The organism is Nonomuraea harbinensis (genome assembly GCF_019396385.1).
GTDB lineage: Bacteria > Actinomycetota > Actinomycetes > Streptosporangiales > Streptosporangiaceae > Nonomuraea > Nonomuraea ferruginea.
Genome location: NZ_JAHKRN010000008.1, coordinates 57371 through 112622 on the forward strand (window position 1 = coordinate 57371; position 55252 = coordinate 112622).

61 protein-coding genes (2 of these 61 cut by a window edge) are annotated in these 55252 nt (G+C 73.1%); 23 read left to right on the top strand and 38 right to left on the bottom strand.

Annotated features, from left to right (window positions below):
- From KME79_RS10815 to KME79_RS10840, 6 genes are all read left to right on the top strand, one after another.
- Positions 1-432, top strand: partial view of an ABC transporter substrate-binding protein gene (locus tag KME79_RS10815; protein WP_219544314.1) — the final stretch only. It extends 1128 nt beyond the left edge of the window; 432 of the gene's 1560 nt are visible here — the last part of the coding sequence; its start codon lies beyond the left edge, outside the window; the stop codon is at positions 430-432.
- Positions 433-1371, top strand: coding sequence for an ABC transporter permease (locus KME79_RS10820; RefSeq protein ID WP_219544315.1), 939 nt, complete (start codon positions 433-435; stop codon positions 1369-1371). It begins immediately after the preceding gene.
- Positions 1371-3179 carry a dipeptide/oligopeptide/nickel ABC transporter permease/ATP-binding protein gene (locus KME79_RS10825; protein ID WP_219544316.1) on the top strand — a complete coding sequence of 603 codons (1809 nt, stop codon included), beginning with the start codon at positions 1371-1373 and terminating at the stop codon, positions 3177-3179. The genes KME79_RS10820 and KME79_RS10825 overlap by 1 nt, the downstream gene beginning before the upstream one ends.
- A complete protein-coding gene (locus KME79_RS10830; protein ID WP_219544317.1) occupies positions 3176-3862 on the top strand; it encodes an ABC transporter ATP-binding protein in 687 nt (228 codons plus the stop codon). The genes KME79_RS10825 and KME79_RS10830 overlap by 4 nt, the downstream gene beginning before the upstream one ends.
- A 1059-nt stretch (positions 3863-4921) precedes the next feature.
- Positions 4922-5344: a beta-galactosidase gene (locus tag KME79_RS10835; RefSeq protein ID WP_219544318.1), complete on the top strand. Its 423-nt coding sequence runs from the start codon at positions 4922-4924 to the stop codon at positions 5342-5344.
- 5 nt (positions 5345-5349) lie between these two features.
- Complete coding sequence (locus KME79_RS10840; RefSeq protein WP_219544319.1) at positions 5350-6465, top strand: hypothetical protein; 1116 nt, start codon at positions 5350-5352, stop codon at positions 6463-6465.
- Positions 6466-6830: 365 nt separating this feature from the next.
- Here KME79_RS10840 and KME79_RS10845 read toward each other — a convergent pair whose 3' ends face one another.
- The 9 genes from KME79_RS10845 to KME79_RS10885 form a co-directional block, all read right to left on the bottom strand.
- Positions 6831-7097 (bottom strand): hypothetical protein, encoded by a 267-nt coding sequence (locus tag KME79_RS10845; RefSeq protein ID WP_219544320.1) that lies wholly within the window; start codon positions 7095-7097, stop codon positions 6831-6833.
- 99 nt (positions 7098-7196) lie between these two features.
- Positions 7197-8297 carry an o-succinylbenzoate synthase gene (menC, locus tag KME79_RS10850; RefSeq protein WP_219544321.1) on the bottom strand — a complete coding sequence of 367 codons (1101 nt, stop codon included), beginning with the start codon at positions 8295-8297 and terminating at the stop codon, positions 7197-7199.
- Positions 8294-9058, bottom strand: coding sequence for a GNAT family N-acetyltransferase (locus tag KME79_RS10855; protein ID WP_219544322.1), 765 nt, complete (start codon positions 9056-9058; stop codon positions 8294-8296). The genes menC and KME79_RS10855 overlap by 4 nt, the downstream gene beginning before the upstream one ends.
- 133 nt (positions 9059-9191) lie before the next feature.
- Positions 9192-10262 carry a M24 family metallopeptidase gene (locus KME79_RS10860; RefSeq protein ID WP_308248870.1) on the bottom strand — a complete coding sequence of 357 codons (1071 nt, stop codon included), beginning with the start codon at positions 10260-10262 and terminating at the stop codon, positions 9192-9194.
- The gene (locus tag KME79_RS10865) at positions 10259-11170 is read right to left on the bottom strand and encodes an ABC transporter ATP-binding protein (protein ID WP_148032065.1); all 912 of its coding nucleotides are present in this window, start codon (positions 11168-11170) and stop codon (positions 10259-10261) included. Before KME79_RS10865 ends, KME79_RS10860 begins: the two co-directional genes overlap by 4 nt.
- The gene (locus tag KME79_RS10870; RefSeq protein WP_219544323.1) at positions 11167-11940 is read right to left on the bottom strand and encodes an ABC transporter ATP-binding protein; all 774 of its coding nucleotides are present in this window, start codon (positions 11938-11940) and stop codon (positions 11167-11169) included. The genes KME79_RS10865 and KME79_RS10870 overlap by 4 nt, the downstream gene beginning before the upstream one ends.
- The gene (locus tag KME79_RS10875; protein WP_148032063.1) at positions 11937-12812 is read right to left on the bottom strand and encodes an ABC transporter permease; all 876 of its coding nucleotides are present in this window, start codon (positions 12810-12812) and stop codon (positions 11937-11939) included. Before KME79_RS10875 ends, KME79_RS10870 begins: the two co-directional genes overlap by 4 nt.
- Positions 12809-13891, bottom strand: a complete 1083-nt coding sequence (locus tag KME79_RS10880; RefSeq protein ID WP_308248871.1) for an ABC transporter permease — start codon at positions 13889-13891, stop codon at positions 12809-12811. The genes KME79_RS10875 and KME79_RS10880 overlap by 4 nt, the downstream gene beginning before the upstream one ends.
- A 2-nt stretch (positions 13892-13893) precedes the next feature.
- Entirely contained in the window at positions 13894-15468 is a 1575-nt protein-coding gene (locus KME79_RS10885) for an ABC transporter substrate-binding protein (RefSeq protein WP_219544324.1), read from the bottom strand.
- Between the two features lie 108 nt (positions 15469-15576).
- Between KME79_RS10885 and KME79_RS10890 the strand changes: the two genes are divergently transcribed.
- Complete coding sequence (locus tag KME79_RS10890; RefSeq protein ID WP_219544325.1) at positions 15577-16212, top strand: Lrp/AsnC family transcriptional regulator; 636 nt, start codon at positions 15577-15579, stop codon at positions 16210-16212.
- Between the two features lie 3 nt (positions 16213-16215).
- Here the strand turns inward: KME79_RS10890 and KME79_RS10895 are convergent, their stop codons facing one another.
- Positions 16216-16557 carry an avidin-fold protein gene (locus tag KME79_RS10895; RefSeq protein ID WP_261808604.1) on the bottom strand — a complete coding sequence of 114 codons (342 nt, stop codon included), beginning with the start codon at positions 16555-16557 and terminating at the stop codon, positions 16216-16218.
- A 171-nt stretch (positions 16558-16728) separates the two neighbouring features.
- Between KME79_RS10895 and KME79_RS10900 the strand changes: the two genes are divergently transcribed.
- Together KME79_RS10900 and KME79_RS10905 are read left to right on the top strand one after the other, a co-directional pair.
- Entirely contained in the window at positions 16729-17496 is a 768-nt protein-coding gene (locus KME79_RS10900; protein WP_219544326.1) for a bestrophin-like domain, read from the top strand.
- A gap of 1 nt (position 17497) precedes the next feature.
- Positions 17498-18247 carry a hypothetical protein gene (locus KME79_RS10905; RefSeq protein WP_219544327.1) on the top strand — a complete coding sequence of 250 codons (750 nt, stop codon included), beginning with the start codon at positions 17498-17500 and terminating at the stop codon, positions 18245-18247.
- A 143-nt stretch (positions 18248-18390) separates the two neighbouring features.
- Here the strand turns inward: KME79_RS10905 and KME79_RS10910 are convergent, their stop codons facing one another.
- From KME79_RS10910 to KME79_RS10925, 4 genes are all read right to left on the bottom strand, one after another.
- Positions 18391-19218 carry an alpha/beta fold hydrolase gene (locus KME79_RS10910; RefSeq protein WP_219544328.1) on the bottom strand — a complete coding sequence of 276 codons (828 nt, stop codon included), beginning with the start codon at positions 19216-19218 and terminating at the stop codon, positions 18391-18393.
- Positions 19219-19295: 77 nt separating this feature from the next.
- Positions 19296-20117, bottom strand: a complete 822-nt coding sequence (locus KME79_RS10915) for an MBL fold metallo-hydrolase (RefSeq protein ID WP_148032058.1) — start codon at positions 20115-20117, stop codon at positions 19296-19298.
- 109 nt (positions 20118-20226) lie between these two features.
- Complete coding sequence (locus tag KME79_RS10920) at positions 20227-20877, bottom strand: TetR/AcrR family transcriptional regulator (RefSeq protein WP_219544329.1); 651 nt, start codon at positions 20875-20877, stop codon at positions 20227-20229.
- Entirely contained in the window at positions 20874-21692 is an 819-nt protein-coding gene (locus tag KME79_RS10925; RefSeq protein WP_219544330.1) for a class I SAM-dependent methyltransferase, read from the bottom strand. Before KME79_RS10925 ends, KME79_RS10920 begins: the two co-directional genes overlap by 4 nt.
- A gap of 59 nt (positions 21693-21751) precedes the next feature.
- Between KME79_RS10925 and KME79_RS10930 the strand changes: the two genes are divergently transcribed.
- Entirely contained in the window at positions 21752-22609 is an 858-nt protein-coding gene (locus tag KME79_RS10930) for an SMP-30/gluconolactonase/LRE family protein (RefSeq protein ID WP_219544331.1), read from the top strand.
- A 9-nt stretch (positions 22610-22618) separates the two neighbouring features.
- Here the strand turns inward: KME79_RS10930 and KME79_RS10935 are convergent, their stop codons facing one another.
- A complete protein-coding gene (locus tag KME79_RS10935; protein ID WP_219544332.1) occupies positions 22619-23176 on the bottom strand; it encodes a DUF305 domain-containing protein in 558 nt (185 codons plus the stop codon).
- An 86-nt stretch (positions 23177-23262) separates the two neighbouring features.
- On the opposite strand from KME79_RS10935, the gene KME79_RS10940 reads away from it, so the two are divergent.
- From KME79_RS10940 to KME79_RS10955, 4 genes are all read left to right on the top strand, one after another.
- Positions 23263-24447 carry an FAD-dependent oxidoreductase gene (locus KME79_RS10940; protein WP_246639637.1) on the top strand — a complete coding sequence of 395 codons (1185 nt, stop codon included), beginning with the start codon at positions 23263-23265 and terminating at the stop codon, positions 24445-24447.
- A gap of 142 nt (positions 24448-24589) precedes the next feature.
- Entirely contained in the window at positions 24590-25600 is a 1011-nt protein-coding gene (locus tag KME79_RS10945; protein WP_261808601.1) for a coiled-coil domain-containing protein, read from the top strand.
- Positions 25601-25809: 209 nt separating this feature from the next.
- Positions 25810-26298 carry a hypothetical protein gene (locus KME79_RS10950; RefSeq protein WP_219544333.1) on the top strand — a complete coding sequence of 163 codons (489 nt, stop codon included), beginning with the start codon at positions 25810-25812 and terminating at the stop codon, positions 26296-26298.
- Between the two features lie 160 nt (positions 26299-26458).
- Entirely contained in the window at positions 26459-29272 is a 2814-nt protein-coding gene (locus KME79_RS10955) for an AbfB domain-containing protein (protein ID WP_219544334.1), read from the top strand.
- A gap of 5 nt (positions 29273-29277) precedes the next feature.
- Here the strand turns inward: KME79_RS10955 and KME79_RS46895 are convergent, their stop codons facing one another.
- The 5 genes from KME79_RS46895 to KME79_RS10975 form a co-directional block, all read right to left on the bottom strand.
- Entirely contained in the window at positions 29278-29613 is a 336-nt protein-coding gene (locus KME79_RS46895) for a pirin-like C-terminal cupin domain-containing protein (RefSeq protein ID WP_308248872.1), read from the bottom strand.
- Positions 29499-30191 (bottom strand): pirin family protein, encoded by a 693-nt coding sequence (locus KME79_RS10960; protein WP_308248873.1) that lies wholly within the window; start codon positions 30189-30191, stop codon positions 29499-29501. The genes KME79_RS46895 and KME79_RS10960 overlap by 115 nt, the downstream gene beginning before the upstream one ends.
- Positions 30188-31330, bottom strand: a complete 1143-nt coding sequence (locus KME79_RS10965; protein ID WP_219544335.1) for an MBL fold metallo-hydrolase — start codon at positions 31328-31330, stop codon at positions 30188-30190. The genes KME79_RS10960 and KME79_RS10965 overlap by 4 nt, the downstream gene beginning before the upstream one ends.
- Positions 31331-31455: 125 nt before the next feature.
- A complete protein-coding gene (locus tag KME79_RS10970; protein WP_219544336.1) occupies positions 31456-32118 on the bottom strand; it encodes a DUF3152 domain-containing protein in 663 nt (220 codons plus the stop codon).
- Between the two features lie 111 nt (positions 32119-32229).
- Entirely contained in the window at positions 32230-33588 is a 1359-nt protein-coding gene (locus KME79_RS10975; protein WP_219544337.1) for an NAD(P)/FAD-dependent oxidoreductase, read from the bottom strand.
- A gap of 34 nt (positions 33589-33622) precedes the next feature.
- Between KME79_RS10975 and KME79_RS10980 the strand changes: the two genes are divergently transcribed.
- The 3 genes from KME79_RS10980 to KME79_RS10990 are packed head-to-tail and all read left to right on the top strand — an operon-like array spanning position 33623 to position 36056.
- Entirely contained in the window at positions 33623-34831 is a 1209-nt protein-coding gene (locus KME79_RS10980) for a Tm-1-like ATP-binding domain-containing protein (protein WP_219544338.1), read from the top strand.
- Complete coding sequence (locus KME79_RS10985) at positions 34828-35649, top strand: phosphoenolpyruvate hydrolase family protein (protein ID WP_219544339.1); 822 nt, start codon at positions 34828-34830, stop codon at positions 35647-35649. The genes KME79_RS10980 and KME79_RS10985 overlap by 4 nt, the downstream gene beginning before the upstream one ends.
- Positions 35649-36056 carry a cupin domain-containing protein gene (locus KME79_RS10990; protein ID WP_148032045.1) on the top strand — a complete coding sequence of 136 codons (408 nt, stop codon included), beginning with the start codon at positions 35649-35651 and terminating at the stop codon, positions 36054-36056. Before KME79_RS10985 ends, KME79_RS10990 begins: the two co-directional genes overlap by 1 nt.
- Positions 36057-36080: 24 nt before the next feature.
- On the opposite strand, the gene KME79_RS10995 is transcribed toward KME79_RS10990, so the two are convergent.
- Positions 36081-36512, bottom strand: coding sequence for a type II toxin-antitoxin system PemK/MazF family toxin (locus tag KME79_RS10995; protein WP_148032044.1), 432 nt, complete (start codon positions 36510-36512; stop codon positions 36081-36083).
- A gap of 55 nt (positions 36513-36567) precedes the next feature.
- Positions 36568-37359: a phosphotransferase gene (locus tag KME79_RS11000; protein ID WP_219544340.1), complete on the bottom strand. Its 792-nt coding sequence runs from the start codon at positions 37357-37359 to the stop codon at positions 36568-36570.
- Positions 37360-37442: 83 nt separating this feature from the next.
- Between KME79_RS11000 and KME79_RS11005 the strand changes: the two genes are divergently transcribed.
- Positions 37443-38195, top strand: coding sequence for an acyl-CoA thioesterase domain-containing protein (locus KME79_RS11005; RefSeq protein ID WP_261808599.1), 753 nt, complete (start codon positions 37443-37445; stop codon positions 38193-38195).
- Positions 38196-38219: 24 nt separating this feature from the next.
- Here the strand turns inward: KME79_RS11005 and gnd are convergent, their stop codons facing one another.
- Both gnd and KME79_RS11015 read right to left on the bottom strand, forming a co-directional pair.
- A complete protein-coding gene (gene gnd, locus KME79_RS11010; RefSeq protein ID WP_219544342.1) occupies positions 38220-39644 on the bottom strand; it encodes an NADP-dependent phosphogluconate dehydrogenase in 1425 nt (474 codons plus the stop codon).
- A gap of 62 nt (positions 39645-39706) precedes the next feature.
- On the bottom strand, positions 39707-40402 hold the full coding sequence (locus KME79_RS11015; RefSeq protein ID WP_219544343.1) for an HAD family hydrolase: 696 nt from the start codon (positions 40400-40402) through the stop codon (positions 39707-39709).
- 22 nt (positions 40403-40424) lie between these two features.
- On the opposite strand from KME79_RS11015, the gene KME79_RS11020 reads away from it, so the two are divergent.
- Positions 40425-41060: an NAD(P)H-binding protein gene (locus KME79_RS11020; RefSeq protein WP_219544344.1), complete on the top strand. Its 636-nt coding sequence runs from the start codon at positions 40425-40427 to the stop codon at positions 41058-41060.
- Positions 41061-41064: 4 nt separating this feature from the next.
- Here the strand turns inward: KME79_RS11020 and ptsP are convergent, their stop codons facing one another.
- The 8 genes from ptsP to KME79_RS11060 are packed head-to-tail and all read right to left on the bottom strand — an operon-like array spanning position 41065 to position 47760.
- Positions 41065-42684 (bottom strand): phosphoenolpyruvate--protein phosphotransferase, encoded by a 1620-nt coding sequence (ptsP, locus tag KME79_RS11025; RefSeq protein WP_219544345.1) that lies wholly within the window; start codon positions 42682-42684, stop codon positions 41065-41067.
- Complete coding sequence (locus KME79_RS11030) at positions 42677-42958, bottom strand: HPr family phosphocarrier protein (RefSeq protein WP_148032037.1); 282 nt, start codon at positions 42956-42958, stop codon at positions 42677-42679. The genes ptsP and KME79_RS11030 overlap by 8 nt, the downstream gene beginning before the upstream one ends.
- Positions 42959-42968: 10 nt before the next feature.
- A complete protein-coding gene (locus KME79_RS11035; protein WP_219544346.1) occupies positions 42969-43973 on the bottom strand; it encodes a zinc-binding dehydrogenase in 1005 nt (334 codons plus the stop codon).
- On the bottom strand, positions 43970-44395 hold the full coding sequence (locus tag KME79_RS11040) for a PTS mannitol transporter subunit IIA (protein ID WP_148032035.1): 426 nt from the start codon (positions 44393-44395) through the stop codon (positions 43970-43972). Before KME79_RS11040 ends, KME79_RS11035 begins: the two co-directional genes overlap by 4 nt.
- Positions 44388-44696 carry a PTS lactose transporter subunit IIB gene (locus KME79_RS11045; protein WP_148032034.1) on the bottom strand — a complete coding sequence of 103 codons (309 nt, stop codon included), beginning with the start codon at positions 44694-44696 and terminating at the stop codon, positions 44388-44390. The genes KME79_RS11040 and KME79_RS11045 overlap by 8 nt, the downstream gene beginning before the upstream one ends.
- Before the next feature lie 3 nt (positions 44697-44699).
- Positions 44700-45938: a mannitol-specific PTS transporter subunit IIC gene (gene mtlA / locus KME79_RS11050; protein WP_246639638.1), complete on the bottom strand. Its 1239-nt coding sequence runs from the start codon at positions 45936-45938 to the stop codon at positions 44700-44702.
- A gap of 53 nt (positions 45939-45991) precedes the next feature.
- Positions 45992-47002, bottom strand: a complete 1011-nt coding sequence (gene pfkB, locus KME79_RS11055; protein WP_219544347.1) for a 1-phosphofructokinase — start codon at positions 47000-47002, stop codon at positions 45992-45994.
- A complete protein-coding gene (locus KME79_RS11060) occupies positions 46999-47760 on the bottom strand; it encodes a DeoR/GlpR family DNA-binding transcription regulator (protein ID WP_148032031.1) in 762 nt (253 codons plus the stop codon). The genes pfkB and KME79_RS11060 overlap by 4 nt, the downstream gene beginning before the upstream one ends.
- 87 nt (positions 47761-47847) lie before the next feature.
- Here KME79_RS11060 and KME79_RS11065 point away from each other — a divergent pair, with 87 nt between their 5' ends.
- Positions 47848-48786, top strand: coding sequence for a D-alanyl-D-alanine carboxypeptidase family protein (locus KME79_RS11065; RefSeq protein WP_219544348.1), 939 nt, complete (start codon positions 47848-47850; stop codon positions 48784-48786).
- A 25-nt stretch (positions 48787-48811) separates the two neighbouring features.
- Here the strand turns inward: KME79_RS11065 and KME79_RS11070 are convergent, their stop codons facing one another.
- Genes KME79_RS11070 through def form a run of 3 tightly spaced genes read right to left on the bottom strand, consistent with a single transcriptional unit; the run spans position 48812 to position 50188 of the window.
- Positions 48812-49150 carry an MmcQ/YjbR family DNA-binding protein gene (locus KME79_RS11070; protein WP_148032030.1) on the bottom strand — a complete coding sequence of 113 codons (339 nt, stop codon included), beginning with the start codon at positions 49148-49150 and terminating at the stop codon, positions 48812-48814.
- A 10-nt stretch (positions 49151-49160) separates the two neighbouring features.
- Complete coding sequence (locus KME79_RS11075) at positions 49161-49577, bottom strand: CBS domain-containing protein (protein ID WP_148034644.1); 417 nt, start codon at positions 49575-49577, stop codon at positions 49161-49163.
- A 59-nt stretch (positions 49578-49636) separates the two neighbouring features.
- A complete protein-coding gene (def, locus tag KME79_RS11080; RefSeq protein WP_219544349.1) occupies positions 49637-50188 on the bottom strand; it encodes a peptide deformylase in 552 nt (183 codons plus the stop codon).
- Between the two features lie 133 nt (positions 50189-50321).
- Between def and KME79_RS11085 the strand changes: the two genes are divergently transcribed.
- Positions 50322-51116: a class I SAM-dependent methyltransferase gene (locus KME79_RS11085; RefSeq protein ID WP_219544350.1), complete on the top strand. Its 795-nt coding sequence runs from the start codon at positions 50322-50324 to the stop codon at positions 51114-51116.
- A gap of 10 nt (positions 51117-51126) precedes the next feature.
- On the opposite strand, the gene KME79_RS11090 is transcribed toward KME79_RS11085, so the two are convergent.
- The gene (locus tag KME79_RS11090) at positions 51127-51648 is read right to left on the bottom strand and encodes a hypothetical protein (protein WP_219544351.1); all 522 of its coding nucleotides are present in this window, start codon (positions 51646-51648) and stop codon (positions 51127-51129) included.
- Positions 51649-51673: 25 nt separating this feature from the next.
- Positions 51674-52588: a hypothetical protein gene (locus KME79_RS11095; RefSeq protein WP_219544352.1), complete on the bottom strand. Its 915-nt coding sequence runs from the start codon at positions 52586-52588 to the stop codon at positions 51674-51676.
- 135 nt (positions 52589-52723) lie between these two features.
- On the opposite strand from KME79_RS11095, the gene KME79_RS46900 reads away from it, so the two are divergent.
- On the top strand, positions 52724-53656 hold the full coding sequence (locus KME79_RS46900) for a GNAT family N-acetyltransferase (protein WP_219544353.1): 933 nt from the start codon (positions 52724-52726) through the stop codon (positions 53654-53656).
- Positions 53657-53691: 35 nt separating this feature from the next.
- Positions 53692-54468, top strand: coding sequence for an arylamine N-acetyltransferase family protein (locus KME79_RS11105; RefSeq protein ID WP_219544354.1), 777 nt, complete (start codon positions 53692-53694; stop codon positions 54466-54468).
- Positions 54469-54552: 84 nt separating this feature from the next.
- Here the strand turns inward: KME79_RS11105 and KME79_RS46230 are convergent, their stop codons facing one another.
- Positions 54553-55252, bottom strand: partial view of a helix-turn-helix transcriptional regulator gene (locus tag KME79_RS46230; protein WP_219544355.1) — the final stretch only. The gene runs 2723 nt beyond the window's last position; 700 of the gene's 3423 nt are visible here — the last part of the coding sequence; the start codon falls outside the window, past its right edge; its stop codon occupies positions 54553-54555.

The following is a 55252-nucleotide window of genomic DNA, read 5'->3' on the forward strand; positions in this document are numbered from 1 at the left end:
CAGGCCGCCGCCGAGTACATGGCCGCCGCCTGGAAGAAGGCCGGCGCCGAGGTGAAGCTCAACGGCGTGCTCGACACCAAGCTGTCGGAGTCGCTCAACGTCACCCAGGACTGGGACGCCGTCTGGCTGCCGATCACCGTCACGCTGCCGTCGCAGCTCGTCGGCTTCCTCTCCGGCCCGGCCGCGCCCAAGGGCGCCAACTTCGCCCACCTGGACAACGACCGCTACTCCGAGCTGGTGACCGAGGCCAACGGCACGCCCGGCGAGAAGGGCTGCGCGCTCTGGGGCCAGGCCGAGTCCGCTCTGTTCGAGAGCGCCGACCTGGTGCCCGTCGTGGGGAACACCACGCTCATCGCCACCAAGAACGCCGCCTTCCGGATGGCCGGCGGGCTGTTCGACCCGAGCTCGTTCCGGCTCACCCAGGGAGGCTGAGTGCGCCGTCCGCTCATCCGGCGGCTCGTCCGGTTCGCGGTGTCGCTCGCGGTGCTCGTGCTGGCCGCGTTCGCGATGATCCACCTGATCCCCGGAGACCCCGTACGGGCCTCGCTCGGCCCGGCCGCCCCGGTCGAGCTGGTCGAGACCCGCCGGGCCGCGCTCGGCCTGGACCTGCCGCCGCACGAGCAGCTCGCCGCGTACGTGTCGGGGCTGGTGACCGGCGACATGGGCACCTCGTTCCTCACGGGGGAGCCGGTCACCGCCGTGATCGCCGCCCGGCTGCCCAACACGCTGGCGCTCGCCCTGCTCGCCACCGTCGTGGCGCTGCTCGCCGCCGTCCCGCTCGGCATGTGGGCCGCCGTACGGACCGAGAACGGCCGCAACCGGGGCACCGAGGCCACGTTCGGCTCCGTCACGAGCGCCGTGGTGGCCATCCCCGAGTTCCTGTACGCGATCGCGCTCGTGGCGGTGTTCGCCATCGGCCTGGGGCTGCTGCCGCCCGCCGGGAAGGCCGGGCCCGAGTCCTACCTGCTGCCCGTGCTCGCGCTGGCACTCGGGCCGGCCGCCATGATCGCCCGCATCGCCCGGGTCGAGACGCTGCGCGTGCTCGGCACCGACTACGTCAGGCTGGCCAGGGCCAAGCGGCTGCCCGCCGCCCGGCTGCACCTGCGGCACGTGCTGCCCAACACGCTCACCGCCACCCTCACCCTGGGCGGGCTGCTGCTCGGCTCGCTCATCGCCGGCAGCGTGCTGGTCGAGTACGTCTTCGCCTGGCCAGGGCTCGGAGGGAAGATCGTCGAAGCGATCACCCAGAAGGACTACCCGGTCGCCCAGGGCGTGATCCTCGTCTACGGCGCCATCGTCCTGCTCGTGAACCTCCTGGTCGACGTCGTGCTCGGCGTGCTCGACCCGACCTCCGCCATCAAGGAGTCGTGATGCTCCGCACCCCCGCGGCCATCGCCGGCGCCGCCCTGGCCGCGCTCATGGTGGTGCTGGCCGTGATCGGGCCGCCCATCTGGGGGGACGCGGCCGAACTGGTCAACGCCGGCGCGATCCTGCAGGGCTCCTCGGCCGCGCACCCGCTCGGCACCGACAACCTCGGCCGCGACCTGCTCGCCCGCGTCCTCGTCGCCGGCCGGTACTCGCTGCAGCTCGCGCTGGCCGCCGCGCTCATCGGCGCGAGCGCCGGCATCGTGCTCGGCGCGCTCCCGTCCGTGCTGCCCGCCCGCGCCGGACGGCTCGTCACCGGCGCCGTCAACGCGCTCGTCGCCTTCCCCGGCCTGCTGCTGGCCATGTTCACCGCGGTGGTCGCCGGGCTCGGCGCGCGCGGCGCGGTGCTCGGCATCGGCGCGGCCATCGCCCCCGGCTTCGCCCGGCTCACCCAGACGCTGGCCGCCTCCGTGTCCGGGGCCGACTACGTGGCCGCGGCCCGCATGCTGCGCGTGCCGCGCCACCGCATCCTCGCCCGGCACGTGCTGCCCAACATCGCCGAGCCGCTCATACTCAACCTCACCCAGGCGCTCGGCGGGGCGCTGCTCGGCCTGGCCGGGATGTCGTTCCTGGGTCTCGGCGTGCAGCCGCCGGACTACGACTGGGGCAGGCTGCTCTTCGACGGCTTCGGCCGCATCTACATCCACCCGGAGGTCGCGCTCGGCCCGGCCGCCGCCATCGCGCTCGCCGGCATCGGCTTCAACCTCCTCGGCGACGCCCTGGCCAGGCGGGCCGCCCGCACCCCCGTACGGACTCCGCGCTCCCGCCAGGAACGGCCGGCCGCCGCCGCGGACGCGGGGGAGACCGAGCCCGGCGCCGTCCTCGACGTCGCCGGCCTCACCGTCACCTTCCCCAGCGGCGTCACCCCGGTGCGCGGCGTGTCGCTGAGCGTGCGGCCCGGCGAGATCGTCGGGCTGGTCGGCGAGTCGGGCAGCGGCAAGTCGCTCACCGCCGCCGCCGTCGGCGGGCTCGTCCCGTACCCCGGGACCGTCAGCCACGAGCGGCTGCGGCTGTGCGGCGAGGACGTGGCGAACCTGAGCCGCAAGCAGCTCGGCACCTCCCTCGCCATGGTCTTCCAGGACCCGATGGCCTCGCTCAACCCCGCGCTCAAGATCGGCGGCCAGCTCGCCGAGGTCGCCGTCGTGCACCAGGGCGCCACCCGCGAGGACGCCCGGCGGCGCGCCGTCGACCGGCTCGGCCACGTCCATCTGCCGGAACCGGAGAAGCAGGCCGCGCGGCACCCGCACCAGCTCTCCGGCGGCATGCGCCAGCGCGCCGTCATCGCCATGGGCCTCATGGGCGACCCCAAGCTGATCATCGCCGACGAGCCCACCACCGCGCTCGACGTCACCGTCCAGCGCCAGATCCTCCGCCTGCTCCGCGAGGTCGTCGAGGAGAGCGGCGCGGGCGCGCTGTTCATCTCCCACGACATCGCCGTGGTCGGCGAGCTGTGCGACCGGGTGGTGGTCATGTACGCGGGCCGGGTCGTGGAGGAACTGCCCGTGGACCGCCTCGCCGACGGCGCCGCCCACCCGTACACCCGGGCGCTCATCTCGTCCCTGCCCGACATGGACACCGACCGGGCGCTCCCGCTGGCCAGCATCCCCGGCCGCCAGCCGGCGCCCGCCGAGGTGGGCGCCGGCTGTGCGTTCGCCCCCCGGTGCCCCCTCGCCACCGGCCGCTGCGCCACCGATCGGCCCGCGCTGGAGGCACACGGCCACGACCACCGGGTCGCCTGCTGGGAGGCTTCGTGAGAATCGACGACCTGACCGTCCGGTACGGCGCGTTCACCGCCGTCGACGGAGTGACCCTGGAGATCCCGCCCGGCCGCATCGTCGGGCTCGTCGGCGAGTCGGGCAGCGGCAAGTCGTCCGTGGCCCGCGCCGTCAGCGGCCTCGTCCCGCACACCGGCAGCGTCACCGGCGCCTCCCGCATCCAGATGATCTTCCAGGACCCGTACGCCTCGCTCGACCCGCGCATGCGCGTCGGCGACTCCGTCGGCGAAGCCCTCCTCCACCTCCCGCGCCGGGCGCGCGCCGCCGAGGTGACCCGCCTGCTGGGCATGGTGTCCCTGCCCCCGGAGACGGCGCCGAGCTACCCGCGCGAGCTGTCGGGCGGCCAGCGCCAGCGCGTCGCCATCGCCCGCGCCCTCGCCGCCGACCCCGACCTCCTGGTCGCCGACGAGATCACCAGCGCCCTGGACGTGTCGGTGCAGGGGTCCATCCTCAACCTGATCCGATCCTTGCGTGACCGGACGGGGCTGCCGATCCTCTTCATCTCGCACAACCTGGCGGTGGTGCGGTACGTGTGCGACGAGATCGCCGTCATGCACCGGGGGCGCGTCGTCGAACACGGCCACACGGTGGATCTGGTCTCCAGCCCCGCCGATCCGTACACGCGGACCCTCCTGGAGGCGGTGCCGCGCCTGCGCCGCTGATCCCCCCGGGGGTTCGCCAAGGGCGTGCCGGTCACCTTTGACCGGGAGCCGGGGCCGGCTCAGCAGAAGACGCCCGTGATGACCAGGTGCTCGGGGTCACGGATCTTGTGAGCGCCCACGCCGCCGGGCCTCCCGGCACCGCCCGTCCAGGGGTACTGCACGGCGCCCCCGCCTACGGTTTTGTAGCCGACGGCTCGACAGGGGACCCAGACCGCGTCCCAGTCCTCGAACCATGGGGTGACTTGCCCGCGGGTGAGACGGCGCTGGTGCGAGTTGCCGCATGGCCCGTTGTTGCCGTCGCACCAGCTCTTGTACGCCACGACCGCCGTGCCGCTGAGATTGGTGACGCCGCCGCAGCCGGCGAGCGACTGGGCGACGGTGGTGCAGACCGTGTCGTCGGCGTGCGCGCCGCTTGTCGTGATCAGGCCCGCTGAGAAGCGTGGCGGCCACCGCCGAAGAAATGACGGCCAGACGCGCGGTTGTGGAATGCATGTGTCAAGCCCCGTTCGGAATACAGGATGCCTTTGTCGGCATCTCGCCTGGATCGTGGACGACAGCCTGACAATCGCGTCGGCCAACCCGCAACGCCTCCGCCCTCATATGGGACGTTCGGGACGGGAAAGCCTTTGTGACCTGCGAGAACATCCTCGTCCCGGGACGCGTTCACCGGGCCGATGTAGCATGCGGGCACGACCTACGGGACGGCTGGGGGCAGCTGTGGCGGATGCGCCGCGCGCAAACGAATTAGGCCGTTTTCTCCGTCAACTGAAGGAGCAGAGCGGTCACAGTGACAAGACCGACCTGGCCCACTTGCATCGCCTGTGGATCCGAGCGACCACCCCCGCTGAGGAGAGCGCGGAATCGCAGGAATCCATCACCGTCCTGCTCCGGCCACCACGAGAGCGCGAGCCCGTCCGGCGCGCGGCGGCCGACGGGCGAGGCGTGGTCTGGACGAGCGCGGGGTTGGTCATCGCCTGCCTCCTGATCCTGACGGCCAGCGCGCCGGGGAACCCGACGGGGTCCCCGGCCGGCCTCCCGCGGATCACAGGTCCGAGCTGGGTGCGTCCGCCCGCCCCGGTGCCGGCCACGCTGTTCGGCGTCACCGTCAACAGCGCCACCGGGGCCATGCCGTCCTTCCGGATCGGCGCCGTGCGGCTGTGGGACAGCGCGACCCGCTGGTCGCAGATCCAGCCAAGGCGTGGTGAGTTCGACTGGTCGACGCTCGATCGCCATGTCGAGGGTGCGCAGCGGTCGAGGCTGCCGGTGCTGTTCGTCTTCGGTGGCACGCCTGGGTGGGCCAGTCCTACGGGCCCGCCGGCCCCCTACCCCGATGGTTCCCGCGCCGCGCCCCCGGACGACCTCGCCGACTGGGAGTCGTTCGTCCGTGCCGTGGCCGGCCGCTATCGGGGCCGGATCGCGGCATACGAGCTGTGGGTGCTCGGCAACGATCACCGCTTCACAGCGGGGACATCGGCACGCTGATCGAGATGACTCATCGCGCAGCACGGATCATCAGGAGAGCCGATCCCGAGGCCACCTTGGTGTGCCCCGGGATGGGGCGGCTGTGGAGCCGCGACGGCCGCGACGCCCTGCGCAGGTTCGCGCAGCTCGGCGGCTACGGCCACGGTGATGTGGCAAGCGTGAAGCTGCACCAGCGCATCGCGTCCGATCCTCCCGAAACCATGCTGGAGCTGGCAGATCTCGCGGACCGGACCCTGCATGAAGCCGGGGTGCACCCACGGCTCTGGAGCACCGGGACCTCCTACACACTCCCCCTGGAGCGCCCGCTGGACGCCCTCACCGCGAGGGCCTACGCGGCTCGCTACTTCCTCGTCGGCCTCTACGCGCGCGGCTTGAACGTCGAACGCATGTACTTCTACAACTGGGGCGGCACGAAGATCCCGATCGTCCTGCAGGCCGAGGGCGGCGTGCCGACCTCGGCCGCCCTGGCCGTCGAGCAGCTGCAACGCTGGCTCGCTCACGCCTCCAGCCGATCGTGCGGTCATGGGGACGCCATCGGACTCCCCGCGAATGTCTGGCGGTGCGAGGTCACGGTCACCGGCGACGGCGGGACGCACGGGGCCGCGGTCATGTGGACGGTCGCGGGCACCGCCGAGATCCCGGCAAGCCGGGACACGACGACGCTGCGCCGACTCGACGGCACTTCCCACGCGGTGCGCCCAGGAGACACCATCACCGTCGGCCAGGAGCCGATCTTCGTCGAAGGCCAGAACCTCAGGCCATCGGTCTGCTGGGTCCGGTACGTGTGCGACGAGATCGGCGATCTCTCGATGAGATCGACTGCCAGGAGGAAGGTCTTACGGTCGTCCGGGTTGGTGCATGCGGGAGAACCACTCATTGACGGCGGCTCGCAACCGCTCCTGGATGTTCGTCCGCGTCACGTCCTTGGCCAGGGTTTCCGGTCCCCCCATCGCCGGGGAGGCGCGGAAGACCAGCACCACGTCCACATCCTGAGGGGCTTCGCGTCGCGTCCGGCTGGCAAAGGAACCCGTTTCCCCGCGAGCTCTCACCTCTATGGCAACCACGTTGCTTCGCCCGAGATCGTCGTTGCCGCGCAGAAGCTGGTCCACGCGCTGGTGTGACAGACCGAGCAGCGTCGCCGTCTCCCGGAGCGAGTATCCCTTCTCGGTCAAGGCACGAGCGGCGATGGTGGATCGCTCCTGCCACAGATCCTGCGCGGCGTCCAACCACGCACGCGCGCCCTTGGCCTCGCACAGCAACTCGCCTACGTCTTCAGGCAGGGCATATGTGGTCTCGATGTCGAACGTGCTCTGCTCCGCATCGAGAATCGTCGCGATGAGGTCGCGAGCCATCGACTCGATCCTGGTCAGGGTCCGTGCCTGGGTTAGTGCGTTGAGTGGAGCCGGATCGGCGCCGTCGCCGGCAGCTGTGACCCGCGCCAGCCACCAGTCGTCCTCCTGCCAGACCTGCACTTCGTAGACGGGCTTCATTTGTCCATCCATCCCTTCCCCAGGTACGGCTCGAAGGTCGCCTCGATCTCCCGCGTCACCCGAGGAGCGAGGTCGCCAGGGTGTTGCGGGATCGTCGTCCACGCCAGCAGTTCCCCTTCCTCGTCATACAAGCCGACCATTTTGTGGGATCCCTTACCTCGTCGCCGCCCGTTCTGGCCCGAAACCTCATCAACGACGTATGGGGCTTCGGCACGACGGGCTGCGGATCGCAGGCACCTCTCCACCTCGGTGGCAGTCTTCATTCCCTGAACCATGGCGGCGGCGTCTAATTTAGTAGACAGATCAGCGTCTAGGAGACTAGACAGTAACTCCAGGTGTGTGCGCGTTCTACCTAAGGTGCGTCAGAGGGGGATCCACTCCTTGGACGTGGTGATCTCGTCCAGGATGGACGGGATCGGGTCCACGCCGAGGCCGGGCCCCGTCGGCACTGCCAGGTGGCCGTCCGAGAGTTCGAAGGGCTCGGTGAGGTCGGTGGCGAAGTAGCGGCGGGAGGCGGAGGTGTCGCCCGGGAGGGTGAAGCCGGGCAGGGCCGCCAGCGCCACGTTCGCCGCGCGGCCGAGGCCCGTCTCCAGCATGCCGCCGCACCACACCGCGATCCCGTTGGCCCGGCACAGGTCGTGGACGCGGCGGGCCTCCAGGTAGCCGCCGAGGCGGCCGGGCTTGATGTTGATGATGGAGCAGGAGCCGAGGGCGATCGCCGCCGCCGCGTGCTCGGCCGACTCGATGGACTCGTCCAGGCAGACGGGGGTGCGCAACCGGCGGGCGAGCGCGGCGTGCTGGACGAAGTCGTCGTTGGCCAGCGGCTGCTCGATGAGCAGCAGGTCGAAGGCGTCCAGGCGGGCCAGGTGGCGGGCGTCGGCCAGGGTGTAGGCGGCGTTGGCGTCCACCTGGAGAAGCACGTCGTCGCCGAAGCGCTCGCGGACGGCGCGGACCGGCTCGATGTCCCAGCCGGGCTCGATCTTCAGCTTGATCCGCACGTACCCCTCGGACAGGTAGCCCTCCACCGCGTCGAGCAGCCGCGGGATCGAGTCCATGATGCCCACCGAGACCCCGCACGGCACCCGGTCGCGGGACGCCCCGAGGTAGCGGCCGAACGACTCGCCCGACGCCCGCAGCTGCGCGTCCAGCACGGCCGTCTCCAGCGCGGCCTTGGCCATCCGGTGCCCCTTGACCGGTTCCATGGCCCGGCCGGCGGACTGCGCGTCCACGCTCGCGGGCAGCCTCGGCAGGAGGAAGCGGCGGATCACCTCGGCCGCGCCGTCCACGTACTCGGAGGAGTAGAGCGGCTCCGACATGGCCACGCACTCGCCCCAGCCCTCCGCGTCGGGCGTCACCACCCGCACCAGCAGCACGTCGCGGGCCGTCTCGGTGCCGAACGAGGTGCGGAACGGGGCCACCAGCGGCATCGCGACCCGGCGCAGCTCGACTCCAGTGATCTTCACGCTCTCTCCACTACGTAGTACGACTTGTCGTGAAATCCGGTGACTCTGCGTCCCTCAGCCAGCATGTCACCCAGCGTCTCCCGTACGGCATGCCGCCAGGCCTTGGCCATGCCGGGGTCGGTGCGGCGCAGGCGCTCGACGTCCTCGGGCACGGCGACCAGGACGGTGGCGGCGTCGGCGCGGCCGGGCACCGGGCGCCCGCCGTCGCCGGCGAGCGCCACCACCGCGTCCGGCGGCACCGGTACGGGGGAGCGCGCACCCGAGACGAGGGCCTCGACGCGCCGGTCGGTGATCGGCCAGACCGCGAGCACCCGGTCGGCCTCGTCGCCCTGGTTGATCGCGTCGTCCATGACGCCGTAGAAGGCCGGCAGGTACTCCTCGGGCCGGGCGCCCAGCTTGGCCAGATTGAAGTGGGCGTTGCGGCGCACCAGCGGGTCGAACGTCCAGGTGATCCGGCTCACCCCGCGCTCCAGTGCCCACTGCCGCTGGTGCAGCTTCAGCGCGAACCCGGTGCCGGGGGAGCCCAGCACGCCGGTGATGTGCGAGTGCAGCGTGGCGTCCGCGCCGAAGAACGCCACGGACGCGCCCACCAGTCGCTCGCCGTCGAAGGCGCCCGCCACGTAGTTGCCCGCGTGCGCCATGGCCAGCATCAGCTCGGCGGTGATCGGCCGCCCGGCCGGCTCGAAGTGCCAGATGTCCTCGAACAGCGCCATGACCTGCTCGAACTCCGCGATGCCGTGGAGCTCTCTGATGGCGTTCAAAGCTGTCGGCCCTCTCCGTGGGTCGGATGTCACCGCGACGTTATGCCACCGCACCCCCGCCGGGATTCGTCCGGGCATACCAAGACGGCGGGCTTCTTCGTCGCCCCGCCCGAGGAGCCCGCTCTGGGCGGGGTCAGCGTTCGAGGACGGGGAGGGAGGAAGGGGCCGTGGTCAGGGGGCGGGGGCCGGATTCCGTGCACGCCACGATGTCGGCCACCCGGGCGCCGAACAGGTCGGGTACGTAGATCGCCGGTTCCAGGCAGAGCACCATGCCCGCTTCCAGCGGCGTGTCGTCGTCCGCGCGCAGCCGGGGGCCCTCGTCGGCGCCCAGCCCGACGCCCCGGCCCGCCCCGGGCGCCGCGAACCGGCCGTAGCCGCTGTCGTCGACGGCCTGCGCCACGGCAGCCGCCACCGCCGCTGCCGGCACGCCCGGCCGGGCCGCCGCCATCCCGGCGTGGCGGGCCGCCACCACGACCGAGTACACGGCGTCGTAGTCCTCCGGCGGCTCGGCGACCGCGAACACCCGGGCCACCTCGGCGCAGTAACCGTCCCAGCGCGCGCTCAGCGACACCAGCAGCGCGTCCCCCGGATTGATCACCCGGTCGGATGGGGCGCTCCCCGGCGCGGCGGTGCCTGGACCGGCCGTGACCCGCACCGACAGCACCTCCTCGCACCCCGCCTCCAGCGCCAGCACGCGCAGCCGGGTCGCCATGGCCCGCTCGGTGGCGCCGAACCAGGACAGCTCAGGGGCGCAGGCCAGCACGGACTCGGCGGCGAGCGCGGCCCGCTCGACCATCGCGACCTCGTACGGCTCCTTCCGCAGCCGCAGGGGCGCGAGCACCTGCCCGGCCGGGACCAGTTCCGCGTCGACGGCCAGCCCGAACAGCTCCCGCACCCGCATCTCGGGGTCCACCCCGACCCGCCGCACCCCCGGCGGCAGGTACGGGCGCGGGTCCGCGGTCTCGGCGGCCCCGTCCATCGTCACCACGAGGAAGCCGTCACCGCGCCCGCCGAGAAACCGGAAGTCCGGCGAGGGCCGCAGCACCAGCGCGTCGATCCCGTCCGCCGCCATCCCCGCCCGTACGGCACTCAGCCGGTCCCCTCCGGAGACCGGAACGGACACGGCGGGGCGCGTCCGCTCCTCCCGCACGCCGCCCACCGGCCGGAGGTCCGGCGGGGGCTGGGAGGGGTCCGGCGGGTTCACGACGGCTCGTGCAGCCAGCAGGCGACCGGCCCGAACTCCGGCTCCTTGACCCGGCACACGTCCATCACCAGCGGGCACCGGGGATGGAACCGGCACCCCTGCGGCGGGTCCGCCGGGTCGGGGACGTCGCCCGGCAGTTCGGCCGGCAGCACCCCCATCCCGTCCGGCTTCGGGATCGCCCCCAGCAGGGCCTGCGTGTACGGGTGACGAGGCTCGGCCCACACCTCGGCCGTGTCGCCCACCTCGACGATCCGCCCCAGGTACATGACCGCGATCCGGTCGGCGATCAGCCGCACCACCGACAGGTCGTGGCTGATGAACAGCAGCCCGGCCCCCGAGGAGACGGCCAGGTCCCGCATGAGGGTGGCCACCTGGGACTGGGCGGAGGCGTCCAGCGCCGAGATCGGCTCGTCGCCGATGAGCAGCCGCGGCCGCGCGGCCAGCGCCCGCGCGATCGCGATCCGCTGCCGCTGCCCGCCGGAGAACTCGTGCGGGTGCCGGGAGGCGAACTCGCGCGGCAGCCCCACCCGCTCCAGCAGGTCGGCCGGACTGCTCGTGGCGTCGCCCGCCACCCGCAGCCCGTCCGCGATCTGGTCGCCGACGCGGCGGCGCGGGTTCAGCGACGCGTACGGGTCCTGGAACACCATCTGGACCCCGGTCATCGTCCTGCGGCGCAGGCCCAGCGGCGTCACCGGCGTCCCCTCGAAGCTGATCGACCCCGAGGCGGCCCGGTTCAGCCCGACCACGGCGCGGGCCAGCGTGGACTTGCCGCAGCCGGACTCGCCGACCAGGCCCACCACCTCGCCCGCGCGCACCTCCAGGCTCGCCCCGGCGACCGCCCTGACCACGGGCCGGCCGGGGGTGCGGTGCTCGACGACCAGGTCGTCGATCTTCAGCAGGCTACTCATGAGACCTCCGCGTCGGGCAGCGACGCCAGCAGCGTGCGCGTGTACGGGTGATCCGGCTCGCGCAGCACCCGGGAGCGCGGCCCGGTCTCCACGACCAGGCCGTCCTTCATCACGCTCACCTCGTCCGCGACCGCCGACATGACGCCCAGGTCGTGCGTGACCAGCAGCACCGCCAGGCCCAGCTCGTCGCAGAGCCCGCGCAGCAGCCGCAGCACGCCCGCCTGCACGGTCACGTCCAGCGCGGTCGTCGGCTCGTCGGCGATGAGCACCTTGGGGGAGCAGGCCAGCGCCACCGCGATCGCGATGCGCTGCCGCATGCCGCCGGAGAACTGGTGCGGATAGCGCCGGTACGCCTCCTCCGCGCCGGGGATGCGCACCTTGCGCAGCAGCTCGACCGCCCGGTCCCGGGCCTCGGCCCTGCCGAGGCCGAGGTGGTGGCGCATGTGCTCGGTGAGCTGCCTGCCGACGGTCAGCATCGGGTGCAGGCTGGTGGCCGGGTCCTGGAAGACCATGGCGACCTCGCCGCCGCGCACCTTGTTCAGCTCCTTGGGCGGCAGCGTGAGCAGTTCGCGCCCCTCCAGCGCGATGCCGCCGGTGACGCGGGAGCCGTGCGGCAGCAGGCCGAGCACGGCCAGCCCGGTCATGGTCTTGCCCGAGCCGCTCTCGCCGGCCAGGCCGTGCACCCGGCCGGGCTCCAGCGTCAGGTCCACGCCGCGCAGGATGTCCTTCCCGCCGATCGTCACCTTCAGGTCCGTGATCGCCAGCGTCACAGCGCACGCTCCTTGATCGCGCGAGCGGTACGGGGGTCCAGGGCGTCGCGGAGGGTGTCGCCGAGGAAGTTGAACGCGAGCACCACGGTCAGGATCGCCAGGCCCGGGAAGGTGGCGACCCACCAGCTGTCGAACACCTCGACGCCCGACGACACCATCGCCCCCCACTCGGGCGACGGCGGCTTGGCGCCCAGCCCCAGGAACGACAGGCCGGACAGCAGCAGCAGCGCGGTGCCGATGTCGAGCGTGGCCAGCACCAGGATGGGGCCGGTCACGTTCGGCAGCACGTCCACGCGGAGCGAGCGCCACGCGGAGAAGCCGAGCAGCCGCCCGCTCAGCACGAACTCCCGCTCCCGCACGCCCAGCACCAGCCCGCGGGTGACGCGCGCGTACGCGGGCCAGGCCACGACCAGCACGGCCAGCACCGCGTTGGTGAGGCTGGCGCCGAGCGCCGCGGCCACCACCATCGCCAGGATCACCGTCGGGAACGCGAACACCAGGTCCGCCAGCCGCATGATCGTCTCGTCCACCCATCGGCCGAAATATCCGGCGCAGGCGCCGAGGAGACCGCCGATCAGCAACGACAGCGCCACCAGCGCCAGGGTCAGCGGGATCGACACCCGAGCCCCGTGCATGACCCGCGACAGGATGTCGCGCCCGAGCTGGTCCGTGCCGAACCAGTGATCGGGCCCCGGCGGCGCCAGCCGCGGCAGCTCCTGGGCGAGCGGGTCGTGCGGCGCCAGCCAGGGCGCCGCCACCGCGATCACCAGCCAGGCCACCGCGATCACCACGCCGGACACGGCGAGCGGCTGCCGCCAGGCCTGCGGCAGCCGGCCCAGCAGCCCCTTGCGGGCCAGGGGATCCCGCCTCATCGCAACCTCACTCGGGGGTCGATCACGCCGTACAGGACGTCCACGATCAGGTTGATGACCAGGTACACCACGCCCACCACCAGACCGACGCCCATCACCGCGGGCAGGTCGAGCGTGGTGGCGCTCTTGTAGGCGTACTGGCCGATGCCCGGCCAGGCGAAGATGGCCTCCACCAGGACGGTGCCGGACAGCAGGCTGCCGAACGCCAGGCCCGCCACCGTGATGACCGGCACCAGCGCCGAGCGCAGCACGTACCGGAACAGGATCACCCGTCCCGGCAGGCCCTTGGCCCGGGCGGCGCGCACGTAGTCCTGGCCGAGCACCTCCAGCACCGCCGAGCGGGTGAACCGGGTCAGCAGCCCGATCGTGTAGAGCGCCAGCACCAGCGCGGGCGTGATCAGGTGGCCGGCGGCGGAGCCGAACACGTCCCACTGGCCGGCCAGCAGCGCGTCCACCGTGTGCAGCCCGGTCACCGGGGGCGGCGCGCCGAGCGCCGGGTCCACCCGGCCGCTGCCCGGGGTGATCTGCAGCCGGTAGAAGAACACGTAGAACGCCACCAGCGCCAGCCAGAACGTCGGCACCGAGATGCCGATCAGGCTCACCAGCCGCAGCAGGTGGTCGGAGAGCCGGTCGCGGCGCAGCGCGGCGATCACGCCGAAGGCCACGCCGAGCACCAGCGAGATGAGGATGGCCGCGCCCGCCAGCTCCAGCGTGGCCGGCACCGCCTCCGCCAGGTCCTGGCTGACGGGCCGGTGGCTCTGCTGGCTGTCGCCCAGGTCACCCTGGACCAGCCCCTGCAGGTACAGGCCGTACTGCTCCCACAGCGGCTTGTCCAGCCCGTGCTCGGCCCGCCACTGGGCGACGATCTCCGGGTCGTTCATGGCCCGCTGGCCCAGGTTCGCCGCCACGGGGTCGCCCGGTACGAGGTTCGTCAGCACGAACGTCACCAGGGTGACCCCCCACGCGAGGAGGATGGCCATCAGCACCCGGCGGATCAGGAACCGGGCCAGCGGCGGCAGCGCCGGCCGCCGGGGGCGCGGCGGGGTGACCGCCGCGCCCTTCTCCACGCTCGCGGGCACTTCTACTGCACGCCCAGGTCGGCGACGTCGACCTGCCACACCGGGTGGTACTCGATGCCGGTGACCGAGGTGGCCGCGACGATGTTCTGGCTCGGCTGGATGAGCGGGACGAACGGCCCGGACTCGTTCAGCTTGCGCTGCACCTCCTGGTAGGCCTGCGTGCGGGCGTCGTCGCCGATCGCGGTCGCCGCCTTCTCGCCGAGCTCCTCCAGCTCCTTGTTCGCGCCGGCCTTCCACCCGGCGCGCTCGCCGACGAGCTGGCCGGGCAGGAACGCCAGGTAGACGTTCGGGTCGGGGTAGTCAGGGCCCCAGTACCACAGGCCCATCTCCTCCTTGCCGTTGCGATAGTTGTCCAGCGCCGTCGTCACCGGGGCGGGCTGGAGGTCCACCGTGATGCCGACCTCCTTGAGGTTGGCCTGCACGCGCTCGGCCAGCGGCTGGAAGGACAGGCCGTTCACGGTCAGCTCGGTCGGGTACTCCAGCTTGACCGTCGGGTTGGACAGCCCGCTCTCGGCCAGCGCCGCCTTGGCGCCCTCCACGTCGCGCTGGACCGCCTCGCCCTCGGGCAGCGCGCCCAGGATCTGGGACGGGATCACGCCCGGCGCCCTGGCCGCGCCCTCGCCGGCCAGCTCCAGCAGGCCCGAGTAGTCGACGCCCTTGCGGACGGCCTCGACGAACTTGGCGTTCGTCGTCACGTCGCTGATCTCGGAGTCCTGGTTGGCCAGCAGGAAGAAGACGTTCGCCGAGGCGGTCTTCTTGACCTGCAGCGTGTCCGGCATGTTCGCCACCTGGTCGCCGGACAGGTTCAGCGCCAGCTGGCTGTCGCCGCGCTGCACGTTGAGCTTCTGCGTCGCCGACTCGACGTTGCGGATGACGACCTTCTCGTACGCGGGCTTGTCGCCGTGGTACTGCGGGTTCGCCTTCAGCACGACCTGGCTGCTGACGTTGAACGTCTCGATCTGGTACGGGCCGGAGCCCGCCGAGTTGGCGTTCAGGTACTGCTCGGCCTTGTCCTGGGCGTCGGCGGTGCCGCCGTTCTCCTTGACCACGTCGCTGTTGAGGATGCCGAGCGCGGGGTTCGGCAGGATGTACGGCAGGGCGGCGTTGGCCTTCTCCGACGTCATCGTGACCGTCGTGTCGTCGGTCTTCTCGACCTCCACGCCGTCGAGCAGGAACGACGGGCTACCCTTCATGTCGCGGACCCGGGTGAGCGAGAAGACCACGTCGTCGGCCGTGATCGGGGAGCCGTCGGCGAACGTGGCTCCTTGCTTGAGCTTGAGCGTCAGCACCTTGCCGTCGTCGGACAGCTCGTAGGACTCGGCGAGGGCGGGGACGGGCTTGGTCACGTCCGACCCGTCGAACGTGAGCAACGTCTCGTACGTGGCCTTGCCCACGATGAGGCCGGTCGGCTCGTACGTGCGTCCGGGGTCAGCCGTCTTCAGGTCGAAGGACGTGTCGATGACGAGGGTCTTGCCGCCGCTCTGCGCGGCGGGGGCCTGTGCGCCGCCGCTTCCGCAGGCGGCGAGGGCGAGCGCACCGGCGAGCAGCACTGCCGCCGTCTGCGAGCGGGTCGCCATGTAGGTCCTCCAAGTGGACGGTTCGAACGGGAACGCCCAGGATTGTCCGTCAATCTGTCCAGGTTCTGTGCGGTCACTGAGACGGATATAAATGAGTGCGAGGTAACAATGACTGAAATTTCCAGAAATGGTGGTACCGGGGGCACGCACCCTGGACGGATCGGCATCGGGCTCGACCTGGACTCCACCCATATGAAGATCCTTGAGGTCCTCCGCGAGAACGGCAGGATCTCGGTCGCGTCCCTGGCGGAGCGGGTCGGCATCTCCCGGGCGAACGCCTACACCCGCTTCGAGGCGCTGCGCGCGGAGGGCGCCATCAAGGGCTTCACCGCCGAGGTGGACCCGGTCAAGGCCGGACTGGGCATCACCGCGCTCATCTTCGTGACCGTCCGGCAGCAGATGTGGAAGCAGTTCAGGGCCGAGCTGGCGCGCATGCCGGAGGTCGAGTACTGCGCGATCACCACCGGGCAGCACGACGCGATGATCCTGGTCAGGGTGGCGGACGTGGCCGAGGTGCACGCCATGGTGACCGACCGGCTGGCCAACATCCCCGCGGTCAAGGCCACCGAGACCGTGTTCATCCTGGACGAGGTGCTCAAGCGGCCCTACGTGCTGCCGAGCGACCGCGAGCGGGCCCGCCCCGCCCGGCGGCCCGCCCCCGAGACGCCGGGGGACGTGCCGCTGGGCAAGATGCGCTTCGTGCAGGCCGCCGAGGGCAGGGCGGCGCTGCGCAAGGACACCTGACGGTCAGGCGACGACCTCGGTGCACACGCTCACGTGCGGTGTGTCGTCACCGGCGAACATGAACTCCTCCACCAGGCGCAGCCTGCCGTCCGACTCGTTCTCCACCCGGCTGTCGCTGCGTCCCGCCGCGGTGCCGCCCGCCACCAGCGCGTGCACGTACGAGATCGAGACCCGCTCGCCCTCCCGGGTGCCGACGAAGCGGCCGAGGGTCACCGTGTCGCCGGTGTAGCTGCCCCACACCAGGCCGTCCTCCTCCCAGTACTCGAACTCGGTGGGGCTGTCGGGGTCCACCTTGCTCGCGGTCGAGCTCACCATCACGAATTTGCGGCCGTTGAGTAGGTTCACGCGCTCCATCGTGGAGGCTGCGCGCCCGCGGCCGGGAACCGGCTGGACGGATGGCGCGGCGGCGACCGGCTGGGCGGCGATCCGTCCAGCCGGGCCCGGGGAATCCTTGGCTATTCCGATCACATCGCTTACTGTGTTGGTCAAATCACCGTCGGTAACGAGGAGATCGTCATGGTGGCGTACGTGTTCTCGGTCATGGCGGCGGTTGCCCTGGTGGGGGCCGCCGCCTTCACGTTCCGGCTGGCGGGCAAGGGGAGTGACGACCGCGGCGCCGACGGGCCGTCGGCCGGGCACGCGGGGGCCATGCTGTCGGCGCTGTTCCTGCTGGTCTTCGCGATCGCCGTGATCGTCCCCTGGACCACCGCCGACGCGGCGAGACAGAACACCCAGGTCGAGAGCCGCGCCGTGGTCGACGCCTACTGGGCCGCCGCCGGGCTGCCGTCCGTCATGGTGGGGCCGATCCGCACCGGGTTGCGGGAGTACGCGACCTTTGTCGTGGAGGACGAGTGGCCGCGGATGGCCCGGGGTGAGCTCGACCCGATGGGCGGCGTCAGGCTCGACGAGCTGCGTTCCCGGATCATCGAGCTGAGCTCGGACGACGACGACGAGCGGGAGGCCAGGACCACCACGCTCGGCCACCTCTCGGCCATCGGCGCGGCCCGCGCCCAGCGTGCCGCGGACGCCGCCGCCACCCCGCCGGCGGGGCTCCTGTCCCTCACCGTCCTGACCGGGCTGGCGGTGATCTTCTTCCCGTTCCTCGCGGGGGCCCGGCCGCGCGGGATCACGTTGCTGCCGCTGGCGGCGATGGCCGCCCTCCTGGGCTTCGGCACGTATCTGACCTGGGACATCGCCCGCGCCTTCGACGGTCCCCTGGCGGTCGGCCCGGAGGCCTTCACGGCGGCGCTGAACGAGTTCGCCCGCATCGCCGGAGGCGTCTGACATGCCACGTCCCTTGGCCCCCCTGCTGGTGGCGATCACCCTGCTGACCCTCTCCGCCTGCCTGCCCGCCGAACCGGCGGCGCGCGGCAGCGGCCCCGCCCCACCGCTCGTCCGCCCCGTCGCGCCCTCGGATCTCCAGCCCGTGCGTGTCAGCCGCGTCGAGGGCGCGTCGTATCGCGCCGGGCGTTGGTCCGTGACGGGGGTGCGTGCCGATCACGGCCCTCCGGACCCCGCCGAGCTGGGGGAGCGGGCGGAACGGCTGGCCAGGAACCTGTCCCGGCCGAGGTCCCGGACGCCGGATTCCCGGTTGTCGAAGCCCCGGCTGGCCGAGCCTCGGGTAATGAAACCCCGGGTGTCGAAACCCCGGGTCGAGCCGCCCGGGGTCTCCGTCGGGGAGGGCCGGGTGCCGGGGAAGCGGCGGCCGGGGCCGCTGGTGCCGGTGCCTGACGTGCGGGTGTACGGAGACGCGGTGTGCGTCGAGACCCCGCGCTCCCACGTCCACATCGGCAGATGCCGCGCCACCCCCGCCCCGGAGAGCACCTGGCACGCCTCCCAGGTGTCGCCGCCCGTCGTGACCCCCACCCCGACCCCCACGAAGGCCGAGCCCACCCCCACCTCCAACCTGAGGATCGTGGCCGCACGCCCCGGCCCACCAGAACGGCCCAACCCCCTCGCCACCGTCCTGCTGATGGCGGTGCTGACCACCGTGATCGCCTCAGCCACCGCCGTCGCCTTCGGCGCCGTCAAATAACCACCCACAACCGGCCTGACCGCCGGTCGCCCTCGACACAGGCAAAGGAGCCGGCCCGCCGACATCAGACGTCCACCGCCCGCCCGGGCCGGGTGAACCCCGCCCGACTACCCGGTCGGGTGAGTGCCGCTCGGTGATGCCGGTCAGCTGGTCGGTGCGCGGTCGTTTCGGTGGTGGGTCGCAAGGGGTGGCGCGATCGTCGTCAGGAAGGGCAGCAGGGCCTCGGCGGTCTGGTCGGGCATCTCGGCGTGCGGGTAGTGGCCCGCGCCGTCGATCACGCGTACCGTGGCCGGGCCGCCGAGCTTGGCCGCGGTGCGGGCGGCGTCGCCGGCGGGGTCGGGGAAGTCGGCGTCCTTACCGCCCATCACCAGCAGGGACGGCTGGGTGACCTCGGCGTACCGGTTCTCCACCCCGGCCAGGGAGAGCGCGATCTGCGCGCGGAGCGGGACCATGCCGCCGGGCGCGCGCAGGGCCGCCTTCAGCTCCGCCAGGTACGCGTCGAAGTCGTCCGGCCGGGCCGAGGGGTAGCTCGTACGCAGGAACATCCCCCAAAGCCCGGCGTTCCTGCCGACGAGCCAGGACGCCGCCCGCATCCACGCCTTGACCCTCGTCTCACCGGAGAACGTGCCGATGAGCCCGAGGCCGGAGACGGACTCCGGCGACTCGGCCGCCGCCCAGACCGCCGACGAGCAGCCGATCGAGTGGCCGATGACCGTCGCCGGGCCGCCCAACCGGCGGATGAGGGCGAGCACGTCGGAGCCGATCGCGTCCACCCCGTACCCGGGCCAGCCGGTGCCGGAGGCGCCGTAGCCGCGCACGTCCATGGCCGCGACCCGGTGGCCGGCCAGCCGGGGGATCAGGTGGCGGAAGGTGCGGTGGGTGTCGCCCATGCCGTGGACCAGCACCACCAGCGGGCCCTCGCCGCTGACCCGGTATGCGATCCGGCCGCCGGGAACGTCCAGCGATTCCATAGTTCACCGCTCCAATCAGAGAGCACCGATCTCTATTGAGTGCAGTGAACCACGCGCACGGCGTTAAGGCAAGGGGCTCAGACGCTGGAACGGCGCCCGGTCAGCTGGAGGCTCTGGCCCCGTTCCAGATAGACCACGCGATCGTCCAGGCCGCAGCTCAGCATGTGCTGCTTGAAGTCGCTCAGCGGCGAGGCGAACGCCGCGTAGTCGTCGAAGTGGACCGGCACCACGGTGGTGGGATCGACGAGGTCGACGTAGCGGGAGCCCTGCTCGCCGTCCATCGTGACCGTCATCAGGCCGAGCAGCTTCGTGCCGCCCAGGTGCACGACCGCCACGTCGACGTCGGGGAAGCGGATCGGGATCGACTCCAGCCGCCGGTCCATCAGCGTGTCGCCGCTGATGAGCAGCCGCAGGTCGGGCAGCCCTTCCGAGTCGCAGAACTCCAGCATGCTCCCCATGACGGGAGGCAGCAGCGTCTCGGCGGAGCCGGGCGCGTGGCGGGCCGGCAGCGCGGTGATCGTCACCGACCCGCCGGGGCCGCGCAGCTCGTGCTGCTGCCAGATGGACAGGCCCGTCGTCCGCTTGAACCCCTGCCGGCCCAGCCGCCGCGCCGCGTGCCGGGTCGTCACGATCTCCGTGTCCCGGTCCAGGCCCTTGCGGGTCACCCGGTCCCAGTGGTCGCCGTGCATGTGCGACAGCACCACCGCGTCCAGCGGCGGCAGCTCGTCGATCCGCAGCGCGGGCTCGGTCAGGCGCTTGGTCGTCAGCCCGTAGCCGAGGTAGGCGCGCTGGCCGCGGTGCAGGAAGTTCGGGTCGGTGAGCAGGTTGAAACCGTTGTAGCGGATGAGCGTCGTGGCGTTCCCGATGAACAGCAGGCTCCCCCGGCCGGTGGCGGGCATGGCGTCCTCATCTCCTGCGGGTGGAACGGTCGGGCAGGACTTTTGTCCCTTTTCGTCCAGTAAGTGACCCCATGCCACCGATTGCTGACGCCAAACCCGCCCGTACGGTTCAGCCAGGGGCGATGCCACTCAGGCACGTCGCCACCAGGCGGTCGGTGAAGCCGGGCGGGACCCGGATCTCGCCGGCCGGGGTGCCGGTGAGCAGGTGCGGCAGGATGAGCTCGTGGCAGGCCCCGACCACCATGGTCGCCGCGGCCTCGGCGTCGGCCCGCGCGGCGACCTTGCCCGCCGCCTGCCCCGCCCGCAGATAACGCGTCAGCGCCCCCCGCAAACCGTCCGGCCCCTCGGCGTGCCCTCGGAGGAGGCCGGGGCCGCCGCCGAGCTCGGCGAAGCGGGCCAGGACGCCCGGCTGGGCCAGGAGGCCGGCGAAGGCGGGCAGGATCGCCAGGTGCAGCGACACCCCGTAGTCGACGTACGCCCGCAGACCGGTCTCCAGGTCACCCTCGCCGGAGCCGTCCGGCAGCGCGGGGAGGCCGCGCTCCACCGTCCGGACGTGCGCCAGCAGCGCCCGCGCGATCAGCTCCTCCTTGTCGGCGAAGTGGTTGTACAGCACCCCGTCGGCGACCCCCGCCTCCTTGGCGATGGCCCGCACGGTCAGCCCCGCCGCGCCGTGCCGGGCGATCAGCCGCTCGGCCGTCGCGATGAGGTGCGCGGGCAACGACTCACTGCCGGGGACGGCTGCCGCTTTACGAGGGCTCATGCCCGTACGCCCGATATCAGGTTGGCGTAGCCGCGCAGCCGTACCGCGCCCGCTCGCTCGTACGGGCGCAGGGCCGGCGCGAGCGCGGCCGTGGCGCGCTCGGCGGAGGCGGGATCGGCGAGGGAGAGCCGGTAACGGATCGGCCCCCACCCGGCGAGGAACGCGGCCGCGTCCTCCGTGTCGCGCCCCCACACCTGGTCGGCCTCCACCGGGGTCACCTCCACATCGGTGAAGCCCGCGGCGGTGAACACCTCCTGGACGCGGGCGGGGTCGGCGAGCGAGGCGGGGGAGGTGCCGTCGGGCGACTCGGGCGGCGGCGGCAGGTGGGCCGCCATGGCGCCGAGCACCGTGACCAGCTCCGGTATGTCGCGCAGGCTGAGGAACGCCACCCGCCCGCCGGGCACCAGCGCGCTCCCGATGTTGCGGAAGGCGGCCACCGGATCGGCGAAGAACATGATGCCGAACCGGCTGACAGCCAGGTCGTAGGCGCCTTCGCCGAAGTCGTGCACCTGGGCGTCGCCCTGGGTGAAGGTCACGTTGCCGGCCCCCTCGGCGGCGGCCAGCTCGCGGGCCTTGGCGAGCATGGGCGCCGACAGGTCGAGCCCGGTCGCCTCCCGGCCCCGCCGCGCCGCCAGCCTGGTGAGCTGGCCGGCGCCGCATCCGACGTCGAGCACCCGGTCGCCGTCGCGCACGAAACGGAGGAGGTGCTCGTTGTAGACGCCGTTCATGGCGTCGTAGCGGTCGTGGTGGCCGGCCCAGTGGGCGCCCTCGTAGCCGTTCCACGCCTCGGCCTGGTGAGTGTTGACGATCGCCATACCAACTCCTGGATGAACATGCGTTCATGAACGTGCATTCATGATGTTAGCATGCCCGCATGGCGATCTCCGCACATCCCGTGACAGAACCCATCGCCCACCACGGCGAGGGCCCCGCGTGGCACCCGCGCTGGGGCGGCCTGCGCTGGGTGGACATGCTGGCCGGCGACCTGCTCGCGCTCGACGCGCAGGGGCGCGTGCGGCGCAGGCACGCCGGATCGCTGGCCGCCGTCATCAGGCCGCGCGCGGGCGGCGGGTTCCTCGTCGCCGCCGAACGCGAGCTGCTGCTCGCCGACGCCGACGACCTCCACGCGCCGCTCCGCTCGCTGGGCGAGGCGTGGCAGGACCCGTCCGTGCGGATGAACGAGGGCGGCTGCGACCCCGACGGCCGCTTCTACATCGGCTCCATGGCCTGGGACGAGACCCCGGGCAAGGGCTCCCTGTACGTGGCCGCGCCCGGCGGGTCGCTGACCGTGGTGCTGTCCGGGGTGGGCATCTCCAACGGCCTCGACTTCAGCCCTTCCGGAGACCGCGCCTACTACGCCGACACCCTGACCGGCCGGGTGGACGTCCTCGACTACGACCGTGAGCACGGGCTCACCGCGCGCCGCCCGTTCGTCACCGTGGACCGGGGCAAACCCGACGGGCTGACCGTCGACGCCGAGGGCGGCGTGTGGGTGGCGCTCTTCGACGGCGGCGCCGTGCACCGCTACGCCCCCGACGGCACCCTCGACGCGGTGGTCGAGCTGCCGGTGCGGAAGGTCACCGCGGTGACGTTCGGCGGCGACGGCCTGGACCGCCTGTTCATCACCACCTCCGCGGTCGGCGTCGACCGCGCGGAGCAGCCCCTCGCGGGCGCCCTGTTCGCGGCCGATCCGGGAGTACGGGGCCGTCCCGTCCTGGAGACGACCCTCTGACCTCCTCCGTCACTCCACGGCGGACAGCGCCTTCAGCTGCTCGGTGCGCGTCCGTTCGAGGTCGGCGGCCATGGCCAGGGCTCGCGGGTCCGCGCCCGAGTCCCGCTCGCCGCGGGTCACCTTGACCGACTGGTCCAGATGCGCGCGCACGCTCTCCAGGAACAGCCGGTCGAACGCCTTCCCGCGGGCCCCGCGCATGGCGTCGAGCCGGGCCGCCGTCGCCATGCCGGGCATGTCGTGCCCCTCGTGCACGTTCACGTCCGGCAGCCCCGCCGCGGCGCGCAGCTCGCGCAGCCGGTCCAGCTCGTCGCGGTGCGCCCCGGCCAGCGACGCCGCCAGCTCCCGCACCTCCGGCGTGGAACCGCGCCTGGCGCCCAGGTCCAGCATCGGGAGCGCGCGCCCGGCCATCGGGATCATGAGCTGCAGCCACGCGGCGTCGGTGCCGTTGAACCCGCTCGCCGACGCCACGGGGGTGGGCGGGGGAGCGTGTCCCGCGTGCCCGCCCGTGCCGCACGAGGTGATCAGGAAGGCGGCGAGCAGGGCCGCGCACGCCGGGGGACACCGCATGGACTCTCCTGACGACGACGGACGTGAGAGCGCTCTCTCAGAGTAGACGACCAGCGGGGAAGAGCCGGCTCGCGCGGATGGTTGGCATGGACATGAACGAGGTCGACGTGGACGAGGTCGACGTGGTGGTGATCGGCGCCGGGCAGGCGGGGCTGTCCAGCGCCTACTTCCTGCGCCGGTTCGGCTACGACCCGCTGGTCCTGGACGCGGACGACGGGCCCGGCGGCGCGTGGCGGCACCGCTCGCCCACGCTCACCATGGACAAGGTCCACGGCGTCTTCGACCTGCCCGGTGTCCGGCGCGACCCGGCCCGCGACGGCGACGACCGGCCCGCCGCATCCGTCGTGCCCGCCTACTACGCCACCTACGAGCGGGAGCTCGGCCTGGACGTGCGCCGCCCCGCCAAGGTCACCGCCGTCGAGCCGGGCCCCGCCGACCGCCTCCTGATCACCGCACGCCTCGGCACCGCCGCGACCTCCGGCACCGACGCGGCGTCGGCCGGTGCCGCCACGGGCCCGTCCTCTCGCGCCGGGTTGACGTTGTCCGGGTCACCGCGTACGGGGGAGGTCGCCGGGTGGGCCGCGCGTGCCGTGGTCAACGCCACCGGCACGTGGACGCGCCCGTACCGGCCTTACTATCCGGGCGCCGCGGATTTCCGCGGCCGGCAGCTGCACTACGTCTCCTATCGCGGGCCCGCCGAGTTCGCCGGGCTGCGGGTGGTCGTGGTGGGCGGCGGCCACTCGGCCGCGCACGTGCTGGCGGAGCTGGCGGGGGTCGCGAGTGAGACGTTCTGGGTGACGCGCCGGCCGCCCGACCTGCGGGGCGACGACTTCGGTGAGCGGGCCAGGCGCGAGGCGGTGGCCCAGGTCGAGGCCCGGGTCCGCGCCGGCCTGCCGCCGCGGAGCGTGGTCAGCGTGACCGGCCTCGGCGCCACCCCCGTCGTCCGGCAGGCGCTGGAGGCGGGCGCGCTGCGCCGGTGGCCGATGTTCGAGCGGATCACCCCCGGCGGCGTGGTCTGGCCCGGCGGACGGTACGAGGAAGCCGACGTGATCGTCTGGGCCACCGGCTTCCGGTCGGCCCTGGACCACCTGGCGCCCCTCCGGCTGAGGGAGCCGGGCGGCGGCATCAAGGTCGACGGCACCCGCGCGGTCCGGGAGCCTCGCCTGCACCTGGTCGGATACGGGCCCTCCGCGAGCACGATCGGCGCCAACCGGGCCGGCCGGGAGGTGGCCCGCGCGGTCGACCGGCTCCTCACCAGAGCCGCCGCCTGAGCACCACATCTGATGCGGATAAATCATGATTGGCCACAGGTGAGCGAAAGATCCCCTACTATTTTGCCTCGATAGTGGGCGCGACCGGCCCGTGCAGTCCAGGCCCGGAAACGCGTCCTGCACCACGTGGCGAAGGAGAAGCGTGGCCGTTGCGTCCTCCGCCGGCAGGCGGCGCGGCCTCCTCCGAGTTCTGGGCACGACGGCCCTCCTGACGGCCCTCTGCCCGGGCCTGACCGCGGCGGTCCCGCTGACGGCGCTCGCGGACCCGAAGCCCTCGGTCAAGAAGCTGGAGAAGGAGCTGGCCGCACTCCAGAAGGAGTCGGACAAGCTGATCGAGGACTACTACCACGGCCGCCGGGAGCAGCAGCAGGCGGAGAAGGCCGAGAAGGCCGCCCGTGAGAAGCTGGCCGGATCCCAGGAGGTGTTCGACCGGCACGCCACCGAGCTGCGCGCCATGGCGATCACCCAGTACATGACCGGCGGGTCCGAGAACATGGCGCTGCTCACCGGCGTCGAGGACCGGGGCGGCCTGATCCGCAGGCTGGCGCTCACCCGGCACCTCGCCGACGAGCAGCACGCCAAGCTGTCGGGCTTCGCCCGGGTGCGCGACGGCCACCGGCAGGCCAAGGAGGAGGCGGAGGCCCGCGCCGACGAGCTGGACGCCACCGTGAAGGACCTCGCCGGCCGGCGCGAGAAGGCCGAAGCCACGATCGAGAAGATCCGGGACAAGATCGACCAGCTGCACAAGGCGCCCGGCCGCCGCTCCGACGGCACGTTCCTGCCACAGCTCCCCGACGGGTCCGACAACGTCACCCCGCGCATGCGGCTGGTCAAGTCGCTCATCGAGCGACGCTTCGGGACGGGGCCGGGCATCGGCTGCTACCGGCCCATCCAGGACGGCGGCGAGCATCCCCTGGGCCGCGCCTGCGACTTCATGCTCAGCCGGGGCGGCGCCTTCCCCTCACCGGCCGAGGTCCAGCGCGGCCACGCGATCGCCGAATGGGCCATCAAGAACGCCCGGCGCCTCGGCATCATGTACATCATCTACCGGCAGCGGATCTGGCACGTCAGGACGGGTTCCTGGCGCGTGATGACCGACCGCGGCGGCACCACGGCCAACCACTACGACCACCCGCACATCTCGGTCTACTAGCCGCGCTTTCCTCGCCGTCGAAGCCGGGACGGCCGGGAAAACGCGGTAAGTCAGCGCTTGCAACCACGGATACAGTGCGCTGCAGGCGCGCGGCATCGCACGAGCAAGCGTCCGGCAGGCGGTCGGCCTTATCAAGGTGGTGCACACCCCGACAGCACACGGGGCCCCCGGGAGAAGCCCGGGGAGCACTCATCCCTCAAGGAGAAGTCATGCGCCGCTCGCTTCGCACCGTTCTCACGCTCGCCGCCGCCTCCGCCGCCACCGCCGTGGTCATGGGCGCCCCGGCCGCCGCCTCGACAGACCCGCAGCCCCTGATCATGAACCCGCCGACGCAGAACTGGGGTTCCTACTACTCCAGCAACTTCAAGGCCAAGGCCAAGGGCACCGTCAAGGCCAACTGGAACCCGGCCCACACCCAGAACGACGTCCGGATCAAGGGCAAGCTGTACGACCTGGACTTCCGCACCCTGCAGCAGGGCGGCAAGTGCGCGTTCGTGCAGATCCGGGTCCACCACCTCTACCAGCCGAACTGGAAGTGGGACGCGGCCGGGGCCTACAAGCTGTGCAACGCCGGCCACGTGAAGAACTTCACGTTCTGGAAGCACAACGTGGACAAGGTCCGCATCCGCGTCAGCCAGATCGGCTACTACAGCAACAACCTCACCAAGCGGGGCGCCTGGCACCAGGTCACCATCTGATCAGACGACCGCGACGAAGAAGGCCCGCTCGCCCGAGCGGGCCTTCTTCCATGACCGGGGGTGCCGTGGCGCGCACCAAGGTGTACGTATACGTCATGTCGGGCTGCCGGCCACTGCCGCTCCGATCCGGCCGTCTCCTCACCCCCCAACGGAGATATCCATGAAGACCCACCATCGCGCCAGGGCGTTCGCGCTCCTGCTCGCCCTCCTCGCCGGGCTGCCGCTCGCCGCCCAGCCCGCCCACGCGGCGCCCGCCAAGCCGCCCCCGCTGTCGACCCCGTGGACGAGCCAGGCCCTCGTCGGCACGCCCTTACCGGAGTACCCCCGCCCGCAGATGACCCGGCCCGACTGGCTGAACCTCAACGGCGAGTGGCAGCTGAGGCAGTCGGCGACTGACGGCGCGCCGCAGTTCGGCGTCACCCTGCCGGAGCGCGTCAACGTCCCGTTCGCGGTCGAGTCCGCCCTGTCGGGCGTGATGCGCGCCGCCGGCGACGACCGCCACTACCTCTTCTACCGCCGGACGTTCACGGTCCCGGCCGCCTGGCAGGGCCGCCGGGTGCAGTTGCACTTCGGCGCGGTCGACTGGGAAGCGTCGGTCTGGGTCAACGGCCGGGCGATGGGCACCCACCGGGGCGGCTACGACCGCTTCGAGTTCGACATCACCGACGCGCTCAACGGCGGCGCGAACGAGCTGATCGTCAAGGTGTACGACCCGACCGACTCCGGCCACAACGGCAGCCACCCGGTCATCGGCAAGCAGACCCGCGACCCGTCGGCCATCTTCTACACGCCCGTGTCCGGCATCTGGCAGACCGTGTGGCTGGAGCCGACGCCCCCGTCGTCCATCTCCAGCGTCGACACGTACCCCAGCCTGAGCGACGACACGCTCCGGGTGCGCGTGTTCACGCGCGGGAACGTCAGCGGGCACTCCGTGCTCGCCGAAGCCCTGGACGGCACCACCGTCGTCGGCGCCGCCACCGGCGCGTTCACCGAGTTCCGCGTGCCCGTCCCGAACGCCCGCCGATGGACGCCCGACGACCCGTTCCTGTACGACCTGCGGATCTCGCTGCGCGACGGCGCCGGGCGGACCGTCGACCGGACCACGCACTACTTCGGCATGCGCGAGGTCGGCAAGCGGCTCGTCAACGGGGTGCTGCGGCCCACGCTCAACGGCGAGTTCGTCTACCACCTCGGCACGCTCGACCAGGGCTACTGGCCGGACGGCCTCTACACCGCGCCCACGGACGCGGCGCTCGCCTTCGACCTGCGGAAGCACAAGGAGCTCGGCTTCACCATGGTGCGCAAGCACATCAAGGTCGAGCCCCAGCGGTGGTACTACCACGCCGACCGGCTCGGCCTGCTGGTGTGGCAGGACATCCCGTCGATGCAGGCGTCCAACAGGAACATCACCCCCGCGCACGCGCAGCAGTTCGAGACCGAGGCGCGGGAGATCGTCGACGAGCACCGCAGCTCACCCGCGGTCGTCGCCTACGTCCCGTTCAACGAGGGCTGGGGCGAGTGGAACCTCGCCGACACCCGCCGCGTCATCCAGAACGTCAAGAACCAGGACCCGACCCGCCTGGTCAACGGGCACAGCGGGTTCAACTGCTGCAACTCGCTGGGCGACCCGGGCAACGGCGACATGATCGACTGGCACGTGTACACGGGCCCGGACGCTCCCGCGCCCTCCTCCACCCGCGTCTCGATCCTGGGCGAGTTCGGCGGCCTCGGCCTGCGCACGCCGGGTCACGAGTACAGCCCGCACGGCGGCTTCTTCGCCTACGAGCACCTGACCAGCGGCGCGCAGCTCGGCGACCGCTACACCGGCATGGTCCGCGACCTGCGGGAGCTGGTCACCAAAAAGGGCCTGAGCGGGTCCGTCTACACCGAGATCACCGACCTGGAAGGCGAGTACAACGGCCTGATGACCTACGACCGCCGGGTCCAGAAGGTCGACACGAACCAGGTGCGCGCCGCCCACCGGGACCTCCTGGCCGCCGCCGCGAACGAGAACGCGACGCCGCGGCTGACGGCCGGCCACGTGCGCTCGTTCCGCGTGACGACCCCCGGCCACACCGGCCGCTACCTGCGGCACGCCGACTCCGTCGCGCGCACCGACGTGATCACCACGACGAGCCCCGACCTCGCCCGCAGGGACGCGTCGTTCCGCGCCGTGCCCGGCCTGGCCGACGCCCGCTGCCACTCGTTCGAGTCGGTCAACCTCCCCGGCCGCTACCTGCGGCACGCGAACTCGGTGGTGCGGCTCGACGCGAACACCGGCGGGTCGTTCGCCGCGGACGCCACCTGGTGCGCGCGCCCCGGCCGGACCGGCACGGGCGCCTCGTTCGAATCGCTGAACTTCCCCGGGGCGTTCCTGCGGCACCATTCGGACAACGTCTACCTGGCCAGGCCGAGCGGCCCCAACCCCTTCGACGGCGGCGCCACCTTCGACGCCGACGCCACCTGGGACGTCAGCGCCCCCGCCCTGTGGCGCAGCTCCGCCGATCTCCCCGTGGACGCGCGCCGGTCGCTGCAGGTGCGGACCTGGGGCTTCACCGACCGCTACCTGCGGCACGCCGACAGCCTGGCGTCCACCGCGGTGGTCAACTCCGGCAGCGGCGCGCTGCTGAAGAACGACGCCACGTGGACCATCCGCCGCGGGCTCGCCGACTCCAGCTGCTACGCCTTCGAGTCGGTCAACTACCCGGGACGGTTCCTCCGCCACGCGAGCTCGCGCGTGCGCATGGACGCGAACGACGGAAGCGCGCTGTTCGCCCAGGACGCGACCTGGTGCGCCCGGCCCGGCCTGCAGGGCGACGGCGTGACCCTCGAATCGATCAACTATCCGGGCTCGTACCTGCGGCACTACCAAGCGGAGGTGTGGTCGGCGAACGGCACGGGAACCGCGTGGAACCGCCCGCAGACGCTGACGGCCGACAGCACGTGGCAGCTGGCCGCGCCGTGGGCCCCGTGAACGGCCTAGCGAACCCGGCCTCTGGCCTTGAGCCGCGTGCCGGGCAGCGCGGGAGCGGGCAGCGGCGCGCCGTCGTAGCCGCGCACCGTGCCGAACCCGTCGCCCTCCATCCACTCCTTGCGGAAGGCGGTGATCTCGTCGTGGCTCCGGCCGACGAAGTTCCACCACATGACGATCTCCTCGGCGAACGGCTCGCCGCCGACGAGCAGCACCCGCCCGGCGCCGCTCAGCCGCACGACCTCGCGGCCCGGCGGCACGTACAGCAGCGGCCCCGGCGGCAGCGCGGCGACCTCGCCGTCGAGCAGCAGCAGCCCGTGCTCGTACGCGGGATCGAGCGGCACCTCGGCGTCACCGTCGACCGCGATCTCCGCCCCCACGAGCGGGCTGTACGCGGTCGCCGGCGAGCGGACCCCGCCCAGCGCGCCCATGAACACGGTGGCCGCGTAGCGGGCCCTGACAGCACGGGCAGCACGGCGTGGTGCTCGAAGGCGGGCGCGACCTCCCGGTGCCCGCCGGGCAGCGCCACCCACAGCTGCACCCCGTGCAGCGTGCCCAGCCGCGACTCCTCGGAGTGGGAGATGCCGCGCCCGGCGGTCATGAGGTTGAGACTGCCGGGCCGGATCGCCTGGAGGCTGCCCAGGCTGTCGCGGTGCAGCACCTCGCCGGCCACCAGCCAGCTCACGGTCTGCAGGCCGGTGTGCGGGTGCGGCGCGACCCGCATCTCCGCCTGCTCCGGGCCGTAGGCGTCGACGAAGCACCAGGCGCCGATCATGCGCCGGTGCACGTGGGGGAGTGTCCGCGTCACGGTCATGGCACGCGGGCCGCCGAGCGGCACCGCGCGCCCTTCCAGCGTCTCGCCGCCCGCGCCGCCGCCGGGGCCGCAGAGGATCTCGGAGGGGTCCGGTTCCAGGTTGCTCACCCCCCGACTGTACGGGCCGGGCCCAGCATCTCCCACCAGGTGTCGACGGCGGGGATGTCCACGGTGTCGACGGCCTCACCGGGCCTGGGCACCACGAAAGGCACGTCACGTGCCTTGGCCTCGTGCCACAGCCGGTCGACCGGCTCGGCCCACGGGTGCGGCGCCAGCGTGAACGTCGCCCAGTGCACCGGCAGCATCAGCCTCCCGCCGAGGTCGACGGTGGCCGTCACCGCCTCCTCCGGGGTCATGTGGATGTCCGGCCAGGACGGGCTGTAGGCGCCGATCGGCATGATCGTCAGGTCGAACGGCCCGTGGGCGGCGCCGATGCCCCGGTAGCCCTGGAAGTATCCCGAGTCGCCCGCGTAGAAGACCCGCCTGGCGGCCCCGGCCACCACCCACGACCCCCACAGCGTGTCGTTGCGGGTGAACGACCGGCCGGAGAAGTGGCGGGCGGCGGTGGCCGTGAACCGCAGCCCGGCCACCTCCGCCTCCTCGTCCCAGTCGAGCTCGATGATCCGGTACGCCGGCACGCCCCAGAGCTCCAGATGGGCGCCGATGCCCAGAGGGACCAGGAACGGCGCCTTCTGGGTGTGGGTGAGCGCACGCACCGTGGCCATGTCGAGATGGTCGTAGTGGTCGTGCGAGATCACCACGGCGTCGACCTGGGGCAGCCCGCCGATCGGCACCGGCACCGGATGATGCCGCTTCGGCCCGACCAGCTGCGACGGAGACGGCCGCCGGCTCCACACCGGGTCGAGCAGCACCCGCCTGCCCTCGATCTCCACCAGCGTCGAGGCGTGCCCGTACCAGGTCGCGCGCAGCCCGCCGGCAGCGGGCTCACCGGACGGCGGCGCCAGCACCGGGACGGGGCCGGGCGGCCGGCGCAGCTCCTTGTTCCTGAGCAGCCCGGCGATCGCGCCGACCGGCGGCGCGGTCATCAACGTGACCGGTTCCGGCATCCGGTTGAAGAAGACACCGTCACGGAACTGCGGCGAGCGCCGCATCCGGCCCGCTCGGACCGGCCCGGAGCCCAGGGGCCGCAGCCCCAGCTCCGCGGGCACCCGGCGCAGCGCCCAGCCCGCGGCCGCCAGGACCGCGCCACCCGCCAGCACGCGCCGTGCCGTCCGGAAACCCGCCATGCTCACACCCCCTGGAAAACGTCCTCCCGCGTCAACCCGGCGGGAGAGCCCCGATGTTCCCTATCGGTACGATAGATCGCGGAAGATCGGAGCGCGCCGACCGCACCGCCGCCGTGCTCTCCACGTCAACGCTCCTCGCGGCCACGCTCCGGGTGCGGCCACGGGTTCGGGCGGCAGCCGTGCAACGACTTCGACTGCTGCGCCATCACCGGCGCGAGCCGGCCGCGTCTCGGGCACCTGGCGTGGCGGTGGCCGAGCGCGTGCCCCACCTCGTGGTTGATCAGATACCGGCGGTAGGCGGCCAGGTCGCCGCCGTACTGCGGGACGCCCTCGGCCCAGCGGCGCGCGTTGATGACCGAGCGGGAGCCGTTCCAGCAGGACAGGTCGCCGCTGGTCCGCAGCGGCACGCACTCGCGGTCGGTGAGCTTCGGGCTGGACAGCGCGACCCGCAACCGCACCGGCGGCCCGTCCACCCGCCGGAACCGGCCCCAGCCGCGCGGGTCGTTGAGCGTCCTGTGCACCTCCGCCGCGAACGCCCGCGTCCCGAACGGCAGCCCCCGCTCGACCTCCACCAGGTAGCGGATCACCTTCCCCCGTCCCCGCCTCGCCATCGCGCCGCCCGGGACCACCTCGTACCTCCCCGACGCCCGCCGCGGCACCTCGGGCTCCGCACGCGGCGGCGCGCTCGGCGGCGGCGCGCTCGTCCCCGGAGGAGACGGCGGAGGCTTCGACGGGACCGACACGGCACACCCCGCCACCACGACGAGCAGCACCACCAACGCGCGCAACGACGCCTCCCCACGACCACACGCGGGGGAGGTCCCGGATCGTACCCACGACGGTCACCCCCGTACCGGCACCCGGCCACACCGCCAGCCCTCAGGGAACCAGGGCTGGGGTCAGTGGAGCCGGGGGTGGTACGGGCGGAGGTCGAGGGGTGGATTCTCGCCCAGTGCCAGTCCGGCCGCCACCTGCCCGGTGAAAGGGCCTGCTGTCAGGCCGTACGCGCCCAGGCCTGTAGCCACGATCACCCGGTCGTTCACCGGTCCGATGAGCGGCGGGCCCGGCGCGTGCACCGGCCGCAACCCCACCCTGGTCTCCGTCACCGTCGCTTCGGAGAGGCCGGGCGCCACCCGGAGGCCCGCACGGAGCACCTCGTCCAGGCCGCCCATGGTGACCCGCGGCGCGAACCCCACGTCCTCGATCGTCGCCCCCACCACCACCCGCGAGCCCGGGAACCCCAGCAGGTACGGCCCGACGTGGGGCAGCACGATCGGCCACCCCGAGGTGTCCACGCCCTCCAGCGTCACGTGCACGATCTGCCCCCGGCGCGGGAACACCGGCAGTTCCACTCCGAGCCCCCGGCACACCTCCCCGCTCCACGCCCCGGCGGCCACGATCACCACGTCGGCCTCGACCAGCGTCCCCTCACCGCCCACCCCCGGCTCGTCCCCGTACGGTGAGCGAGGTTCGGGTGGGGTGCCCGCCGTAAGCGTGGCCTCCGGCTCGTCCCCGTACGGTGATCGGGGTTCGGGTGGGGCGCCTGCGGCGGCGTCGCGGGCGGCCCCGTACGGAGATGCCTCGGACGCCGGATGCGTTCCGTGCGCGGAAGGCGGATCTTGGGGGGAACCCGGGGTGGCCTGACGCCAGGATTCCCGGTCGCCCGGAGCCCCGGACACCCCCGTGACGCGCCCGCGGGAGTCCGCCTCACGGACCTCGCGCACCAGCACCCCGCCGTCCGAGGTGAGCGTCGCCGTGCCCGTACGCAGCTCCGCCCCCTGCCGGAGGGCCGCGCGCAGGAGGGCGTCCCGCACCGCCCGCCCGTCCACGCGCGCCGCGCCCGGCACCACGAGCGCGCTCAGGTCCTCCGCCAGGGGAGGGAACAGGGCGGACGGCGCCGCCACGTCCACCACGTCCCCCATCTCCGGCGCCTCCGCGTGCCGCCGGGCCAGCAGGGCGCGCACCGGCTCCAGGTCGGAGGGCTCGCCGGCGACCAGGAGCGCGCCCACCCGCGCGTACCCCGGGGACTCGCCGAGTGACGACACCAGCCCCGGGTAGTGGCGGGCGCCCTCGCGGGTCAGCCGGTACCAGTCCTCGTCGTCCGGATGGTCCACCCACGGGCACACGATCCCGGCCCCCGCCTGGGTGGCCTGCCCCGGGTACGCCCCGTCCACCACCGTCACCGGCACGCCGCGCCCGCTCAGCCGGTGAGCCGCGGCGGCCCCGACGATGCCACTCCCGATGACCACGACACGCATGCCCCCATGATCCCATCCGGGTTAACGTCGGAGGATGACAGTCGTACTCATCGGCACCCTCGACACCAAGGGCGAGGAATACGGATGGCTGCGCGACCGGCTGACCGAGCTGGGCCAGGAAGTCGTGGTGATCGACGCGGGCACCGGAGACCCGGGCGTGCCGTACCCCGTCGACCACCCGAACGACCGGGTCGCGGCCGCCGCCGGCGCCGACCTGGAAGCCCTGCGCGCGGCCGGTGACCGGGGGGCGACGGTCACCGCGATGGGCGAGGGCGCGGCGGCGGTGCTGGAAGAGCTGCACGCGGCGGGGCGGGTCTCCGCCGTCCTGGCCGTGGGCGGCAGCGGCGGGTCGTCGATCGCCGCGAGGGCCGTCCGCGACCTGCCGATCGGCCTGCCCAAGCTGATCGTCTCCACCATGGCGTCCGGCGACGTGTCCCCGTACGTGGGAGCGAAGGACGTCACGCTCATGTACAGCGTCGTCGACATCGCGGGCGTCAACCGGCTGTCCCGGGCGATCCTCGGCAACGCCGCCGCCGCGGCCGCCGGGATGGCCGCCGCCTACCGGGAGCAGCGGGCCGCCGAGGGCGACCGGCCGCTCGTCGGGGCCACCATGTTCGGGGTGACCACGCCCGCCGTCGACGCCGCCCGCGAGCGGCTGCGCGAGCTCGGGTACGAGGTGCTGGTGTTCCACGCCACCGGGGCCGGCGGCCGCGCCATGGAAGGGCTCGCCGCAAGCGGCATGCTCGCCGGGGTGCTCGACCTGACCACCACCGAGCTGGCCGACGACCTGGTGGGGGGCGTGCTGTCGGCCGGGCCCGACCGGCTGACCGCCGCCGGACGGCACGGCGTGCCGCAGGTGGTCGCGCCCGGAGCCCTCGACATGGTCAACTTCGGGCCGCGCGACACCGTCCCCGAGCGGTTCGGCCGCCGCAACCTGTACGTACACAACCCCACGGTGACCCTCATGCGCACCACCCCGGAGGAGATGGCCGAGCTGGGCCGCAGGGTGGCGGCCAAGCTGGCCGGGGCGAGCGGGCCGGCCGAGCTGTTCGTGCCGCTCAAGGGGGTGTCCGCGCTCGACGCCGAGGGCATGCCCTTCCACGACCCGGAGGCGGACGGGGCCTGCTTCGCCGCCCTTGCGTCCTTCCCCTCGACCGTGCGGCTCGACCTGCACATCAACGACCCGGAGTTCGGGCGGGCGATGGCCGACCGGCTCCACGAGATGATCGGAGGCAAGCGGTGAACCGGCAGACAGTGCTCGAACGGCTCCACGCGACCGTCGCGGAGGGCAGGCCGGTGATCGGCGCGGGCGCGGGCACCGGGCTGTCCGCCAAGTGCGCGGAGTCCGGCGGCGTCGACCTGATCATCATCTACAACTCCGGCCGCTACCGGATGGCCGGGCGCGGCTCGCTCGCCGGGCTGCTCCCGTACGGCGACGCCAACCAGATCGTGGTCGAGATGGCCGCCGAGGTGCTGCCCGTGGTGAAGGACACCCCGGTGCTGGCCGGGGTCTGCGGCACCGACCCGTTCCGGGTCATGCCGCGCTTCCTCGACCAGCTCAAGGCCATGGGATTCGCCGGCGTGCAGAACTTCCCGACGGTCGGTCTGTACGACGGCGTGTTCCGGCAGAACCTGGAGGAGACCGGCATGGGGTACGACCTCGAGGTCGAGATGGTCAGGCTGGCGCGCGAGCGGGAGCTGGTGACGGCGCCGTACGTGTTCGACGAGGACCAGGCGCGGGCCATGACCGAGGCCGGGGCCGACGTGCTCGTGCCGCATGTCGGGCTGACCACCAAGGGCAGCATCGGCGCCGGCACCTCGCTCACCCTCGACGAGGCCGTGACCCGCGTGCAGGCGATGCGCGACGCGGCCGTCGCCGTCCGGCCCGACGTCCTCGTCCTGTGTCACGGCGGGCCGATCGCCGAGCCGCAGGACGCCCAGCACGTGCTCGCGCGCACCAAGGGCGTGGCCGGCTTCTTCGGCGCGTCCTCCGTCGAGCGCCTGCCCACCGAGCGGGCCATCACCGAGCAGGTCGCCGCCTTCAAGAACCTGGAGATCTGATGCTCATCAATCCCGACGCGGTCCCGACGATGACGTTCGGCTGGGGCTCGATCAAGTGGTTCGTCACTCCGTCGGCGATCGCCGGCGCGGGCAGCACCCTGGGCGAGGTCATCGTCAACCCCGGCATGGGCCACGCCCGCCACAACCACCCGGACGCCGAGGAGGTCCTGTACGTGATCTCCGGCGAGGCCCGCCAGATGGTGGGCGACGGCGAGGAGTTCCCGATCCGCGAGGGCGACGCCGTGCACATCCCGGCGGGCGTCTACCATTCGACGTTCAACACGACCTGGCGCCCGCTCCGCCTGATCGTCACCTACACGCCGGGCGGCGAGGAGAAGGCCCTGGAAGCCGCCCCCGACTTCCACCTCCACCAGGCGGGGGACATCCCCGCCTGGCGCCCCGCCTGACCGCCGCGGGAAACACCGCGGGACTCACCGTCCCGCGGCCCACCCGTACGTCCTCATCAGCAGCGCGGCCAGCCGCGTGAACCGGTCGGCGTCGAGCACCGCGCCCTCGCGCCGGATGTCGTCCTCGTCCAGCTCGAACACCCGGTCCAGCCGGACGTACGAGGTCTTGCCGTCGCGGCCCCAGGCGCCCAGTTCGTACCAGTCGGGGCCGTCGTCGCCCCGGCTGGACAGCATCATGCCCAGCAGCCTGCGCCCGCTCCGGCCCACCACGAGCAGCGGCCGGTCCTTGCCCCGCGACGGGTCCTCCTCGTACGGCACCCAGGCCCACACGATCTCGCCTGGGTCGGCGAGCCCGTCGAGGTCGGGCGAGTAGGCCAGCGTGGCGGCCTCCCGCAGGGACCGCACCTCCCGCACGGCGCCCCTGACGGGCCGCGGGTCCTCTCCGATATCACGCACCCGCGGATTCTACGGGCCGCCCCGCCCGCCCAGCACCCGCGGTCACACCGGATCGTCAGAGGCGCGCTCTCGCCAGCCGGGTGACGGCGGCGAAGCGGGCCAGCTCATCGGGGGCGGGATCCTCGGTGAGCAGGCCCAGCGCCACGAGCCTGAACGCCAGCGCGCGGGCGAGCCAGCGCGGCGCGTCCTCGCCGATGGCGTCCACCAGGTCCGGTTCGGCGTCGTGGTAGAGGAGGGCGTCCGCGACGACGATCGCGTCCGCGTAAGGGGCGGGCCGCCAGTAGGGGGAGAAGTCGATCACCGCGGGCGGGCTGCCCCGGTGGAAGAGCACGTTGCCCGTCAGGTCGCCGTGCACGAGCTGGGCGGGCGCGGCGACCGGCGCGAGCGGGCCGAGCAACTCGGCCAGCATCGGCCCGGCGTCCCCCCGGAGCGCGACGTCCGCCTCCTGCCACGCCACCCGGTCCGCGACGGCCCACGGGTGTACGCGCCGGTCCAGCAGATCGGGGCGCGGCACGTCCCGCAACGCCGCGTGGAAGGCCCGGCCGACCGCCAGCAGCGACGCCCACCTCCTGGTTCCCGTCCGGCCGGGGAGGAGCTCGGACGCCGTCCACCCGCCGACCACGTACGTGCCGGAACCGGCCCTGATCGGCCGGGGGACGCGGAAGGACACCGACGGCGGCAGGCGCTCGAACAACCCGGCGCTCCACTCGGCCTCCTCGCGGCCGTCGACCGGCTTCAGCACCGCGCCGCCGACCCGTACGGCGCGGCCCTCACCACCGGGCAGCGGTTCGGGGACGCCGGAAAGGCCGAATGCGGCGAGCACGCCCGCGGGCGGTAGGACCGTCATATCTCCGATCTTCGCCGCCTCGCGAGGATGTTCAAGAGCCGGGCACGACCTGGCCCGGCGGCCCTCCTCTAGAATCTCGTTCTGTGACGTCCCCGTTCTTCACCTCCCAAGGCGCCGAGTTCGTCCCGGCCGCCCACGCGCACAGCCCCTGGTCCCCGGGCATGCTGCACGGCCGCCTGCTCGGCGGGCTGGCGGCCCGCGCCATCGAGTCCCGCTACGCCGACCCCGACCTGCACGTCGCCCGGCTCACCGTCGACCTGTTCCGCAACAGCCCGATGCTGCCGGTCACGGTCGAGACCGCGCTCGTCAGGGACGGGCGGCGGATCCGGGTGGCCGACGCGACGATCCGCACCGAGCAGGGAGTGATCGGCCGCGTGAGCGCCGTCCTGCTGCGCACCAGCGAGCAGCCGGAGAACCAGCCGGTGCTCACCGACCCGTGGGACGAGACCCCGCCCGACGGCCCCCCGGAGCCCTCGACGGGCTGGGAGCCGCCGTTCGAGATGTGGTGGGTGCCCGGCCAACGGCGGTTGTGGATGCGCGAGGACCGCCCGCTCGTCGACGACGAGAAGCTCACCCCGATCGTGCGCACGGCCCTCGCCGGCGACTTCGCCAGCCCGCTCACCTCCATGGCCGAGGGCGGCGTCGCCTTCATCAACGCCGACTACACGCTCACCCTCGCCCGGATGCCCGGGAGCGAGCTGATCGGCATGGAGGCCACCGGCCGGGTCGCCGCCGCCGGCGTCGCCACCGGCCAGGTCACCCTGCACGACACCACCGGCCCGTTCGGGTTCTGCGTGGTCACCGCCCTGGCCAACCCGGTGCCGCTGCGCGGCTGATCAGGCGGGTCGCTGCGCGGCTGATCAGGCGGGCCGCTCCGCGCGGTCGCCGGACCAGTCGGTGTGGAAGGCGCCCTCCCGGTCGACGCGCAGGTACGTGTGCGCGCCGAAATAGTCGCGCAGCCCCTGCACCAGCGCGGCCGGGAGCCGGTCGCGGCGCAGCCCGTCGTAGTAGGCCAGCGCCGAGGAGAAACCGGGCGTCGGCACGCCGATCTGGACCGCCGTGGTGACCACCCGCCGCCACGACTCCTGCGCCACGCCCAGCGCGGCCGCGAACGTCGGGTCGGCCAGCAGCGTCGGCAGGGTCCGGTCGGCGTCGTAGGCGGCGCGGATCCGGTCCAGGAACTTGGCCCGGATGATGCAGCCGCCGCGCCAGATCGTCGCCATCGCGCCCAGGTCCAGGTCCCAGCCGTACTCCTTGGACGCGGCCGCCATCTGGTCGAAGCCCTGCGCGTACGCGACGATCTTGGAAGCGTACAGCGCCTGGCGCACGTCCTCGATCAGCTCCTTGGCGCCCACCCCGGACACCGACGGGCCCGCCAGCTCCCTGGCCGCCGCCCGCTGCTCGGGATGGCCCGACAGCGCCCGCGCGAACACCGCCTCGGCGATGCCCGTCACCGGCACGCCCAGCTCCAGCGCGCTCTGCACGGTCCACCGGCCGGTGCCCTTCTGCTCGGCCCGGTCGACCACGACGTCCACGAACGGCTTCCCGGTCTCCGCGTCCACCTGGTCGAGCACCTCGGCGGTGATCTCGATCAGGTACGAGTCCAGCTCGCCCCGGTTCCACTCGCGGAACACCTCCGCCAGCTCGGCCGGGGTGGCGCCGAGCGCCTGGCGCAGCAGGTCGTAGGACTCGGCGATCAGCTGCATGTCCGAGTACTCGATGCCGTTGTGGACCATCTTCACGAAGTGGCCGGCGCCGTCGGGGCCCACGTGCACCGCGCACGGCACCCCGTCGACCTGGGCCGCGATGTCCTGAAGGATCGGGCCGAGCGCCTCCCACGACTCCTTCGACCCGCCCGGCATGATGCTCGGGCCGTTCAGCGCGCCCTCCTCGCCCCCGGAGATGCCGGTGCCGACGAAGTGGATGCCCTTGGCGCGCAGCGCGGCCTCCCGCCGCCGGGTGTCCTCGAAGTGCGCGTTGCCGCCGTCGACGATCATGTCGCCCGGCTCCATCAGCTCCGCGAGCGCGTCGATCACGGCGTCGGTGCCCGCGCCGGCCTTCACCATGATGATCGCCCGCCGCGGCCGCTTCAGCGACGCCACGAAGTCGGCCAGCTCCTCCGACGGCATGAACGTGCCCTCGCCGCCGAACTCCCGCACCAGCGCGTGCGTGCGCGACGCCGACCGGTTGTGCACCGCCACCGCGTAGCCGTGCCTGGCCAGGTTGCGGGCCAGGTTGCGGCCCATGACGGCCAGGCCGGTGACGCCGATGTCTGCCAAGTCCATGTGAAAGCTCCTCTATGGGTGGTACGCAGGCTCCAGCCCACAGGTTCGGGCCGGTATTCCCGCTAGTAGTCGCCGTGCCGGACGCCCAGCTCGTCCAGCCGGTCGAGCATGTCGGCCGGGTCGGCGTACACCCGGAACGCCCCCGTACGCTCAAGCTCGTCCCTGCCGTATCCGCCGGACAGCAACCCGATCCCCAGCGAGCCGGCGCGGCGCGCGGCGAGCAGGTCCCAGATGCTGTCGCCCACCACCATGGCATGCGCCGGATCGGCCCGCAGCAGCGCGGCTCCGGCCAGGAACAGGTCCGGGTCCGGCTTGGCCCGGCGCACCAGGTCGCGCGTCACCAGCGGCGCGTCCTCCGGCAGCCCCAGCATGCCCAGCGCCAGCCGGGCCGTGCGGGCGTACCCGCTGGTCGCGATCGCCCACGGCACGCCCCGCGACGACAGCTCCGCCAGCAGCTCCGGCGCGCCCGGCAGCGGCCGCACCGACTCGACCTGCTGCTCGTACGCGTCGGCGTGCGTCGTCTGCAACTCGTCGATCTGCGCCTGGGTGAGCTTCAGCCCGGTCTCGCGCAGCAGCGCGTTCACGAACAGGCCGCCGCTCATGCCGATGCGCCGGTGGATGCGCCACACCGCGAGGTCGATGCCCATCCCCGACAGGGCCTGCCGCCAGGCGATGACGTGCTGGTAGACGCTGTCGATGAGGGTGCCGTCGAGGTCGAAGAGAAACGCCGGAGCGGGCGCCTCGGGGAAGTCGTGCATACCCCCATGACACCATGGGGCCATGAGGATCATCATCGCGGGCGGACACGGGCAGATCGCGTTGCGGCTGGCCAGGCTGCTCGGCTCCGCCGCCGTCGGCCTGGTCCGCAACCCCGCGCACGTCCCCGACGTCGAGGCCACCGGCGCCCGGGCGGTGGTGTGCGACCTGGAGAAGGCGAGCCCCGACGAGGTCGCCGGGATCGTGCGCGGCGCCGACGCGATCGTGTTCGCCGCCGGCGCCGGCCCCGGCAGCGGCGCCGCCCGCAAGGACACCGTCGACCGGGCGGCGTCCGTGCTCATGGCCGACGCCGCCGAGCGGGCCGGCGTGCGCACGTTCGTCCAGATCTCCTCCATGGGCGCGGGCCGGCCGCCCGCGGCCGGCACCGACGAGGTGTGGGCCGCCTACATCACGGCCAAGACCGAGGCCGAGGACGACCTGCGCCGCCGCGACCTCGACTGGACCATCGTGCGCCCCGGCCGCCTCACCGACGAACCCGGCACCGGCCGGGTCCGGCTCGAACCGGAGGTGCCGCCCGGCTCGGTGCCCCGCGATGACGTGGCCGCCGTCGTCGCCGCCCTGCTGACCGCTCCCGGCCGGCGCACGCTCGAACTCGTCTCCGGCGACACGCCCATCCAGGAAGCCGTCGCCTCAAGGTGAACGGTCAGCGGCCGTCCAGGGCCGCGCGGGCCAGTTCCCTGCACTCCTCCAGCGTGTGACGGGCCAGGGCGTCGCGGACGGCGGGGACGCAGACGGGCGCCATCGAGAGGCTCGTCACGCCGAGACCCGCCAGGATGGGGGCGAGCCTCGCGTCGCCGGCCGCCTCGCCGCAGACGCCCACCGGTTTGCCGGCCGCGCGGCCCGCCTCGGCGCAGAGCTCGACCAGGCGCAGCAGGGCCGGCTGGGCCGGGTCCAGCAGGTCGGCCAGGGCGGGATGCTGCCGGTCGGCGGCGTAGGTGTACTGGCTCAGGTCGTTGGTGCCGATGCTCAGGAAGTCCACCTCGCGCAGCAGACGGTCGGCCAGGAGGGCCGCGGCCGGGACCTCCACCATCGCGCCCACCCGGGCGATGCCGCGGGCGCGGGCGCGGCGCGCGAAGGCGGCGGCCTCACCGGGGGTGCTGACCATCGGGGCCATCACCCACGCCTCGGCCCCGGTGCGGCGGGCCGCCTCGGCGATCGCGTCCAGCTGGGTGTCCAGGACGTCCGGCAGCACCCGGTCCACGCGCAGACCGCGGACGCCCAGCGCCGGGTTCGGCTCCTCGGGCAGCCCGAGGAACGGCAGCGGCTTGTCGGTGCCGGCGTCGAGGGTGCGCACCACGACGTACGGGACGGCGGTGAAGACGTCGGCGTAGGCCGTGACCTGCTCCTCGTACGTGGGCGCCTGCTTGCGGTCCAGGAACAGGAACTCGGTGCGGAACAGGCCGACGCCCTCCCCGTCCGGGCGCAGGTCGGCGGCCGAGCCGATGTTGAGCAGCAGCTTGACCGGATGGCCGTCGGCGGTCCTGCCGGGGCCGCTGGTGGCCGCGAGCCGGGCCCGCTCGGCGCTGTCCTGCTCGCGGACGCGTGCCGCGTCCTCCTCCGTGACGCCCGTGACGATCTCGCCGGTGGCGCCGTCCACCGCGATGTACGTGCCGTCCACCAGGTGCGCGGCGCCCGCGCACGCCACCACGGCGGGCAGCCCGCGGCCACGGGCCAGGATCGCCGTGTGGCTGGTCGGGCCGCCCTTCACCGTCACCAGCGCCAGCACGTCCGGGCCCAGCCCGGCGGTGTCGGCGGGGGAGAGGTCCTCGGCGACCAGCACGAACGGGTGCCCCGGCGACGGCACGCCCGGCATCGGCACGCCGAGGGCGGCGGCCACCGCGCGGTGCTTGAGGTCGTCCAGGTCGGCGGCCCGCTCGGCGAGGTAGCCGCCCAGCGAGGCGAGCGCCTCGCGGTGACGGGCGAAGGCCGCCTCCAGGGCGTGCGGGGCGTCCAGTCCGTCGCGCACCCCCTGCTCGGCCTCCTCCTTGAGCATGGGGTCGTCGGCCATCATGGCCAGCGCGTCGAGGATCTCCGCGGCGCCGCGGTCACCGCCCGCCACGGCGGCGGAGCGCCGGCGCAGGTCCTCGGCGACCGCCTCCAGCGCCTCGCCGACGACGGCGAGCTCGGCGCCGGTGTCGGTCACGGGGTTCGGGGCGGGCAGCGCCGGGGGCCCGGCCATGCGCAGGCACGGACCCGCCGTCCGCCCCGGGCTGACCCCCAGCCCGGCCAGCGAGGCCGGGCCGGAGGGCTGGAGGTCAGGCATCCAGGGCCTCTTCCGCGTCCAGATCACGGGACAGGAGGGTCACCAGGGCGTCGAGGGCCTCGTCGGCGCCGGGGGCGTCCGACTCCAGGGTCACCTCGGTGCCGTGGACGGCGCCCAGCGACAGCACGCCCAGCATGCTGTGGGCAGGGACCGACTTCTCCCCGACCCGGATGCGCACGGGCACCCCCAGCCGCGCCGCCTCCTGGACGAACAGTTTGGCGGGCCGGGCGTGCAGCCCGCTGGCCGACGCGACGGCCACGGTCCTCTCGGGCATGGGTGCCTCCTCACGGTTCGATGGTGACCTTGATGGCCGCGCCCTGGCTGACCAGGCCGATCCCGTCCAGCACCCGCGACAGCGGGAGCCGGTGGGTGATCAGGTCGGCGACCGGCACGGCGCCCTCGGCGATCAGGCGGAGGGCCTCGGCGTTGTGGCCGGGGCTGGAGCCGTTGGCGCCGACGATGGTCAGCTCCCGGTAGTGCACCAGGTTCGAGTCCAGCCGGATGAACGGGTCGTCCTTCGGCAGGCCGCCGAAGAAGCTGATGCGTCCCTGGCGGGCGGTCATCAGCACGGCCTGCTCCTGGGCGGCGCCGGCCGCGGCCGCGGTGATGACCACGTCCGCGCCCCGGCCGCCGGTCAGCTTGAGCACCTGCTCCACGGGGTCGGCGTCGATCGCGGCGTCGGGGCGTACCAGCTCGGCCGCCATCGCGAGCCGGTCGGTGTTCACGTCCACGAGGAACACCCGGGCGGCGCCGCGCGCCCGCGCCAGCCGCACGTGCAGGCAGCCGATCGGGCCCGCTCCCATCACCACCACATCGTCACCCGTACCCACCCGGGCCAGGGCCTGCCCGTTCAGCACGCACGCCAGCGGCTCGGCCACCGACGCCTCGGCGAACCCGACGCCGGACGGGATCGCGTTCACCCCGTTCACGGCCAGCACCTTGGCCGGGATGATCATGTACTCGGCGAAGCCGCCGTCGTAGTGGTAGCCCATCGACTCCTGGTTCGGGCACACGGTCATGCGGCCGTGCTCGCAGTCAGGGCAGGCGCCGCACGGGATGGCGGCGATCACCTGCACCCGCTCGCCGGTGTCCACCACCTCGCCGGCGATCTCGTGGCCCATCACCCGGGGCGGCCGGATGTGGTGGTGGCCGAACTTGTAGATCTTCGCGTCGGTGCCGCACGTCGAGCAGTTGCGCACCCGGATCTTCAGCTCGCCCGGGCCGGCGACCGGCTCCGGCGCGTCCTCGATCCGGATGTCGCCCGGCGCGCGGAATCTGGCGACCTTCACGTCAACTCCTCTATCACCTGGTGTGCTTCCGTCGCCTCGCGCAGCGTCCGCGCCCGGTCCGGGTCGAGGAGGATCTCGGCGAGCGCGGCCAGCAGCGGCACGTGGCCGTCGTCCTTGGCCGCGATCCCGACGCAGACCGTGACGGGCTCGCCGTCCCAGTCGACGCCGCCGGGGAAGCGCACGACGCAGATGGCGTCGCGCCTGACGTCCTCCTTGGCGGCCGCGGTGCCGTGCGGGATGGCCACGCCCTCCCCGACGTACGTGGAGATCGAGCGCTCGCGCTCCAGCATCGCGTCGATGTACGGCTCCGCGACCGCGCCGATGTCGACCAGGACCCGCCCGCAGCGCCGGATGGCCTCCTCACGGTCGGCCGCGCTCTCGTGCAGCAGCACCGCGCGCGGGTCGAGCAGGTCCTCACGCATCGACGGTGCCGCCGCTCTTGATCGTGGCGACGAGCTTGGTCACGGCCGGGTCGCCCAGGAAGATCTGGAACGGCACCAGCACCTTGCCCGGCGCCGCCGCCCTGGCCCTGGCGGCCAGCCCGGCGTGGCAGAGCACGACGTCGGCGTCGGCGGGGATGTTGTTGACCGGCGTGTGCTCGACGGCGACCCCGGAGTCCTTGAGCTGCTTGCGGAGCTGGCTGGCGAGCATCACGCTGCTGCCCATCCCCGCGTCGCAGGCAACGATGATCTTGTGAATGTCCTTGCTGTCGATGCTGGGCACGGTTCACGCCTCCTTGCTGGCGGTACGGGTCTCGGTCTGCGCGGGCTCGCCGGAGTCGCGGCGCTCGCCGTTGGCGGGCTGCTCGCCGGGGGTGTCCGCCACGACGTCCGCCACGGTGTCGTCGGCGCCGGCCCGGTGGGAGCCGGCGGGTTCGGGAGCGCCCTCGGCCGGCAGGTCTCCGGCGGGCTCCTCCTTCTCGCCGCGGCCGAAGCCCAGCAGCAGCGCGGCCAGGGCGAACGACACGGCCGTGGCGACCACGATGCCCGCGATGGACGCGAACAGGCCGCCGCGCGGCGTGACGGCCAGGTAGGCGAAGATGCTGCCCGGCGACGGCGTGGCGACCAGACCGGCGCCGGTGACCATGAAGGTGAACACGCCGGCCATGCCGCCGCCGATGACGGCCAGGATGAGGCGGGGCTTCATCAGCACGTACGGGAAGTAGATCTCGTGGATGCCGCCGAAGAAGTGGATGATCATCGCGGGCGGCGTGCTGGGCCGCATGGCCCGCGGGCCGAAGAACATGAAGGCGAGGAGCAGGCCGAGGCCGGGGCCGGGGTTCGACTCCAGCATGAACAGGATCGACTTGCCGGTCTCCGCCGCCTGGGTGACGCCGAGCGGGCCGAGGACGCCGTGGTTGATGGCGTTGTTGAGGAACAGCACCTTGGCCGGCTCGATCAGCACGGACGCGAACGGCAGCAGGCCGGTGCCGACCAGCCAGTCGACCGCGTTGCCCGCGGCCGTGGTGACCACCTGCACGATCGGGCCGATGCCCAGCACGCCGGCCACCGCCATCGCGCCGCCGATGATGCCCGCGGAGAAGTTGTCCACCAGCATCTCGAACCCGGCCCGGGTCCGCGCTTCGGTGAACGCGTCCACCTTCTTCAGGATCCAGGCGGTGAGCGGACCGATGATCATCGCGCCGAGGAACATCGGGGCGTCCGCTCCCACCACGACGCCCATCGCGGCCACGGCGCCCACCACGGCCCCGCGCTGGCCGTGCACCATCCGGCCGCCCGTGTAGGCGATGAGGACCGGCAGCAGGACCTTGATGATCGGGTCGACCATCGCGGCGAGATCCGCGTTGGGCACCCAGCCGGTGGGGATGAACAGGGCGGTGATGAGACCCCAGGCGATGAACGCGCCGATGTTCGGCATGATCATGCCTGCCAGGTGGCCGCCGATCCGCTGGATCGTGGCTTTGGCGCCGGTTCCGTAGACCGGGGGAGTATAGGTGTCGGCCATGGGACATTGCTCCTTCGGGGGGTGAGCAGGCTCGTGCGTGGGTGAGCCGTAAGTCAGCGGGGGGACGGCGGCGGATGCGGCGCCGCCCCGGTGGCCGCCGCGCGAACCGTCACGGGGGTACGGGGGAGCGGCGAGGTGAGGAGGCGGCCGGGGTCGGGGCGGGAGACGCGGACGGCGTCGCGGCGGATGTCCGCGGGCCCCGGCATGCGGCTGCCCGGCAGGCTGACCGCGGCGGCGCCCCAGGCGAGCGCCTCCACCAGCGCCGTCTCGCCGCTTCCGCCGCCCGCGAGGAACCCGGCGAGCATGGCGTCGCCCGCGCCGACCGCGTTGCGGGGCTCGGCGACGGGCGCCTCCCCGTACCAGCACCCGCCGTCCTCGACGAGCACGGCGCCGTCGGCGCCGAGACTGGCCAGCACGGTACGCGCGCCCGCCGCCCGCAGCTTGGCCGCGGCCGCCACCACGTCGCCGACGCAGGTGATCGCCACGCCGGTGGCGTCGGCCAGCTCCTCCAGGTTGGGTTTGATCAGCGCGGGCCCGGCGCCGAGCGCGCGGGTGAGCGGCGGGCCGCTGGTGTCGACCGCGACGTGGATGCCCGCCCCGGCGAACCGGCGGCACAACCGGGCGTAGACGTCGCCGGGAACCTCGGGCGGCAGGCTGCCGGAGGCGACCACCCAGTCGGCCTCGCGCGCCTCGGCCAGCACGGAGTCGGCGATCGTGTCGAGCTCGCCGGGGGAGAGCGCCGTGCCCGGCTCGTTGATCTTGGTGACGGTCCCGTCGGGCTCGGCCAGCGTCACGTTCGACCTGGTCCGCCCGGCCACCGGCACGGTCACCATGTCCAGGCCCTCCTGCCGGAGCAGGTGCACGAGCTGCCGTCCCTCGTCGCCGCCGAACGGCACCACGGCGCGCGAGGCGACCGCGTTGGCCAGCAGGGCGCGGGAGACGTTCACGCCCTTGCCGCCGGGGTCGAGGCGGGCGGCGGCGGCGCGGATGACCGCGCCGCGGTCCAGCGCGGCGATCTCGATCGTGCGGTCCAGGCTGGGATTGAGCGTCAGGGTCACGATCATGCGCGGACCACCTGCGGTCCGGCGGCGGACAGTTCGGCGGCGAGCGCGTCGTCCACGCCGGCGTCGGTGATCACCACGTCGATCTCGCTCAGCGCGGCGAAGCTCGCCAGGTAGGTGTTGGTGAACTTGGTGTGGTCGGCGAGCAGCACGCTGCGCTCGGCGGCCCGCACCATCGCCCGCTTGATCGCCGCCTCGGCCGGGTCGGGCGTGGTCAGGCCCTTCTCGGCCGAGCAGCCGTTGGTGGCCATGAACGCCACGTCCACGTGCAGGTGCGCCAGCGGCTGCAGCGCCCAGTCGTCCACCGTCGCGAGGGTGCGGCCGCGTACCCGCCCGCCGAGCATGATCACGTTGAGGTTGCTCCGCGCGGCCAGCACGGTGGCGAGCGGCGGCGAGTTGACCACCACGGTGAGCTCGCGGTCGGCGGGCAGCACGCCGACCAGGCGGCCCGTCGTGGTGCCCGCGTCGATGATGACCGAACCGTCGTCGGGCAGCTCGGCCAGGGCGGCCTTGGCGATGCGCTCCTTCTCCGCGGTCATCACCTCGTCGCGGGTGGCGAGCGCGGGCTCGAAGCCCAGCCGCTCCACGGGGATGGCGCCGCCGTGCACGCGGCGCAGCACGCCGGCCCGCTCCAGCGCCGTCAGGTCGCGGCGGATGGTCTCGGTGGTGACGTCGAGCTCGGCCGCCAGCGACACCACGTCGACGCGGCCCGCCACGCGCGCCCTGCGCAGGATGTCCTGCTGCCGCTCCTCGGCGTACATGATGTTGGTTCACCGCCGTTTCGGGTTGGTTTCCCCTTTGTTTATCCCCGTTTCTGTGGTTGGTCAAGACTCTGATAGGTATGTGCGATGCGATTGAAGCCCTGGGCCGCGGTCGCCGCGGCCGTACCCCTCGCGGCGGGATGCGTCGCCGGCCCCGCGGCGGGCCCCGCCCGCGCGTCGAGCGGCACCTCGCAGAGCTCGTCGGCCGAGAGCCCGCCCGCCCGGGCCACGGCGTCACGTACGGCGCGGCCGCCCAAGGTCCCGCCGGGCACGACCGCGTCCTGGCTGGTGTTCGACCGGCAGCGCGGCAAGTTCGTCGCGACCCGGCACGCGCACCGCAAGTACCGCTCCGCCTCGGTCATCAAGATCCTGATCGCGATCGACTTCCTGGAGTCGCGCAGGACCGTCTCCGCGGCCGACGCCAGGCTGCTGAAGATCATGCTGAGGGAGAGCGACGACGACGCCGCCTCCACGTTCTGGGACCGGGGCGGCAAGGGTGCCATCGTCACCCGCATGGCCCGCAAGCTCCGGCTGCCGGACACCACGCCGCCGCCCGCGTCCAAGCCCGGCTTCTGGGGTTACGCCACGCTGAGCGCGCACGACGTCGTGCGGACCTACCGCTACCTGCTCGACACCGCCTCGCCCCGGGTGCGTGACACGATCCTGGGCCACCTGCGCGCGGCGACGCCGTGCGGCAGCGACGGCTTCGACCAGACCTTCGGCATCCCCGACGGGGTGCCCGGCCGCAAGGCGGTCAAGCAGGGCTGGTCCGGCTTCGGGCTGACGCCGCCGGTCAGATGTGACGCCAGGACGCAGAGCGCGTCGATCTCCCTGGTCGCCTCGCGCGCCGCCGACACGCGCGTGCCCGACTACGGCCGGCCGGTGCTCTACACGACCGGCCTCGTGGGCAAGGACGAGAGGTACGTGATGGCGGTGCTGACGGCGCACCCGGCGGGCAGCGCGTGGCGGGGCTCGGTGAACCGGATCACGAAGCTCACCGCGGGGCTCTATCGCAGCGTCACCTGAACGGCTGAAGGGCGGCCCCGTCGCGCTAGCCGACGTAGGCCGCGTACACCTTCTTCGGCACCACCATCCGCCACGCCTCCAGCACCAGCTCGCGCATCTCGTCCGGGTCGAGGACGGCCAGGCGCGCGACGACCCAGTTGAAGCGCAGATCGGACTCGGGGGGCAGGAGGAACTTGTCGGGCTCCGCGGCGACCAGCGCGGCCCGTTCCTCCTTCGGGAAGGCGAACCCCATCAGCGTCTCGTCGCGCGAGAACGCGACGTAGACGATGGAGCCCACCCGGAACTTGATCCGGTCCCTGATCAGGTGCTCCGATGACCGCGGGAAAGTCGCCGCGAGCCGCCGCACGTCCTCGACTGTGACCACGTGGTCAACGTTAGCGGTTGCCCTCCGCCGCGGAGATGTCGGCGAGCGCCGAGTCCGGGTCGCGCTCCATCGCGAGGTCGCCGATGCTGAGGATGCCGACCGCGCGGCCGTCCTCGAGCACCGGGAGGCGGCGTACGTGGTGCTGGCGCATGAGCTGGACGGCCTGGTCGATGCTGGTGTCCGGGCAGACGGCCTCGACGCCTGGCGAACAGGCCTCGCGCACGGGCGTGTCGGGGCCCTTGTCGTCGGCGACGCACCTGATCGTGATGTCGCGGTCGGTCACGATGCCGGCCATCCGGCCGTGGTCGTTGACGATGATCGCGCCGGTGTCGTTGTCGCGCATGAGCGCGGCGGCGACGCTGACCGGCTGGTCGCCGTCGACGGTCGCGGGGTGGCTGGTCATCACGTCTGCCACGGTTCTGGCCATGGTGTGTCTCCTCGATGGATCGCTTCCGGAGGAGCACCATCTACCCGATTTGCCGTCGCTCACGTGCTGGGTGGGTTGTTTGTCGGAATTTGCCCTGTGGTGAGGGACTGCTCGTACGCGGCCAGCACCTGCTTGCGGCGTTTGGCCGGGAGGCGGTCGATGTAGAGGTGGCCGTCGAGGTGGTCGGTCTCGTGCTGGAGGCAGCGCGCGAGCATGCCGGTGCCCTCGACCGTGACGGGCCGGCCCTCGGCGTCGGAGCCGTGCACCGTGGCCCGGTCGGACCGGGGGAGCGGGGCGTACTGGCCGGGGACCGACAGGCAGCCCTCCTCGCCCGCGTCGAGGCGCCGCTCGCCGACGCCCGGCAGCTCCAGCGCGGGGTTGACGACGACGCCCCGGTGGCGGACGCCGTCGTCGTCGGGGCAGTCGTAGACGAACACCCGCAGGGGCACGCCGATCTGGTTGGCGGCCAGCCCCACGCCGTCGGCCGCGTACATGCTCGCGAACATGTCGTCGACCAGCGCCCGCAGCGCGTCGTCGAACCGGGTGACCGGCTCGCACGGCGCGTGCAGCACCGGGTCGCCCACGCGCACGATCGGCCGGACCTCTCCCATGGCGACCGCCCTTCCGTAGTCGTCCGGAACAGTGTACGGTCGAGCGCCACATATCCATATAATGAGACATATTCTCTCGTATGGCGAGATGAATGGTAGCGTGCCGGACATCAGGCGAGACGAGGGAGTTCCGATGAACGCCGTCTACACCCACGGCCACCACGAGACCGTGCTGCGCTCCCACCGGTGGCGCACCGCCGGCAACTCGGCCGCCTACCTCCTGCCCCACCTCCGGCCCGAGGCGGTCCTGCTCGACGTCGGCAGCGGCCCCGGCACCATCACCGCCGACCTGGCCGCCAGGGTGGCCAGTGTGACCGCGACCGAGGTGAGCGAGGAGGCGCTGGAGCTGGCCAGGGCCGAGGCGGCGGCCAGAGGCGCGGGCAACGTCGGCTTCGCCGTCGCCGACGTGCACGCGCTGCCCTTCCCCGGCGGGTCGTACGACATCGTGCACGCCCACCAGGTGCTCCAGCACGTCGGCGACCCCGTACAGGCGTTGCGCGAGATGCGGCGGGTGGCGCGGCCCGGCGGCGTCGTGGCCGCCCGCGACAGCGACTACGCGGCCTTCGCGTGGTATCCGCGCGTGCCCGCGCTCGACACCTGGATGGAGCTCTACCAGAAGGTGGCGCGCGGCAACGGCGGCGAGCCGGACGCCGGTCGGAGGCTGCTGTCATGGGCCCGCGCCGCCGGGTTCACCGACGTCACCGCCACCTCGTCCACCTGGTGCTTCGCCACCCCGGAAGACCGCGCCTGGTGGGGCGGCATGTGGGCCGACCGGATCCTGCGCTCCGCGATGGCCGAGCAGGCCCTGGCCACCGGCGCCGCCACCGCGGAGGACCTGCGGCGCGTCTCCGACGGCTGGCGCACCTGGGCCGCGTCGGACGACGGCTGGATGTCGATCCTGCACGGCGAGATCATCTGCCGCGCCTGACGACCGGCGGTCAGAGCCCGAGCGTGCGCGCCCGCTGCCACTGGGGGTCGCGGAAGAGCACCACGTCGGTGCCGTCGATCAGCTCGTCCGGCGCCGACACCATGGTGATCTCGCCCGCCGCCTGCATCTCCAGCAGCAGGTCGCGCACCCGCGGCCCCACCGGCAGGCGGCCCGGCGGCAGCCCGAACCCGTCGCGCACCGCGTCGGCGACCTCCGACAGGCGGAACGGCCCGTCGAAGGCGTCCACCACCGAGCGCACCACCACGGGCGTGACCAGCCGCTCCGCCTCGGCGTGCGCGAGCTGCCAGTTGATCTGCTCGCGCCGCCGCCCGGTGCCGGCGCAGGAGGTGCAGGGACGCGTCAGGCCGGGCGCGGGCTCCTCCTCGGCCGAGCCCAGGCAGACCGAGCACTGGTGGTGCTCGGCGGCGTGCACCTCGGCCGCCATCCGCCCGCCCAGCTGGGCCCCGCAGTCGCAGCCGTAGGTGTCGCCGAGGATCGTCCCGGTCTGGCGGGTGATCGTATGCTTCGTCATCGTCGCCGACTCTACCCCCGGCCCCTCACCCGCGGGCCGCGGCGAGCCCGTGCAGGCGGCGCAGCGCCTTGCGGGCGGCGGCGGCCACCCCGGCGTCCGGGTGGTAGTCGATGAACACCCGCAGCACGGGCTCGGTGGCCGGGTGGTCGCAGAGCGCCAGCAGCGTGATCGTGCTCGCCTGCTCGTCCGTCTCCATGCCGGCCGCCACCGACTCGACCACCTCGGACGGCTCGCCGCCGAACTCCAGCAGCGCCGCCGCCATGTCCACCAGCACCCAGCCGATCTCCTCGGTGGCCGGCTGCCGGTCGTCGCGGCTCAGCCGGGCAGCGATCACCGCGCCCACCTTGGGCTCGATCACCAGGTCGTCCAGCGCCCGGCGGCCCTCGTCGCCCAGCTGGAAGCCGAGCAGCTCGATGCCGATCGCCCGGCTGAGCGGGCTCACCGCCGGCAGCACGCCCGCGATCTCCCTGGCCGCCCCCGCCGCGTCACGGCGGGCCAGCCAGCCGGCCAGCTCCTCGTCGCGGTCCGCCTCCGGGTACGAGCGCAGGCCCAGCAGCAGCCCCGCCCCGTCGCGCTCCGCGAGCGAGCCCATGACGGGCACCTCCTGCCCGGTCAGCTCCCCGATCAGCCTCCGGCCCATCCACAGCCCGACCGGCGTCGCCTCGTACGGGTTCGCGCCCTTCACCAGGCCGAAGGCCACCAGCTCCGCGGGAGGGTCGCCGACGGCGGGCTCGCGCGCCACGAACAGGCGCACCACCTCCAGCAGCAGGCCCTCGTCGAGCCGGTCCCTGCACACCTCGCCCCAGGCCTCCAGCACGTCCTCCTGGCCGTCGAGGAACTCGGCCGCCAGCGGCGCCGCGCGCACGGCGGCGACCAGCTCGTCCTGAGGCGGCAGGCGGACGGGCGGCTGGAGCGGGAAAACGTCTTCGTAGGCGGGCATTCCCCTATCCTGTCGGACCTTTCTGGCAAGTGCGATATGGTCCCCCTACCCCGTAAGACCGGAAGAAAGGAGGCGCTGAGATGTCCCGCTCCTTCCGGACGCTCACCGCGTCCGACCCCGATCTTCGGAGGACTCGTGCTTTTCCGTCCCACGGCCGCGCCTGATCTCGGCCGCCTGCTCGACTGCGCCGTCGACGAGCCCGTCAGCTGGGCCCATCCCGAACGGCTGCGCTCCTTCCTCGCCGACGGCCACTACCACCACGACCGGATCTGGGTGGCCGAACAGGACGGCGAGATCCTCGCCCGCGCCGTCTGGTGGGGCTTCCCCGGCGCCGGGCCGCTCGCGCTCGACTGCCTCCACACCCACCCTTCGGTCACCGACCGCGTCGCGCTCGCGGCCGAGCTGCTGCGCCACGCCCATGACGCGTTCGGCGCACGTCCCGCCTACCACGTGTTCCTGCCGGTCGGCTGGCGCGGCAACGACGCCGTCACCGCCGCCGTCGGCTGGCGGCAGGAGGCCTGCCGCCGCGCCGGCCTGACCGACGAGCTGGAACGGCTCCGGTACGCGTGGACGCCGGACCGGCCGCTGCCGGAGGCGTCCGGCAGGCTCGTCTTCCGGGAGGAGCCCGACGATGAGGCGTTCGTCGCCGCCTTCGCGGCCGCGTCGGCCGGCAGCCTCGACCACCACACCCGGCAGGCGCTGCTCGTCAAGGACGCCGAGGCGCAGGCCAGGGAGGACCTGGCCGACTACCTGGCGATGCCGGGCGACCGGTCGTGGTGGCGGCTGGCCCACACCCGCTCCGGCGAGCTCGCCGGGTTCGCGCTGCCGTCCGCCAACGCCTCCGGGCCGGTGGTCGGCTACCTGGGCGTGCTGCCCGAGCACCGCGGCCGCGGCTACGCCGGCGACCTGCTCGCCGAGATCACCCGCAGCCACGCCGGGCGCGGCGCGGACCGGGTCGTCGCCGACACCGACACGGGCAACGTGCCGATGGCGCGGGCGTTCGAGCGGGCCGGGTACGAGCTGTTCGCCGTCAGGCTCGTGCTCTCCGCGAATCCCGTGAACGCGTGATGCGCGCGGGCCGCCCGCTCCGGCACGGTTGAGCCATGTGGCACATCGATGATCTCGACCTGGACGCGTACCTCGACCGGATCGGCCACGGCGGCCCGCGCACCCCGTCCGCCGCGACGCTGCGCGCGGTCCACCGCGCGCACGTCACCGCCATCCCGTTCGAGAACCTGGACGTGGTGCTCGGCAGGGGCATCCCGCTCGACCCGAAGTCCCTGCAGGACAAGATGGTGACCGGGGGCCGCGGCGGCTACTGCCACGAGCACAACCTGCTGTTCGCGGCCGCCCTGGAACGCCTCGGCTTCCCGGTGACGCGGCTGCTGGCCCGCATCCGGCTCGGCGGCCGCTCCCACCTGCCGCGCTCGCACGCCATGCTGCTGGTGACCGCGGACGGGCGGCGGTGGCTGGCCGACGTGGGGTTCGGCGGCGACGGGCTGGTGGAGCCGATGCCGTTCGCCGAGGAGTCGACCGCCTCGGCGGGCCCCTGGCGGTGGCGCCTGGCCCGGGACGGCGACCTCTGGGTCCTGCACGCGGGGGAGGAGCAGCTGTACGGGTTCCGCACGGACGAACCCCACTACCCGAGCGACTTCGAGGTCGCCAACCACTACGTGGCCACCCACCCCCGCTCCCCGTTCCTCTCCCACGTGCTGGCCCAGCGCACGGCGATCGGCGAGCGCGTACGGATCGAGCACCTGGGCGCGCGGACGGCCGGGGAACTGCGGGACGGCCTGCGCGACCGCATCGGCATCACGATCTCCGAAGCGGACGCCGCGGCGCTGCTGCCCTTGATCCACCCCGAGGGCCGTCCGGACTGAGGCCTTCGCCCGGCATCCCTTCGCTGTCCGGGCACGGGTCAGAGAGGTTTCCGGCCGGGGTGCGGGCCCGCCCGCCTGTGCGGGTCAGGTGAGGCCCTCGCTGATCAGGGCGTGCCTGGCCAGCTCGACCCGGCTGTTGACGCCCAGCTTGGCGAAGGCGTGCCGGAGGTGGCTGTCGACGGTGTGCGGGGACACGAACAACTCGGCGGCCACCTCCCGGTTCGTCAACCCCCGGGCGACCAGCCGCGCCACCCTCAATTCGGACGGGGTCAGCGCGGCCCACCCGGTCGGCGGGCGCCCGGCGGCGTCCCTCCTGACGCCGCACGCCGCGTACACCTCCAGCGCCTCGTCCCTTCGCCCGGCCTCCTCCAGCGCCGCGGCCAGCCCCAGCGGTCGCGGTGCCGCCCGGTACAGCTCGACGGCCTCGGCCAGCCGCCCCTCCGCATGCGCGGCCGCCGCCCGTAACGACACCACCTCCGGGTTGCGCGCGGCCAGCGCCCGGATGCCCGCCACCACCCCGGGCTCCCCACGCAGCCGCGCCGCCGCCCACGGCTCCTGTAACAACAGGTACGCGAGCGCACTCCCCTCCTCACCCAGCCACCCCAGCCCCGGCGCGTCACGACCCCGACCCTGACGGTCCGACGTCCCAAGGGCCCGCCGATCGCGGTGGGCCAGTGTTCCCCGGGCTGCCTGATCGCGGTCGGTTGGTGTTCCTCGGGCTGCCTGATCGCGGTTGAGCGGTGATTCGGGGGTGGGCTGTTCGCGGTGGGTTGGTGTTCCGTGG

Bases quoted from the DNA above. Each gene is read 5' to 3' on its own strand.
- KME79_RS11090 (WP_219544351.1), bottom strand. From the start codon at position 51,648: ATGACGAAGCATACGATCACCCGCCAGACCGGGACGATCCTCGGCGAC.
- KME79_RS10910 (WP_219544328.1), bottom strand. From the start codon at position 19,218: ATGGAATCGCTGGACGTTCCCGGCGGCCGGATCGCATACCGGGTCAGC.
- pfkB (WP_219544347.1), bottom strand. From the start codon at position 47,002: ATGATCGTGACCCTGACGCTCAATCCCAGCCTGGACCGCACGATCGAG.
- def (WP_219544349.1), bottom strand. From the start codon at position 50,188: ATGGGAGAGGTCCGGCCGATCGTGCGCGTGGGCGACCCGGTGCTGCAC.
- KME79_RS10940 (WP_246639637.1), top strand. From the start codon at position 23,263: ATGGACATGAACGAGGTCGACGTGGACGAGGTCGACGTGGTGGTGATC.
- ptsP (WP_219544345.1), bottom strand. From the start codon at position 42,684: ATGCCTGACCTCCAGCCCTCCGGCCCGGCCTCGCTGGCCGGGCTGGGG.
- KME79_RS10890 (WP_219544325.1), top strand. From the start codon at position 15,577: ATGACTGAAATTTCCAGAAATGGTGGTACCGGGGGCACGCACCCTGGA.
- KME79_RS11030 (WP_148032037.1), bottom strand. From the start codon at position 42,958: ATGCCCGAGAGGACCGTGGCCGTCGCGTCGGCCAGCGGGCTGCACGCC.
- KME79_RS10845 (WP_219544320.1), bottom strand. From the start codon at position 7,097: ATGAAGACTGCCACCGAGGTGGAGAGGTGCCTGCGATCCGCAGCCCGT.
- KME79_RS11020 (WP_219544344.1), top strand. From the start codon at position 40,425: ATGAGGATCATCATCGCGGGCGGACACGGGCAGATCGCGTTGCGGCTG.
- KME79_RS11015 (WP_219544343.1), bottom strand. From the start codon at position 40,402: ATGCACGACTTCCCCGAGGCGCCCGCTCCGGCGTTTCTCTTCGACCTC.
- KME79_RS10975 (WP_219544337.1), bottom strand. From the start codon at position 33,588: ATGCGTGTCGTGGTCATCGGGAGTGGCATCGTCGGGGCCGCCGCGGCT.
- KME79_RS10990 (WP_148032045.1), top strand. From the start codon at position 35,649: ATGCTCATCAATCCCGACGCGGTCCCGACGATGACGTTCGGCTGGGGC.
- KME79_RS11095 (WP_219544352.1), bottom strand. From the start codon at position 52,588: ATGCCCGCCTACGAAGACGTTTTCCCGCTCCAGCCGCCCGTCCGCCTG.
- KME79_RS10920 (WP_219544329.1), bottom strand. From the start codon at position 20,877: ATGAGCCCTCGTAAAGCGGCAGCCGTCCCCGGCAGTGAGTCGTTGCCC.
- KME79_RS10840 (WP_219544319.1), top strand. From the start codon at position 5,350: ATGACTCATCGCGCAGCACGGATCATCAGGAGAGCCGATCCCGAGGCC.
- KME79_RS10905 (WP_219544327.1), top strand. From the start codon at position 17,498: ATGCCACGTCCCTTGGCCCCCCTGCTGGTGGCGATCACCCTGCTGACC.
- mtlA (WP_246639638.1), bottom strand. From the start codon at position 45,938: ATGGCCGACACCTATACTCCCCCGGTCTACGGAACCGGCGCCAAAGCC.
- KME79_RS10865 (WP_148032065.1), bottom strand. From the start codon at position 11,170: ATGAGTAGCCTGCTGAAGATCGACGACCTGGTCGTCGAGCACCGCACC.
- KME79_RS10900 (WP_219544326.1), top strand. From the start codon at position 16,729: ATGGTGGCGTACGTGTTCTCGGTCATGGCGGCGGTTGCCCTGGTGGGG.
- KME79_RS10915 (WP_148032058.1), bottom strand. From the start codon at position 20,117: ATGCCCGCCACCGGCCGGGGGAGCCTGCTGTTCATCGGGAACGCCACG.
- KME79_RS10950 (WP_219544333.1), top strand. From the start codon at position 25,810: ATGCGCCGCTCGCTTCGCACCGTTCTCACGCTCGCCGCCGCCTCCGCC.
- KME79_RS10925 (WP_219544330.1), bottom strand. From the start codon at position 21,692: ATGGCGATCGTCAACACTCACCAGGCCGAGGCGTGGAACGGCTACGAG.
- KME79_RS10885 (WP_219544324.1), bottom strand. From the start codon at position 15,468: ATGGCGACCCGCTCGCAGACGGCGGCAGTGCTGCTCGCCGGTGCGCTC.
- KME79_RS10930 (WP_219544331.1), top strand. From the start codon at position 21,752: ATGGCGATCTCCGCACATCCCGTGACAGAACCCATCGCCCACCACGGC.
- KME79_RS11085 (WP_219544350.1), top strand. From the start codon at position 50,322: ATGAACGCCGTCTACACCCACGGCCACCACGAGACCGTGCTGCGCTCC.
- KME79_RS11040 (WP_148032035.1), bottom strand. From the start codon at position 44,395: ATGCGTGAGGACCTGCTCGACCCGCGCGCGGTGCTGCTGCACGAGAGC.
- KME79_RS10825 (WP_219544316.1), top strand. From the start codon at position 1,371: ATGCTCCGCACCCCCGCGGCCATCGCCGGCGCCGCCCTGGCCGCGCTC.
- KME79_RS10955 (WP_219544334.1), top strand. From the start codon at position 26,459: ATGAAGACCCACCATCGCGCCAGGGCGTTCGCGCTCCTGCTCGCCCTC.
- KME79_RS11000 (WP_219544340.1), bottom strand. From the start codon at position 37,359: ATGACGGTCCTACCGCCCGCGGGCGTGCTCGCCGCATTCGGCCTTTCC.
- KME79_RS11060 (WP_148032031.1), bottom strand. From the start codon at position 47,760: ATGTACGCCGAGGAGCGGCAGCAGGACATCCTGCGCAGGGCGCGCGTG.
- gnd (WP_219544342.1), bottom strand. From the start codon at position 39,644: ATGGACTTGGCAGACATCGGCGTCACCGGCCTGGCCGTCATGGGCCGC.
- KME79_RS11075 (WP_148034644.1), bottom strand. From the start codon at position 49,577: ATGGCCAGAACCGTGGCAGACGTGATGACCAGCCACCCCGCGACCGTC.
- KME79_RS10980 (WP_219544338.1), top strand. From the start codon at position 33,623: ATGACAGTCGTACTCATCGGCACCCTCGACACCAAGGGCGAGGAATAC.
- KME79_RS10965 (WP_219544335.1), bottom strand. From the start codon at position 31,330: ATGGCGGGTTTCCGGACGGCACGGCGCGTGCTGGCGGGTGGCGCGGTC.
- KME79_RS11065 (WP_219544348.1), top strand. From the start codon at position 47,848: ATGCGATTGAAGCCCTGGGCCGCGGTCGCCGCGGCCGTACCCCTCGCG.
- KME79_RS10935 (WP_219544332.1), bottom strand. From the start codon at position 23,176: ATGCGGTGTCCCCCGGCGTGCGCGGCCCTGCTCGCCGCCTTCCTGATC.
- KME79_RS11105 (WP_219544354.1), top strand. From the start codon at position 53,692: ATGTGGCACATCGATGATCTCGACCTGGACGCGTACCTCGACCGGATC.
- KME79_RS10875 (WP_148032063.1), bottom strand. From the start codon at position 12,812: ATGAGGCGGGATCCCCTGGCCCGCAAGGGGCTGCTGGGCCGGCTGCCG.